A 56096-nucleotide genomic window follows, 5' to 3' on the forward strand; every position below is an offset into this window, starting at 1 on the left:
CACCGCGCGCCTACCGCGGCCTACCCGATCTCGACTACCCGTTCCACGACCAGACAGTCACCGTCACAACATGCGGACGCATCTGCTACAAGCGGAAGAAGATCAATCTCAGTCTGGTCTTCGCCGGTCAGGCCGTCGGCATCAAACAGGTCGAAGACAATATCTGGCTGACAAGCTTTATGGACTACGATCTGGGATACTTCGATGATGAGACATGCAGGCTTGAACCTTTGCCGAACCCTTTCGGTCCAAAAGTGTTACCTATGTCTCAGGAATAAAACGTAACCTATGTGTCCAGAACGGACCCGAGAGTTAGTGGCGCACCCGACAGGATTCGAACCTGTGACCTTTGGAATCGGAATCCAACACTCTATCCAGCTGAGCTACGGGTGCATGCCGAGGCGCTTGAATCGCCTTGTCCGATGCGAGGTTCTTAGCCTAGCTTCTCGCTGGCTTCAATCTACAAAATGAAAAGTCCGCCGTTCTTGCGGGCGGCGGACTTTTATGTCTCACGTCTGCGGGTCAGGCCTGCATGGCGCCGGGGCCGGGGATGGCCTTTGGCGGCACCTTGCCGAGGATGATCATGCCGAGCACTTCGTCCTTGGTGACATCTTCGGTGCGGGCATGGCCGACGACCTGGCCGTTCTTCATCACCGAGACACGATCGGCGAGGTCGAAGACGTCGTGGATGTCGTGGCTGATCAGGAAGATGCCGATGCCTTCCTTCTTCAGCTGCTTGATCAGCTCGCCGACCTGCGCCGTTTCCTGGGGCCCGAGAGCCGCCGTTGGCTCGTCCATGATCAGGATGCGGGCATCGAAGAGGATCGCGCGGGCGATCGCCACAGACTGCCGCTGGCCGCCGGAAAGTGCTTTCACCGGCTCCTTGAAGCGGCGGAAGTTGGGGTTGAGGCGGCCCATCACCTCACGCGCGGAGGCTTCCATGGCGACGTCATCGAGCGTGCCCCACTTCGTGCGGATCTCGCGGCCGAGATAGAGGTTGGCGGCGGCATCGACGTTATCGGCGACGGCGAGCGTCTGGTAGATCGTCTCGATGCCGTACTTCTTCGCATCGCGCGGATTGCGGATGTCTGCTGGCTCGCCATTAATCAGGATCTCGCCGCTGTCGCGCTTGTAGGCGCCGGAGAGGATCTTGATGAGCGTCGACTTGCCGGCGCCGTTGTGGCCGAGAAGGGCGACGACTTCGCCGGGGTAGAGATCGACCGAAGCATTGTCCACAGCGTGGATGCCGCCGAAGGAGATCGAGATGTTTTTCATTTCCACAAGGGGAGTGCGTTGATCAGTCATATCTAGGACTCCTCTTTACTTCGACCGCGAGCGATAGACGGTGTCGAGCCAGACGGCAACGACAAGCACGGCGCCCACGACAACATTTTGTATGGGCGTGTCGACGTTGGCGAGGCCCATCCCCGATTGCAGCGACTGCATGACCAGCGCGCCGAGCATTGCGCCGGCGATCGTACCGGTGCCGCCGGCGAGCGAGGTGCCGCCGATGACGGCTGCGGCGATCGTATAGAGCTCGTAGGTCGTGCCTTGCGAGTTGGCGGCGGCGTTGAGGCGGGCGGTCGAGATCGCCGCGGCGACAGCCGCGAGAAAGCCCATAAGCGCGAAGATCCGGACGGCGACCCAGCGGGTCTTGATGCCGGCGAGCTCGGCTGCTTCAGGGTTGCCACCGATCGCGAAGACGTAGCGGCCGAAGCGCAAGCGGGTGGCGATGAAGGTCATGACGATGCCGACGAGAATGGCGATCAGCACCGGCACGGCGATGCCGTAGGAGATGAAGAGCCCCGTTTCCGGCCAGGCGATGTTGTTGGCTTCGGCGTACTTCTTGGCGATCGCCACCGGCCAGTAATAGATGGTGGACACCCAGATGGCGCCAAGGACTAGGGTGCAGCCGAGAACTGCCAAGAAATACTCTGCCCAGAGCGGACGGCGTGGGAAGTTGAAACGCTTGCGCTGGTGGCGCGAGCCGATGATGCCGACGACGATCAGCACACAGGCGACAAGCCCGATGATCCAGCTCCACGTGGCTCCGACAGCCCCTTCAGCGCCGCCGCCCATAATGCGGAACGTCGTGTCGAGAGGTGCGACCGTCTGGCCCGATGTCACGTACCAGGCAAGACCGCGCCAGGCGAGGAAGCCGCCGAGCGTGACGATGAAGGAGGGGACACCCAGGAAGGCGATGATGACGCCCTGGAAAAGACCGATCAGCGTTCCGGCAACCAGACCGCAGACCACCGTGATCAGCCAGGTCCAGGAGTTGTCGAAGCCGAGGTACTGCGGCAGGAATTTCGCCTGGACGACGCCCATGATCATGGCGACAAGGCCAAGCATGGAGCCGATCGACAGGTCGATGTTGCGGGTGACGATGACAAGCACCATGCCGGTCGCGAGAACCGCGATTTCGGTCGTCTGGACCGAGAGGTTCCAGAGGTTGCGCGGCGTCAGGAAGAGCCCGCCGGTGTAGAGATGAAAGCCGATCCAGATGACGAGCAGCGCGGCGACCATGCCAAGCAGGCGCGTGTCGATCTCGGTTGCGCGCAGGAAGCGCGTAAAAGCGTTGCCCTCCGCCGAGCGCGGATGGCTCGATGAGGATTGCGTGATGTTTGCCATGGGTTTGCCGTTTCCCCCATTGTTTGGGCCGTGGCGCGGGTGCCCGAAAAGCCCGAACCGAGGTTGCCCTGTTCTTGAATTGACCACCGAGAGACTTCCGAAATGGCCGCTCAAGGCGCGGCACTATTCTGGCAGGGAATCAAAGCGTTCGGTGCGTTACGAGGCGGGAGTGTCCGTGGAGGAGGCACCATCCGCATCCGGCGCCGCAACGAGACCGCTGCGGCGCCGGCGTGTTGATTGACCTGGCGAAGATTAATCGCAGGCCTTGACGCTGCCGGCCTTTACGCCCTGGCAAGCTTCAGCCTTGGAAATCCAGCCGGCGTCGATGACGACGTTCAGGTTGTCCTTGGTGATGGCCTCCGGCTTCAGGAAGATCGACTGCATCTTCACCTTCTTCGGGCCGCCCTCGAAAGTGGTGACACCGTCGATCTTGTCCATCGTCTTGCCACCAGCGAGGTCGAGCGCGATTTCAGCAGCGCGCTTGCCGAGTTCGCGCGAGTCCTTCCAGACGGAAACCGTCTGAGTACCAAGCGCGATGCGGTTCAGAGCAGCCTTGTCGGCGTCCTGCCCCGAAACCGGAACGGTGCCTGCCATGCCCTGTGCGTCGAGCGCGGCAACAGCGCCACCGGCGGTGCCGTCGTTCGAAGCAACAACGGCGTCAACCTTGTTGTTGTTGGCGGTCAGGAACTGCTCCATGTTACGCTGGGCGTTCTGCGGCAGCCAGCCGTCGGTGTAGGCTTCGCCGACGTTCTTGATCTTGCCGGCATCGACAGCAGCCTTCAACACTTCCATCTGGCCCGAGAACAGGAAGTCCGCGTTCGGGTCGGACGAAGAACCCTTGATGAAGACGTAATTGCCTTCCGGCTTGGCCTTGAATACGCCTTCGGCCTGCAGGCGACCGACTTCCTTGTTGTCGAAGGTGATGTAGAAAGCAGCCGGATTTTCAATCAGGCGGTCGTAGCCGACAACCGGAATGCCTTCAGCAGCAGCCTTTTCGATGGCAGGGCCGATAGCATCGCTATCCTGGGCGAGAACGATGAGTGCATTCGCGCCCTGCGAAATCAGCGATTCAACATCGGTCAGCTGCTTTGCGGCAGACGACTGCGCATCAGCGGAAATGTACTTTGCGCCCTTGGCTTCGAGGGCCTTCTTGATGGCGGCTTCGTCGGTCTTCCAACGCTCTTCCTGGAAGTTCGACCAGGAAACGCCGACGACGAGATCAGCTGCCATTGCGGCGGTGTGCACCGACACGAGGATGGCCGCCCCGGCCATCAGCTTCAAAACAGACTTCATAAATATCCTCCCGAGTGAATAGCGGCCAGCCCCAGCCAGTGGTTCCTCCGGCCGCCGCGGTTCGCTGGCGAGAAATTTGAATTATTTTCTCGACAGTCGAGAAATTAAGTGTCAGAGATTTTTTCAACTGTCAACACCGCACTACCGGCTTCGTTGCGTCGCGAAAAAATTGCTGGAGATGGGGTGTGAGCGAGGGCGGAATGCGAGGGGGAGAGGCCGGCATATATGCTGACCAAGTCGAGCACGGAGTTGGTCCGGCAGAGAAACAGCGTCCTTGTATTAGCTGCGCTTCGACGACATGGGGCGCTGGCGCATACAGAGATTGCCGACTTTACGAAGCTTTCCTCCGCGACGATTTCAGCAATCACGGCTGACCTCGAAAAAGCGCAAATCATTGAAAAATCCGAGCAGCAGCCAAGTAGCGGAAGAGGGCGTCCGCGCGTGCTGTTTCGACAGCGGCGCGACTGCGGCTACCTTGTCGTCGTGATCATTTCATCGGACGGCGTGCAATATTCGCTGGTCGACTACGCAGGCAAACTCATCGACCGGTTCAGCGAGGAAAGGTCGCATGATCCCGCCGGTGCCGAGCGGTTTATTGCCTCTATTAAACAGGGGCTTGCGCGCATTCTTTCACGCTCGAAGCTGCCCCAGGAAAGGGTGCTGCTGATATCGATCAGCAGCAAAGGTCTGGTGCATCCGACCGACCCTGTACTGGTGTGGTCGCCGATTTTCGGCAGCAATCAGATCGACTTCGAATCGGCCTTGCGGCCGGATTGGCAGGCCAGGATTTTTCTGGGGAACGAGACCCAGCTCGTCGCAGCCGCACTCGGCGCACATGAAGCGAATGCGAGGCCGGTTGATTTTCGGTCGCTCGCCGCCTTGTCGCTCGGACATAGTGTCGGGCTCGGCATCGTCCGGAGCACGGGGCCGGGCGAGCGTGAAGTGTCGGCCCCAAATTTTGGACATATGTTGCATATGGCAAACGGCGGCCTTTGTCGCTGCGGCAGCAGGGGATGCATCGAGGCTTATGCTGGCTTCTACGCCATTTTGCGCATGGCCTTCGAAGTGCCGCTCGACACGATCCCAGCCAAGTTCGTGCCGGTCGCCGGGCTCGACAAGATCGCCGCCCAAGCGCGACAGGGGCACCGCATGTCTGCCTTGGCATTCAGGCAGGCCGGTATTGCACTCGGAAATGGGCTTTCGCGTCTGCTAAGTCTGACAGAACGCATGCCGATCGCCATCACCGGGCCGGGAACGCGTTACTATGATCTGTTGCGACCGGGGATCGAGGAAGGGCTTGGCCAGACGCATGTCGTGCGGATGGAGGGAATGCCGGAGATCCGAGTCGTTCCCGACGAATCGATCCTCGTGTTCGAGGGTCATCTCGACCGGGCATTGTCGGTGATCGATCAGGAGCTGGTCTTGTCCGGTATCCAGGGATCGGATTAGCGGTGCGCCTAGCGGATCGTGCAGATGGAACGAGAAATGGCCGGGCAGGGACCCGGCCATTTCACAGGTGGCTTTCGGTCGGGAGAGGGCCGTCAGCCAATCTTGATGAGCTTGCCTTCCTTGACGGACTGCACGGCGGCATCGGCAAGCGCGAGGGCAGCCAGGCCATCGGCGCCCGACGGCGAGATGGTCGCGCCCTTTTCGATTGCGGCGATGAAGCTCGCGATCTCGTTGGCGTAAGCTTCGGTATAGCGAGTCATAAAAAAGTCATGCAGCGGCGGACGGGTATAGCCGTCGCCGTTGGCGACCTCGATCGAGACCGGACGCTGGTTCTCGGCAGCGACCATGCCCTTCGAGCCATGCACTTCGATGCGCTGATCGTAGCCGTAGGTGGCACGGCGGGAATTGGAGATGATTGCCTGCTTGCCGGATTTGGTCCGCAGGATCACGGAAACGCTGTCGTAGTCGCCGGCTTCGCCGATCGCCTTGTCGACGAGGACGGCGGCGGTCGCGCTGACGGCAACCGGCTCTTCGCCGAGCAGGAAGCGGGCCATGTCGAAGTCATGGATCGTCATGTCGCGGAAGATGCCGCCCGAACGCTTGATGTAATCGACTGGCGGGGCGCCAGGATCGCGCGAGGTGATCGTTACCATTTCGACATCGCCGATTCGGCCATCATCGATCGTCTTGCGAACAGCCATGAAGTGCGGGTCGAAGCGTCGGTTGAAGCCGACCATCAGCTTCGCCTTGGTCTCGTCGACGACCTTGATGCAGGCCTTGACGCGGGCAACGTCGAGATCGATTGGCTTTTCGCAGAAGATCGCCTTTCCAGCGCGCGCGAATCGCTCGATCAGTTCGGCGTGGGTGTCGGTCGGGGTGCAGATGACGACGGCGTCGATATCCTTGGCGGCTTCGATCGCGTCGATCGTGCGGACCTCGCAGCCGTAAGCCGATGCGATCGCTTCGGCGGCCTGCGGAAAGGCGTCGGCGACGGCAACGAGCTTGGCATTGGCATCGCCGCTGACGGCCTTCGCATGAACCTTGCCGATACGGCCGGCGCCGAGAAGACCAAATCTGACTGTCATGAGAACCTCCCTTGAATTCGGAACAAATGAACCGAACTGTGATGCTTGTGGAATTTTCATTCCATTTAATGGCTGCCGCGTCAAGCCCGGCGCTCTTTCACATTTACGGAATCCATCCTAAAGACATGTCATCGAAATACCGCGCGGGATAAATATGCAACTCATCGATCCGAACCATCCGGCCTATCGCCCGCTGTGGGCTCGCATCCTGATTGTGGCCGTTTGCTTTGGCTGGGCGCTGGTCGAAATGATCACCGGCGATCCATTCTGGGCGGTCCTGTCGGGCGGCGCAGGCGTCTATGCGGCCTATATGCTGTTCTGGAACTACAAGCCGCAGTCGCCGGAGGCGGACACGGCGCCATCTCCCGATGACGCGGAAGAGGCAGAAGATACAGAAGCCAAGAAGGACGCTGACTAGTCAGCGGGCAAGGTGGCGCAGCGCCTGGTCGATCAGCAGGTTCGCTATCGTCATCCGCTTGGTGGCGTTCTCGCGGAACAGCGGGTTGACGCGATCGGGATGGTTCTGCTTGGCAAAGGCGCGGCGCTTTTCGCTGAGGCTCTGGGCTGTATCACGCGCAGAAATGTCCAGTTCGGCCGCGATATCTTCAGGCGCGATGCGCTCGAGGTGATCGGGCATCACCGGCTCGGGCTCTGGTTCAGGAGGCGGCAAGGGCTCAGGCGACCGCTCGGCCACGGTCTCCGATGCGGCGAATTCCATTGTCTCGAAATATGCCTGGTTGGGTCGCGCTGACGACGCCGAGACGCCTTCCATGACGTCGAACGCGAGGCCGGTATTGAGACCGCTTACGCGGGCGGCGGCGGGTGCATCCTGTTCGACGGTTTCATCGTCCTCCGCCTTCAGGCGGTCGAGCACGGACTGGAACACGGATTGGCCGAACAGCATGATTGCCTCCCTTGGAGGGGCGCATTAGATCCGAACAAGGTGGTGCAAGGCTTGTCAGAGCACTCCCGCCTTCTTGCTTTCGGCCAGTACCAGGTCATAAAGCAGCCGTGCGCTCGGGGGCAGCGCACGTTCCTTGACCGTTATCAGGCTGTAGGGCCTGACGTTGATCTCGAAATCGATCGGCAACACCCGCACATCCGAAGCCTTCGACCGATGGGTCGCCAGGAACTGCGCCACATCGAGCGCGATCGGCGCGATCGCATCCGTCTGGCAAACCGTCGCACAGGTGAGCAGCAGCGAAGAGGTGTTGACGATATTTTCCGGGAGCAGCACGCCGCGAGAAAGGAAGAGGTCCTCGATCGTCCGGCGCAGGAGCGTTCCCGCTGGTTGGAAAACCCAATCATATTGTGGAAGGTCCTCGAGGGAGGCGACCTTCTTCTTCAAGAGCGGATGGCCGCCCCGTACGATCAGACAGGCCTTCTCCACGCCGATTTCCTGGACCTGGAAGAGGCGCGGGTTGAGATCATCGGGAATGCGGCTGATGATGAAGTCATGCTGGGCGGCGAGCAACTCGCGGGCAAGCACGTTGCTCGTTTCAACCTGTATGGTGACCTCTATGCCGGGTAGGGCGCTTCTAACGCGCTTTATCGCCGGCACGACCAGGCTCATGGCTGGGGCAGTGACGGCGCCGATAAAGACGGTACCTCCCTTGCCCGTTTTGAGTTCGGCGATTTCCCGGCCCGCCTCGCGCAGCTCGAGCATGATCTTGCGCGCGCGTCTGGCAAGCGCCTGTCCGAAGGTCGTCAGCACGACGCCGCGTGCCACGCGTTCGTAAAGTGGCGTCTTAACGATCGATTCCATTTCGGACAGGATTCGCGAGGCTGCCGGCTGTGAAATGTTCAGCGCTTCGGCCGCCGCGGAAATCTGCCCGCTATCTTCGATTGCGACGATCATTCGCAGATGATTCAGCTTGAGGCCCAATCGCAAAAAGGCGTCATCGGCAAAGATATCCGTATGAATGTCGACGTGACCATGCGTCTGCGGGTCCGAAATGATCGCCATGGTTGCGGCCTCCCATCCGCGTTCCATTAAAAGTAATACTTTTTAACGATATACCAAAATTGTTATGCACTTTACCAGTTATTCTATTTGACAGTTATGGGATTCCATACCAGTTTGCCGCCGTGTGCTGGTTGGCATTCAACACGTGAGAGCGTGGAGGAGACCTACTTCGTTTCTCACCATCTGAAGTAATTATCCAAGACGGAACCTGCCACAGTTTCGGGGCGGGCGATTTTTCGCACGCGCGTTTATTAACTAAGGGAGAGAGAGATATGAAATCCATTATCTCGTTGATGGCAGCGGCGGCCTTTGGCGTCGCTTCGTTCGTTATGCCGGCTTTGGCAGCCGACAAGGGCACTGTCGGCATTGCGATGCCCACGAAGTCGTCCGCTCGCTGGATCGACGACGGCAACAACATCGTCAAGCAGCTCCAGGACGCTGGCTATGCCACCGACCTGCAGTACGCTGACGACGACATTCCGAACCAGCTGTCTCAGATTGAGAACATGGTCACGAAGGGCGTTAAGGTTCTCGTCATCGCCGCTATCGACGGCACGACGCTTTCCGACGTTCTCCAGAAGGCTCACGACGCAGGCATCAAGGTCATTGCTTATGACCGTCTGATCCGCGACTCGGGCAACGTCGACTATTACGCAACGTTTGACAACTTCAAGGTTGGCGTTCTGCAGGCAACCTCCATCGTTGACGCCCTCGGCCTCAAGGATGGCAAGGGCCCGTTCAACATCGAGCTCTTCGGCGGTTCGCCGGACGACAACAACGCCTTCTTCTTCTATGACGGCGCAATGTCTGTTCTGCAGCCTTACATCGATAGCGGCAAGCTGGTCGTAAAGTCCGGCCAGACCGGCATGGACAAGGTTGGCACGCTGCGTTGGGACCCGGCAACGGCCCAGGCTCGTATGGACAACCTGCTCTCGGCTAACTACACCGACGCGAAGGTCAATGCAGTTCTGTCGCCTTACGACGGTCTGTCCATCGGCATCATCTCGTCGCTGAAGGGCGTTGGTTACGGTTCCGGCGATCAGCCGCTCCCGGTCGTTTCCGGCCAGGACGCTGAAGTCCCGTCGGTCAAGTCGATCATCGCTGGCGAGCAGCACTCCACGATCTTCAAGGACACCCGTGACCTCGCAAAGGTTACCGTCGGCATGGTCAACGCTCTGATGGAAGGCAAGGAGCCTGAAGTCAACGACACCAAGACCTACGACAACGGCGTCAAGGTCGTTCCGTCCTACCTGCTGACCCCGGTCGCAGTTGACAAGACCAACTACGAGAAGATCCTCGTAGAAGGCGGTTACTACAAGGCTGACCAGCTGAAGTAATAATTGTACCAAGTTGGCCGGAACCCCCTGCTTGCGGGTTCCGGTCTTCAATTTTATGATCGCCGCGTCCCTTTGGCTGCTGGCGTTGGATTATGACCATGGACAACACAATCCTCGAAATGCGGAACATCACCAAGACGTTCCCAGGCGTAAAGGCGCTTGAGAATGTGAACCTAAAGGTTCGACAGGGTGAGATCCACGCATTGGTGGGTGAAAATGGGGCCGGCAAGTCGACCCTTATGAAAGTTCTCTCCGGCGTCTACCCAGCCGGAACCTACGACGGCGATATTGTCTACGAAGGCGACGTCCGTCATTTCAAGGCGCTCAAGGATTCCGAAGAAATCGGCATCGTCATCATTCACCAGGAACTGGCACTGGTGCCGCTCCTGTCGATCGCCGAAAACATCTTCCTCGGCAACGAAGTTGCTCAGAATGGCATCATTAAGTGGCAAGAAGCCTTTAAGCGTACGAAAGAGCTGCTGAGCAAGGTTGGCCTCAAGGAGTCGCCGGAAACGCTCGTCACCGACATCGGCGTTGGCAAGCAGCAGCTGGTCGAAATCGCCAAGGCGCTGTCTAAGAGCGTGAAGCTGCTGATCCTCGATGAGCCGACGGCGTCACTCAACGAAAAGGATTCCGATGCACTGCTGGACCTCCTGATCGAGTTCCGCAACCAGGGCCTGACGTCGATCATCATCACGCACAAGCTCAACGAAGTTCGCAAGGTCGCTGACCAGATCACGGTTCTGCGCGACGGCATGACCGTCAAGTCGCTCGACTGTCAGACCGAAGAGATCAGCGAAGACATCATCATCAAGAACATGGTGGGCCGCGAACTCGCCGATCGTTATCCGCCGCGCTCCGTGCCGATCGGCGAAACGATCCTCGAGGTGAAGAATTGGAACGCTTTCCACCAGCATCACCGTGACCGCCAGGTTCTGCACGACATCAACGTCACCGTCCGCAAGGGCGAAGTGGTTGGCATCGCGGGCCTGATGGGCGCCGGCCGTACCGAATTCGCAATGAGCCTGTTCGGCAAATCCTATGGACACAAGATCCATGGTGACGTGTCGATGCACGGCAAGCCGGTCGATGTCAGCACCGTTCGCAAGGCCATCGACGCGGGTCTTGCCTATGTGACCGAAGACCGCAAGCATCTTGGTCTCGTACTCGGCGAGAACATCGTTCACAACACGACGCTCGCCAATCTGGCCGGGGTCTCGAAAGCCACGGTCATCGACACCATCAAGGAATCGAAGATCGCATCGGAATACCGCTCGAAGCTGCGCATCCGTAGCTCCAGCATCTTCCAGGAAACGGTCAATCTCTCCGGCGGCAACCAGCAAAAGGTTGTGCTGTCGAAGTGGCTGTTCTCCGACCCCGACGTCCTGATCCTGGACGAACCCACCCGCGGTATCGATGTCGGTGCAAAATACGAAATCTATACTATCATCAACCAGCTCGCAGCCGATGGTAAGGGTGTTCTGATGATCTCATCGGAAATGCCGGAACTGCTTGGTACGTGCGACCGCATCTACGTCATGAATGAAGGACGTATCGTTGCGGAACTGCCAAAGGGAGAGGCGAGCCAAGAAACCATCATGCGCGCTATCATGCGCTCAGGGGAGAAGAAACAATGACTCCGGTCAACCCTTCAGCCACCGAGGAAAGCAACGTCGTTTCCGTTGCGGACTATATCCGCGCCAACATTCGCGAATACGGCATGCTTATCGCGCTCGTCGCGATCATGGTGTTCTTCCAGTTCTACACGGGCGGCATTCTGTTCAAGCCGGTCAACCTAACGAACCTCGTTCTGCAGAACTCGTTCATCGTCATCATGGCGCTCGGCATGCTGCTCGTCATCGTGGCCGGCCACATTGACCTTTCGGTCGGATCCATCGTTGCCTTCGTCGGCGCGGTGGCGGCTATCATGACCGTCAACTGGCAGATGAACTTCGTACTTGCGGGCATTCTCTGCCTGGTCATCGGTGGCGCCATCGGTGCTGCGCAAGGCTACTGGATCGCGTATCACCGCATTCCGGCCTTCATCGTCACGCTCGCCGGCATGCTCGTCTTCCGCGGCCTGACGCTGTTCGTTCTGGGCGGCAAGAACATCGGCCCGTTCCCGAAGGACTTCCAGGTTATCTCGACGGGCTTCCTGCCAGGCGAAATGATCGATATCGCCGGAATTCCGCTGCATTCCACGTCGCTGGTGCTGACCGTGCTGGGAACTGTCGTGCTCTTCTATGTCGCCTGGCGTCGCCGCAAGGTCAACGAGAGCCATGGCATCGATGTCGAGCCTTATGGCTTCTTCATCGCCCAAAACGTAATCATCTCGTTGGCGATCCTGTTCCTTGGCTTCCAGCTTTCCACCTACAAGGGCCTGCCGAACGTTCTCGTCGTCATGCTCGTGCTGATCGCGGCCTACACCTTCGTGACGCGCCGTACCACGATCGGTCGCCGCATCTACGCAATGGGCGGCAACGAGAAGGCAACCAAGCTGTCCGGTATCAACACCGAGCGCCTGAGCTTCTACACCTTCGTCAACATGGGTGTCCTGGCTGGTCTCGCCGGCATGATCATCGCGGCTCGCCTGAATTCGGCGACCCCGAAGGCAGGCGTTGGCTTCGAGCTTGACGTTATCGCGGCCTGCTTCATCGGCGGAGCTTCGGCATCCGGCGGCGTTGGCAAGATTACCGGTGCCGTCATCGGCGCGTTCATCATGGGCGTCATGAACAACGGCATGTCGATCGTCGGTCTCGGCATCGACTTCCAGCAGATGGTCAAGGGACTGGTGCTTCTCGCCGCCGTCTTCTTCGATGTCTACAACAAGAACAAGGGCTAAGCGCTCCGGCGCTGCCCAGGCATTCGCAGTCATGTGAACTTGCCAATCCGGCTCATTCTGGGAGCCGGATTGGCGAAGCATTTTCCGCGTTATCGAAAAAAGGATGAAGACCGTGCTGATTTCGCAGATCAAGGGTTCGAACGGAGAGATCATTGTCGCCGTGCGCGAGCCGGGCGGTACCGCGAAGGCCGTCAAGAACGCAGGCAGCGTCTATGCGCTGGCCATGGAAGCCGCAAACGGCGGCAAGTCGCTGTTGCAGGTGATTGAAGCACACGGCCTCGGCGATGCAGTCGACCTCGAAAAGGCTTATGCCGAAGGCAAGTTTCTGCCGCCGATGACGCATCCCGACGCTGCGCACCTGCATCTGACGGGCACGGGGCTGACGCATCTAGGCTCGGCTGCAACGCGCGATTCCATGCACAAGAAGACCTCCGAGGCGGCTGAAGAAACCCTCACCGACTCGATGAAGATGTTCAAGATGGGTCTCGAGAACGGCAAGCCGAAGGCCGGCGAGAAGGGCGTTCAGCCCGAGTGGTTCTACAAGGGCAACGGCTACGGTTCGGCTGCTCCGGGCGCGCCGCTCGTTTCTCCCTCCTTCGCGCTCGATGGCGGCGAAGAGCCTGAAATGGCGGGGATCTACGTCGTTGCGGAAGACGGCACACCCTTCCGCATCGGCTTTGCGCTGTCGAACGAGTTTTCCGACCACGTGACCGAGCGGATCAACTATCTCTACCTCGCGCACTCCAAGCTGCGCCCGGCAAGCTTTGGCCCGGAAATCCGCATTGGCGTTGCGCCTGAGGATATCCGCGGCACCTCGCGCATCAAGCGCGGCGACAAGGTGATCTTCGAAAAGCCGTTTCTGTCGGGCGAAGCGAACATGTCGCACACGTTCGCCAACCTCGAATACCATCACTTCAAGTACGGCCTGTTTCGTGTGCCCGGCGACGTCCACGTCCACATGTTCGGCACCGCGACGCTCTCCTTCGCGGAAGGCATCAAGGCTGAAGAGGGTGACGTCTTCGAAATCGAAGTCGCCGAATTCGGCTTGCCGCTGCGCAACCCTCTGAAGATTGCCGCCGAAGAAGAGATTGCCGTCAAGCAGCTCTGATTTCGCAAGGCCCGGCCGCTTCGACGGCCGGACCGTTTTTAATGGAACGGTGAAGGAGGCCCAGTCGGCCCATGACCATTTATAAGAACCTCATTGCCGGCGAATGGGTCGGCACGGACGCGACGAAGAACATCAATCCGTCGGATACCAACGAGGTCGTTGGCCTCTATGCGGATGGTTCGGCCGAAGACACGAAGAATGCGATCGCCGCCGCCAAGGCTGCTTTCCCGGCTTGGTCGCGCTCCGGCATCTGGGAGCGTCATGTCATCCTGAAGACGGCCGGCGACGAGATCATGGCTCGCAAGGACGAGCTCGGCGCTCTGCTGGCCCGCGAAGAAGGCAAGACGCTTCCCGAGGCAATCGGCGAGACCATTCGTGCATCGCAGATCTTTGAATTCTTTGCCGGCGAAGCGCTGCGTCTTGCAGGCGAGGTCATCCCGTCTGTTCGCCCGAATATTGGCGTCGAGATCACCCGTGACCCGCTCGGCGTCATCGGTATCATCACGCCCTGGAACTTCCCGATCGCGATCCCCGCCTGGAAGATCGCGCCGGCGCTCTGTTACGGCAATACCATCGTCTTCAAGCCGGCCGAACTCGTCCCGGGCTGCTCGTGGGCGATCGTCGACATCCTGCACCGTGCCGGCCTGCCAAAGGGCGTGCTGAACCTCGTCATGGGTAGGGGTTCGGTTGTCGGCCAGGCCATGCTCGACAGTCCTGATGTTACGGGCATCACCTTTACCGGTTCCACCGGTACCGGCCGCCGCGTCGCTAGCGCCTCGATCGAGCATAACCGCAAGTTCCAGCTGGAAATGGGTGGCAAGAACCCGATGGTCGTCCTCGACGATGCCGACCTTGGCGTCGCCGTCGAAGCAGCCGCCAATTCCGGTTTCTTCTCCACCGGCCAGCGTTGCACGGCGTCTTCTCGCCTGATCGTTACCGAAGGCATCCACGACAAGTTCGTCGCGGCGCTAACGGAAAAGCTGCAGACGCTTGTTGTCGACAATGCGTTGAAATCGGGCACGCACATCGGCCCCGTGGTCGATGAAAAGCAGCTGAAGACGGACACCGACTATATCGAGATCGGCAAGAAGGAGGGCGCCAAGCTCGCCTTCGGCGGCGAACTCGTCACCCGCGAAACGCCCGGCTTCTACCTGCAGCCGACGCTGTTCACGGAGGCCACGAACCAGATGCGCATTTCGCGCGAGGAAATCTTCGGACCGGTTGTCTCGGTCATCCGCGTCAAGGACTACGAAGAAGCGCTGGCAACCGCCAACGACACGCCATTCGGCCTGTCTGCCGGTATCGCCACGACGAGCCTCAAGCACGCGACGCATTTCAAGCGAAACTCCGAAGCGGGCATGGTGATGGTCAACCTGCCGACCGCAGGCGTGGATTTCCACGTTCCGTTCGGTGGCCGCAAGGGATCGTCCTACGGTCCGCGCGAGCAGGGCAAATACGCGGCCGAGTTTTACACGAGCGTCAAGACGGCCTATACGCTGGCCTAACGATGGCCCAAAACGATCCGAGCCGCTATGCGGCGGCTCGGACAACGGTATCTCGATATGAGTTCTTCGGAAGCCAGCCCTTCAGCTCTGGCTCTGGCTTTGCATCTGCCCCCGATCTTCAACCTTGACCACGACAGAGAGCTTTTCCCCCGGCGTGCCGATGCGCATGCCTGAAACGGGAGCCGCATCGCGGTAGCAGAGGCCGGAGGCGACACGCACATAGCGTGCGTCGGGGCAGATATTGTTGGCCGGATCGAAGCCGACCCAACCGAGGCCCGGGAGGTGCGCTTCGGCCCAGGCGTGGGTCGCCGACTGCTCGATCTTCTCTTCCATCATCAGGTAGCCGGAAACGTAGCGGGCCGGCACGCCGAGGCTGCGTGCGGCGGCGACAAAAATATGGGCATGGTCCTGGCAGACGCCGCTCTTCTTCTCAAGCGCTTGCTCAGCCGTGGTCTCCGTGTCGCTGGTCCCAGGCAAGTAGGTCACGGTCTCATGTATGCCGGACATCAGCGCGTGCATGCGAGCAAGCTCGTTCTCGCCGCTCACACCCTTGGTGAGTTCCTTGATCAGCTTTCCGGACTTCGTCCTCGGCGTTTCACGCAGGAAAAGCCAGAGCGGGCAGAAGCCGCTATGGGGGCCGAGTACCCCATTTCGATCTTCCGTTTCGACCTCGCCTTCGGCCACGATGCGTGTCGCCCGCTGCTCGCCTTCCAGCGAGACGAGGTTGACGTGGTTGCCAAACTGATCGTCGTATTCGACTTCGGGCCTAGCGCCCTCAACCTGCAGCGACCAGTTGATGACTGACTGTCCGGGAACGGAGAGCGGTGTCAGCCGCAGCCGCTGCAGCGAGAAGGCCGCCGGTTCTTCGTAGTGATATTCGGTGACGTGGCTTATCTTAAGCTTCATCTCATGCCCGCCTATGCATAGAACCGGTAACCATCGGAAATTTCCATGCCGAGCTGGTTGTTGCGTGTGACGAAATCTTCCAGAAATTCATGCAGGCCCTGATCCATGATCTCCTTGATGGCACGTGTCTGGAGTGTCTTGCGGATGGAATCGGCCGTATCATGCGCCGGCAGCCGCTCACCGTAATCCTTGGCGAGATAGCCGAGTTCGCTGACGATCTTCTCGTAGCAATAGGCGAGCGAACGCGGCATCTGGCCGTTCAGGATCAGGAAGTCGGCGATATTCATCGACCGATATTCGCCGTCATACGCCCAGCTGTAGGAGCGGTGGGCGGAGACGGAACGCAGGATCGATTCCCACTGGATGTTGTCGATCGACGTGCCGACGGCCGAGACCGAGGGCAGGAGCACATAATACTTCACGTCGAGAATACGGCTCGTATTGTCCGCGCGCTCGATGAAGGTTCCGATGCGGGCGAAATTGTAGAGTTCGTTTCTGAGCATCGAGCCGTGGAAGGCACCGCGGATCAGCCCGGCGCGATGCTTGATGGCATCGATTGCCTCCGGCATCTCGGCGGCCTTCAGCCGCTTCGAAAGTAGCGATTTTAGCTCGATCCAGAACTCATTGGTCGCTTCCCAGGTCTCGCGGGTCAGGGCGGTGCGCACCATGCGGGCGTTGTTTCGCCCGTAGTCGACGCAGGACATGACGCTTGAGGGATTGGAGCGGTCTCGCAGCAGGTAGTCGATCGCGTCGGCGCTCGTCAGCTTGCTGTGCCCCTCGTCAAAGGTCTCGCGCACGCCGGCGCTTTGCAGGACGCCGTCCCAGTCGTCGTCGCCGGTTCCGCTTCGGGTCAGCGACATGCGCAGGCCGGCATCGATGAGGCGCGCTATGTTTTCTGCGCGTTCGATGTAACGGAACATCCAGTAGAGTCCGTTTGCAGTTCTTCCGAGCATCAGTCCTCCAATACCCAGGTATCTTTTGTGCCGCCGCCCTGGCTGGAATTGACCACCAGCGAACCCTCTTTCAGGGCCACGCGCGTCAATCCGCCGGGAATGATCTGCACCTTGTCGGAGACGAGAACATATGGCCGCAAGTCCACGTGACGTGGCGCAATGCCTTTGTTGACGAGGATCGGCACGGTCGACAGCGAAAGTGTTGGCTGCGCGATGTAGTTGGCGGGCTTCGCCTTCAACTTCTCGGCAAAATCGGCGCGCTCCTTCTTGGTCGCCGTCGGGCCGACCAGCATGCCGTAGCCGCCGGAGCCGTGTACCTCCTTGACCACGAGTTCCTCGAGGTGCTCGAGCACGTATTTGAGGCTCTGCGGCTCGGAACAGCGCCAGGTCGGCACGTTTTCGAGGATCGGCTTGCGTCCGGTATAGAATTCGACGATCTCGGGCATGTAGGAATAGATCGCCTTGTCGTCCGATATGCCGGTGCCCGGCGCATTGGCGATGGTGATGTTGCCGGAACGATAGACATCCATGATGCCGGGGATGCCGAGTGCTGAATCCGGCCGGAAGGTGAGGGGATCGAGGAAGTCGTCGTCGACGCGGCGGTAGAGCACGTCGATCGCCTCATAGCCGCGGGTCGTGCGCATCTTCACCTTGCCGTCGATGACGCGGAGGTCCGAGCCTTCGACAAGCTCGACGCCCATCGTGTCAGCCAGGAACGAGTGCTCGTAATAAGCCGAGTTGTAGATGCCGGGTGTCAGGACCGCAACGCGTGGCTTGCCCTTGCAGCCCGGAGGCGCGAGCGATGCCAGGCTCTGGCGCAGCAGATAGGGATAGTCTTCGACCGGCCGGACCTTGTTGGCATGAAACAGGTCCGGAAACATCTGCATCATCGTTTCACGGTTTTCCAGCATGTAGCTGACACCGGAGGGTGTGCGGGCGTTGTCCTCCAGCACGTAGAACTCGTCCTCGCCGGTGCGCACGATATCAGTGCCGACGATATGCGTGTAGACGCCGCCGGGCGGCCGGAAGCCGATCATCTCGGGCAGGAAGGCGTCATTCCTCTCGATCAGTTCGCGCGGTATGCGACCGGCGCGGATGATTTCCTGCTTGTGGTAGATGTCATCGAGAAAAGCGTTGAGGGCGATTACCCGCTGCTCGATACCCTGTGCGAGCTTGCGCCATTCGCGACCTGAGATGATGCGGGGGATGATGTCGAAGGGAATGAGCTTTTCGGAAGAGTCTGCGTGTCCGTAGACCGCGAAGGTAATGCCAGTCTTGCGGAAGATGTTCTCCGCGTCCCGGGATTTTGCAATCAGATGCGCTCGATCTTGGTTACTGTACCACTCAAAGTATTTTTCATATGGCTGTCGCGGACTTTCGCCCCCGGTGATCATTTCATCAAATGCCAAAGGTGTGGCTCCCCTTTTTTGTTCATTTGAATACAACGCAAATGGCAATGCAAGAACCATGCACAGTTTGAACGCGAGATTCGTGAATCCTTCTCGAGGGCCAAAACAGACGAAAAACTGGGCATTTATCGATAGCTGGCGTCGACACGCCCGCCGTCAATCCTCAGCGTCCGCTCAAAATGTGAGCAGATGAACATTTTCGAGCCGAAAACCGATTCAATTTCGGGCTGAGCGCCGGGTATACGGTTGCGCGAGCATCAGGGAAACTTCAGGTAAGCATCAATGCTTCAGATACGACCGAGCTGCAGCGGGCTTAGGTCGCCTCGCCTGAAAACGCGATCAGGTTTCCGTCGGGGTCCTGCACGATGAAGCTGCGTGCGCCCCATGGCTCGGTGCGCAGGGGCTGGTGGAACGATGCGCCGGCGGCCTGATACTCCAGGTACAGCCGCTTCGGATCGTCGGCCGTTAACGTTGCGGAGAGGGCGTCGACTTCTCGCGCTCTGAAGCCAGCGTCGAAGACCGGCCCGCCGACCTTTCGCAGGTTCAGGCGCGCGCCGTCGCGAAACACCTGGGCATAAAATGGCGGCTCTCCGTACTGGAACGCCACTTCAAAACCCAGTTTCCGAACATAGAACTGGCACGAGGCAATGATATCGGAGACGAAGAGTTGCGGCTCCGCGGAGAGGACGAGCGGACGTCTACTGTCCGACGCTTTCGATTTCGTCATGGTTTCGATCCCTTTGACCAGCGCCGGCCAATCCGTAAAGCCATGCTTTCGGGCAACAAGCTCCTGAGCATCGCTGAGCTTGAAGTCGGCGTCCAATATTTCTCGATCGCTTTGATCTCGATATCTGGGCAGGATCCACCTGATCTGCGCCGCAACCGGATAGTACCGTTCGCGATGCCATCGCAGGTATGTCTTGGCTTGTTTTCTGAGGTTTTCGATATTTGGCATGGGCGCGGCTTACGTTTGACTTTGTCGTACGTAGGCGGGCAATGCCCCTCCGGCCCGAAGCCGACGCGCCCTACAGCAGCACCAGCATGCTAATGCAATGGGCCAATTGCCACAAGGCGAGATTGTAAGGCCGCGGGATCATTTGGCGTCGTGAGACGCGTATTGCAAAGGGCGGGATTTCTCCCGCCCTTTCTTTTTTCAATTAGGCGCGTTCACGGCGCTGACCGTTGCCACCGCGCGACGGACCGCCGCGACGGTTTCCGCCGTTGCCTTCGCGACGTTCGCCGCCGTGGGCCTGCGCGCCACGATCTTCACCGTGTTTGCGGGCCGGGCGGCCGTGCGCATTGCGGGCGCCGCCGCCGGGATGATGACGGTTCTCGCCATTGGCATGGTTGCCATGCTGGGGGCGCTGCGGCTTGCGGGCCGGACGGAAGTCCGACGTTGCCGCCAGATCGTTGTCGGGGCCGGACGTCATCGGCGTAGCCTCGCCACGGCGCTGGCCGCGGAAGTCTTCGTTGCGCTGGGTTTGGCGCTCAGGACGCGGACGACGCTCGCGGCGCTCCTCATTGTTGGCGCGGACTTCGTCGCCAGCTTCAGGGCGCGGACGACGCTCCGGGCGGCCACCTGCACGATGGCCTTCGCCACGGCGCTCACCGCCACGGTTTTCACCACCACGACCCTGGCCGCGGTTGCCGCCATTGCCATTGCTGTTGCCACTGCCATTGCCGCGGCGCGGAGTGGCGTTCATGTTGGCAGGCGCTTCACCACTGGCTACAGCGATGTTGATGTTCATCAGGCGTTCGATGTCGCGCAGGAGACGGGTTTCGTCAGGTGCACAGAAGGCGATCGCGATGCCGTCACGACCAGCGCGGGCCGTACGGCCGATGCGGTGGACGTAGGCATCCGGAACTTCCGGCAGGTCGTAGTTGTAGACGTGGCTGACGGCCGGGATGTCGATGCCGCGGGCGGCAACGTCGGTCGCAATCAGCGTCTTGACGTCGCCGTCACGGAAGGCCTTGAGGGCGCGCTCGCGCTGGCCCTGGCTCTTGTTGCCATGGATGGAAGTGACCGAATAGCCAACGTGGTCGAGGTGCTTCATCAGCTTCTCGGCGCCGTGCTTGGTGCGCAGGAAGACGATCGCGCGTCCGTCAGGGTTCTCGGTGAGTGACTTCTTTAGGAGGTCCGTCTTGTCGTTCTTGCCGTTGACGAAGTGGACATACTGCTCGACCTTGTCGGCAGCCTTGCCCGGAGGTGTCACTTCGACGGTGACCGGGTCCGTCAGGTATTCGCCGGCGAGGTCGGCGATCGATTTCGGCATGGTTGCCGAAAACAGCATCGTCTGGCGCTTCTTCGGCACCATCTTGGCGATCTTGCGCAGGTCGTGGACGAAGCCGAGGTCGAGCATCTGGTCGGCCTCGTCGAGAACGAGGTAGCGTACGGCGGTGAGGCCGATGGCGCGGCGGGCGACGAGGTCGAGCAGGCGGCCGGGCGTGGCAACGAGGATGTCGGTGCCCTTTTCGAGCTGCAGCTGCTGCTTGTTGATCGAGACGCCGCCCACGACGACGTTGATGCGCAGGTGCGACTTGCGCAGGAAGTTCTTAAGGTTCTGGGCGATCTGGTTCACCAGTTCGCGGGTTGGGGCGAGGATCAGCGTACGGGTGGTACGGTTGTCCGGACGCCGCTCTTCAGGGATGATCTTTTCGATGATCGGCAGGCCGAAGGCGGCCGTCTTGCCGGTGCCTGTCTGAGCAAGGCCGATAAGGTCGCGGCCTTCGAGAAGAAGCGGGATCGCCTTTTCCTGAATGGGGGTCGGCTTTTCGATGCCGAGTTGGAAAAGTGTGGCGACGATCGGCTTGGAGATGCCAAGCGATTCAAAATTGGTCAAGTCATAACCTTTTTAGGGCGCGCCAAAAAAATCGGCCGGATCGCAAAATGCGGCCCGGTGTCATTCTGGCGTCAAGAACCCCGCGTGAAGTGGGAACTTGTCTTGTTGGAAAAAGCTTTCCAGCGCTTCTTGCCCGCGTCTTGGGATGCGGCCTGTACGAAATGCGCTTTTGCCCTTCTTCCTGCTCCTATTTGCTGGCAGGGGCACGCTCACGCGGCGGCCGGAAGGTGAAAGCTGGCCTGCATTTGGTCTAGTTGGGGCCAAAAGTCAAGAGCACAGGCTCAACGCCCACCGCAGCGACACCCTATGCCAGCGCCGTTCTCAGTAGCAGACCCGTGTCCGGTAAGCGTCGCCCCAACCGTTGTGCCGCCATACGATATGGCACCGAGGCGCGTAGTAGTACCGCGAATAAGGCCTGTAATAGCTCCGATATGCCGGCCTGTAGTAGCCCCCATAATAGGGTTGGTAGTACGGCCTATAGTAGGACCTGTAATACGGCCGATAGTACGGTCGATAGTATGGGCCCGGATAGCCGTAATAGGCGTAGGGGCGCCCAACCTGCGACAGCAGCAGGCCGCCGACTGCTCCAACGGCAACGCCTCCCCAGAAGTCATGATTGGCGTTCGCGGGCGTTGCCGGGATGAGGGTTGTACCCGTCAGGGTCAATGCCATTAAGCCCGCCGCCATGCTTTTATGAAGTACGGACATGGTCGTCTCCTTTCGTAGACGATGCTTGTTCCTGAAGCCGTCAGGCGAAACCGTTCGGGTATACGGGCCAACTGAACGAGTTCATTTTAGAAACGAGTGAAACTATACCACAGTTCCGCAGGGTTTATTCGGTTTGAACTGCTGCATCGCAGCGGCCGCGCCGGCGCTAGAGCACAGGTTACCTGCGTCCTGCAGGGTGCCGCTGCATTATGGTTAAAGGGTTGTTAAAGAGCGCCCGTTATACTTGCTCGATGAGTAAGCTTTTCCTGACTGAGGACCAACTTTGACATCGAGCGGGGACCTTCTCGAGCTGGCCTGCCGGCGGATCGCGGATCTGGAGCGCCCCGCCTATGTCAAGAACAGCGAGCTTCGCTATGTGGCCGTCAACGAGGCCTATGCATCCTTCTTCGGAAGGGAGATCCCTGATTTCATCGGCTGCCGGAGCCGAGAACTTATCGATACGCCGGAAGAGGAGGCCCGCGAAGACAAGGAGCGGCGCGCGCTCGTCTTCGCGAGTGAGGAAAGTGCCGTTTGTTTGGACAGCAGGGGCTTCGGGCGCGAGCGGGTGCGGATCGAGAGTTTCTCGCCGTCCGAAGACCGCGTCTATGTGCTCGGTATTTTTGAAAGGACAGCTCCACATCAAGACGGCGGCGATCAGCTGACAGGGGCCAAGCCGACCCTTTCGGCATCCGACTTGGCTCGCAGCCGGGCGCTGACGGACGATCTTGAAGGCATTCTTCGTGCTCTCCCAGTCGGTGTCATGATCCTCGACGAAGAGCGCAACGTCCTCTACGCCAATGACGAGTTCTACGATGTCTGGGATCTACCACGTGACGACCGCTTCGACGGCTTGGCCTTCATCGACGTCATCCGTCGCAATCACCAACTCGGTCGCTATGGGGACAGGCTCACGCCGGAGCAGATCCTTGCCCGGCGCGAGAAGCATTTTGCTGCGGAACAGCAGCCGCCAATAGAACTGGGCTGGGTTAACGGCAAGCGGGTCCTGTTCGAGGGCGGCCGCCTTTCCAACGGTCGCGTCCTGCTTTCCTATACTGATGTCACTGCGGTCCGCCAGCGGGAGAAGGAAATTCACGAAACGCGGGCGGCTCTCGCGCATCTCGGCGACTTGATGGAGGACGCGACACGGGCGATGTCGCAGGGCCTCTTGATCGTTCAGGACGGCAACATCCTGCTTGCCAGCGAGCCACTCAGCGAGATCCTCGCCATACCACCTGAATATCTCGCAGTTGGACGGGGGTGGATCGATCTGTTCCGGTTTTGCGCCGAACGTGGCGACTTTAACGGGCAGGAAGATGAAATCCTGCAGAGCTGGCGCGATAAGATCGCGGCCAAGAAGCCGATTTCGACGCCGTTCCATGTCGCCGGAGAGCGCTGGGTTAACCTGGATGCGACGATCAGCGAGCGGCAGCACTGGGTTGCGCTGTTCACCGATGTCACCGAAGCGAAGCAGCGTGAGGCCGAGCTTGAGCGGTTGCTATCCCGGGCGGAAGCCGCCGATCGCGTCAAGTCGGAGTTCCTGGCGAATATGAGCCATGAGATCCGAACGCCGATGAACGGCGTTCTCGGAATGGCCGAATTGCTGGCGAAGACCAATCTCGACACGCGCCAGAAGACGTTCATCGATATCATCGCCAAGTCGGGCAACGCCTTGGTGACGATTATCAACGACATTCTCGACTTCTCCAAGATCGACGCCGGCCAGATGACCCTCAGGCGCACGACGTTCGATTTGGTCGAGGCTATCGAGGACGTTACAACGCTCCTGTCTTCGCCGGCGGCTGAGAAGAACATAGAGCTGCTGGTGCGCGCGGCACCCGATTTGCCGTCGGCCGTGATCGGTGACGCCGGCCGCTTCCGCCAGATCATCGCCAATCTCGTCGGCAATGCCATAAAGTTCACCGAGCGCGGTCACGTCCTTGTGGACGTCGGCTTTACGCCGGGCGCGGAAGACGAAATCATGGCGCGCATCCGGGTCGAGGATACCGGCATCGGCATCCCGGGCGACAAGCTCGACTCCATTTTCGACAAGTTCTCGCAGATCGACTCATCCTCCACGCGTCGCCATGAGGGAACCGGGCTTGGCCTTGCCATCACGGCAGGGCTGGTCGACTTGTTCGGCGGCTACCTCGAGGTGGACAGCGAACCGGGGGAGGGCTCGGTCTTTACGGTAAACCTGCCTCTCACCGTGGCAGCGGCGCGCCTTGCTCCAAAGCCCTTGCCGGTCAACGTGACGGGTGCGCGCGTTCTCATCGTCGACGACAACGCGGTCAACCGACAGATTTTGGCCGAGCAGCTGGACCTCTGGGGCTTCGATGGGGCCGCCGCCGAGGACGGACCGGCGGCCATGGCAATAATCGCCGCAGCGAACGAGTTGGGCATCGAGATCGATGCGGTCGTGCTGGATTACCAGATGCCGGGCATGAACGGCGCCGACATCGCACGGAAGCTGCGCGCCGACAGCCGCTTTGAACGGCTGCCGATCATCTTCCTGACCTCAATGGACATTTCCGGGACGGAGAAAGAGTTCGCCGCGCTTAACGGTCAAGCCTATTTGATGAAGCCGGCGCGGGCCAACGTGCTGCGAAACACCATCGTTGACGTCGTGCGGGCAAGTCGCACGAAACAGATCGCTGCGGCGGGGAAGACGGTTCCGGAGGCAGCGCCGCCTCCGCTCGCCAAAGCTGAGCCTTCCGAATGGCCGCCGGCGGAGTTCATCGACGTGCTGGTTGCGGAAGATAACGAAGTCAACCAGATCGTCTTTACGCAGATATTGCAGGAAACCGGCCTCAGTTTTCTCGTCGTCGGCAACGGCGAGGAGGCGGTCGAGGCATGGGATCGCTGCGCACCACGCATCATCATGATGGATGTCTCGATGCCTGTCATGAACGGCCACGACGCGACGCGCGCAATACGCGATCGCGAACGCGTACAAGGTCATCGCGTGCCGATCATCGGAGTGACGGCGCATACGCTGGAGGTCGACCGCGATCTCTGCCTGGACGCCGGAATGGACGATTACATGTCAAAACCGATCAGCCCGGAACTGCTCGAAGAGAAGCTTGCGCTGTGGCTGCGCGCGAGCGAGCAGCACGCGGGGTCTAGGATTTGATGCCGCAGAGCATCTCGCGTTTTCCGGCAAAGCCGGCACGACGCTCCACCGCAAAGCCGGCGGCGATCAGGTTTCGTCGGACAAAGCCGGCCGCCGCATAGGTCGCGAAGGTTCCGCCTGGCTTCGTCTTCTCGCAGACGAGGCGCATCAATTCCTCAGACCACATGTCGGCATTGCGCGATGGGGCGAAGCCGTCGAGATACCAGGCATCGAAGCCGGCTTGCGCGGCCGCGACGCCTTCGAGAGCATGGCCGCGGATAACGCTGAGCGACGTCTGGTCATCGAGCCGCAGGAAGACGCTTGCTTCCGGCGTTTCCGGCCAGGCGGCCGCCAGGGCTTGCCGCTCGATGTCGATCTCGGCCCAATGAGAAAGCGCACGGTCGATTTCCCCACGCCGCATCAGATAAAGTTCAAACGACATGAAGTGTAGTTGCTGCCCGTTGCGCCGAAAGAGTTTCCATTGCCGCCACGTTTCGGCGAAATTCAAACCTGTGCCGAAGCCGAGCTCACCGATCAGGAAGTCGCCGTTATCCTGCCAGCGCTGCGGCAGACCGTTGCCGGCGAGGAAAACGTGTCCGCATTCCAGCCGGCCATCGGTCTGGCAATAAAAATGGTCGCCAAAGGCCGGTGAATAGGGCATATCGCCGTCGCGCCACTCCAGCGGCTGGTGGAGGCCAGCACTCTTTTCGGGATCAGTATCTGTCATGCCAAAAGCCGATAGTCCGACCGCGCGTTCCGGTCAATCATCGACTGCCCTGCTGATCATCGGTGGCGGTATCATGGGGCTATGGGCAGCGGTTCAGGCGGAACGCCTGGGCATCAATGCATGGCTCATCGAAGCCGGCCGGCTTGGTCACGGCGCGAGCGGCGGCCTGCTCGGGGCGCTGATGCCGCACATGCCGGACAAGTGGAATGCCAAGAAGCAATTTCAGTTCGATGCGCTCGTTTCTCTGGAGGCGGAGATTGCAGCGTTGGAACGGCAGACCGGTCTTTCCGCCGGCTATCGGCGCTCGGGCCGCCTCATTCCGCTGCCGAAGCCGCATTTGCGCGAGATCGCGCTCGGTCATTCCCGGGATGCCAAGCATCGCTGGATCGCCGGCGAGCAGCGCTACCACTGGCGCGTGCTCGACAAGCCTCCCCAGGACAACTGGCTGGACGCAGCGGCAGGTGAAAGCGGCTTCGTGCACGACACGCTTGCCGCCAGAGTCGCGCCGCGGTCGCTCATCGCGCTCCTAGCGGCATCACTGCGCGACGCACGGAGCGTCCGCGTTACCGAAAACGTTTCGGTCGATGATCTCGCTCTTGAGCGCAAGGTTGCGATTACCAGTGCAGGTGACATTGCTTTCAGACAGTGCATTGTCGCTGCCGGCCACCAATCCTTTCCATTGCTGCAGCGGTATACCGGTGGCCTTGTGAAGCCGCTGGGCCAGCCCGTCAAAGGCCAGGCAGCCCTGCTGAAAGTCGACATAGCCCCGTCCTTGCCGACGATCTTTCGCGACGGGCTGTATATCGTTGCGCATGAGGGCGGCCATGTCGCCGTCGGCAGCACCAGCGAGAATCGCTTCGACGAACCATTCTCGACGGACGAGCAGCTCGACGCGCTGCTTGAGGCATCTGCCCAATTGGTGCCGGCGTTGCGAGGCGCGCCCGTTGTTGAGCGGTGGGCCGGTCTGCGGCCGAAAGCGATCGATCGTGATCCGATGATCGGCGTCCATCCCGACCATGCCGGCCTGATCGCATTGACCGGCGGCTTCAAGGTCAGCTTCGGCCTGGCGCACCGTCTGGCTGCGGCAGCGATCCACCTCGCGGCCGGCCGCCAGCCGCCCTTCGCGCTGCCGGAAAGCTTCTTGCTCGCCAATCACATCTGCGTCGCTTCACGCTAAACGTGAATTAGCACCTCCTGCCTTTCGTTATTCTGTCATGCAAATCACCTATCTGCTAGCGCAACCGCGGCGCCGACGGAGGGCTGTGCCGTTTGTTCGACGGAGGAAATTGGATGCGCTATGCCATTTGCTTTACACCCGCTGCGAGCGACCCGCTTTCGCACGTGGCTGCAAACTGGTTGGGTCGAAACGTGTTCTCTGGCGAGATGGTCGAGCCGACAGCGATCCGCGGCCTGAGCATTCACGAGATTGCCTTCCATACGGCGCTACCGCGCCGCTATGGCTTCCAAGGTGTTCTGAAGGCGCCCTTCCGCCTCGCCGCTGACGTAACGGAGGCGCAACTTCTGCGGGATCTGATGCGCTTCTGTGGAACGCTGACGCCGTTTCACATCCATCAGCTTGAGGTGGCGAGGCTCGGTGTATTCTACAGTCTCGTTCCGTCGCGGCCTTGCGAACATGTCCACTATCTTTCCAGTGCCGTCGTTCAAGAGTTCGACCGATTCCGGGCGCCGTTGAGCGAGGCAGAAATCGAGCGGACGGACCCGGGTGGCCTGTCGGCGGCGCAGTTCGCCAATCTGTATCGCTGGGGCAGCCCTTTTGTGATGGACGAGTTTCGCTTTCATATGCCGCTGACCGGTCCTGTCAGCCACTGCGACATGCCACGGGTCGAGCAGGCGCTTCGGAACGCCTTCGAGCCAGTCCTCGCCGATCCCGTCAAGGTCGCCAATGTCGCGCTGATGGTCGAAGAGGGGAATGGCGGGCCGTTTAGCGTGCATTCGCTGCATCCGATGGGCAAGGTCAGCGCACGTCGAGATCGTGTTCCTACACTGGCCTAAGAGTTTGCGCCGCAAAGGCAAAACTCTGTTGCGTACTTTCCGTCTCGACATTCCTTCTCTGGATGCTACCGTTTCGCCGACTTTCAGGAAGGTGATTTCATGGTATCCGAAACTTATCCGCGCAATCTGATCGGTTACGGTCGCAACACGCCCGACCCGAAGTGGCCGGGCGATGCCTGCGTGGCCGTTCAGTTCGTTATCAATTACGAAGAAGGCGGCGAAAGCTGCATTCTCGATGGCGATCCTGCCTCCGAAAACCTTCTGTCGGAAATTGTAGGTGCCGCGTCCTGGCCGGGTCAGCGAAACCTCAATATGGAATCGATTTACGAATATGGCTCGCGCGCCGGGTTCTGGCGCTTGTGGCGCATGTTCACGGAGCTCAAGGTTCAGGCCACCGTTTATGGGGTGACGCTTGCTATGGCGCGCAACCCGGAGGCGGTCGCGGCCATGAAGGAAGCCGGTTGGGAGATCGCCAGCCACGGGTACCGCTGGCTTGAGTACAAGGACTTCCAGGAAGACGTCGAGCGCAAGCATATCCAGGAAGCCGTGCGCCTCCACACGGAACTGACCGGCGAACGTCCCTACGGAATGTACCAAGGCAAGCCTTCGGACAACACGCTGCGCCTCGTCATGGAAGAGGGCGGTTTCCTTTATTCCTCTGACTCTTATGCCGACGATCTGCCGTTTTGGGTGAAGGGTGTCGATGACAACCCGTTCCTGATCATACCCTATACGCTCGAGACGAACGACATGCGCTTTGCAACGCCGCAAGGCTTCAATTCCGGCGATCAGTTCTTCACTTACCTCAAGGATGCCTTCGATACGCTGTATGAAGAGGGGAAGGCCGGCAGCCCGAAGATGATGTCGGTTGGCCTGCATTGCCGTCTCGTCGGTCGTCCCGGTCGCGCCGCAGCGTTGAAACGCTTCATCGAATATGTGCTGAAGCACGACAAGGTGTGGATACCCAGGCGAATCGAGATCGCGCAGCATTGGCATGCCCACCACAAGCCGGAGACAATCTGATGCTTTCGCGGGACGAGTTCGTGTCACGCTACGGCGGTGTCTTTGAACATTCGCCGTTCATTGCCGAGCGTGCCTATGACGACGGTTTCGTCGGCGACGAACTGACGGTGGATCGTGTCCACACGGCGCTCGTCGCCATCTTCCGGGCGGCGAGTCCGGAGGAGCGGCTCGGCGTGCTGCGTGCCCATCCCGATCTTGCCGGACGTCTCGCGATAGCGGGTGAGCTTACCGAAGACAGCAAGAAAGAGCAGGCAGGCGCCGGGCTCGATCGGCTGAGCGCCGCGGAACATGGCCGCTTCACCGAGCTCAACACGGCCTATGTCGAAAAGTTCGGCTTTCCCTTCATCATCGCGGTTAAGGGCCTGAACAAGGATGACATTCTGGCTGCCTTCGAAAAGCGCATCGACAACACGCGCGATGAAGAGTTCGAAACAGCCACCGCACAGGTCGAGCGTATCGCGTTTCTGCGCCTTGAGATGATACTGCCGGGGCGTTGAGACAGGCAGCTCCTTGGTGCTTTTCTCTTTTGCGCCCGTGACTTATAGTTGCGCCATGAGGCCATCCGAAGTGCTGGAGAAGAACAGGCAGGCGATCCGCGAAGTGACGAAGCGCTTCAACGCGGCGAACCCACGTGTCTTCGGCTCCGTGGCGCGCGGCGAGGACCGGCCGGGCAGCGATCTGGATATTCTGGTGGATGCGCTGCCGGGCAGCACATTGTTGACGCTGGGCGGCTTGCAGGACGCACTGGAACAGATGATGCTGGGTACGTCCATCCATCTGCTGACGCCCGGCGACTTTCCCGAACCCGTGCGTATCCGTGTCCTTTCGGAAGCGAAGCCCATATGAGCCTCGAGCGAATTTCCTACCTGCTGGAGCGCATGCGGCAAGCCGCTACCGATGCCCATCAAATGGTCACCGATGTCAGTAAGGAGCACTTTCTGGCTGATATCATCCTTCAGCGGGCGGTCGGAATGAGCCTCCTGATGGCTTCGGAGATCGCTGCACAACTCATAAAGATCCATCCCGAGTTTATGGTAGAGCACCCCGAGTTCCCTTGGGGCGCGATGCGAGGCATGCGCAATCGTATTGCTCATGGCTATTTCGACATCGATCTCGACAAGATTTGGGCGACCGCGAAAGACGATGTTCCCGACCTGCTCTACAGACTTGACCTCGTGCGCAATTGGCGTGCCGAAGGCGAATAAAGACATGTCTCAAATCCTCGATATTGTTCCGCTGACCAAATCCGCCTTTGCGCCCTTCGGTGATATCATCGAAGCCGATCCGGTAACGATGCGCTATATCAACAACGGAACGACCGAGCGCTTCCATGCGCTTGCCGCTGCCGAAGCGGCAGGCGAGGGCGCGCGTGTCATCATCAACCTGTTTCGCGGCCAGCCGCGCCACTTTCCCTATGAAGTTGACATGATGGAGCGGCATCCGTTCGGCAGCCAGAGTTTTTCGCCTATCTCCGGCCGCCCCTATCTCGTCGTCGTCTCCGAGGACGAGGGCGGCAAGCCCGGTCGTCCGCGGGTGTTTCTGGCGCGGGGCGATCAGGGCGTGAACTATCGCCGCAATACCTGGCACCACCCGTTGATGTCGCTTGGCGCCGTAAGCGATTTCCTTGTTGTCGACCGCGAGGGACCCGGCAACAATCTGGAAGAATACTTCTTCGAAAGGCCCTTCATCATCAGCGAGCCGAGCCTATGACCGGACTGACCACCCACGTACTAGATACCGCGTCCGGCAAGCCGGCCGAGGGATTGCGGATCGATCTCTTTCACCTTGAAGGAGAGGTCCGTCGCCATATGAAGACGGTCAAGACCAATTCCGACGGCCGCGTCGACGGCGGGCCGATCCTGATCGGCGATAGCTTCAAGGCGGGGACTTATGAACTCGTCTTTCATGCCGGAGACTATCTGCGCGCCGAGGGTATTGCTCTGCCACACCCGGCCTTTCTGGATCTCGTGCCCATCCGCTTCGGTATTGCCGACGTCACCGCGCATTACCACGTGCCCTTGTTGATCTCGCCTTACGGCTATTCGACCTATCGCGGTAGCTAGGTGATGCGGTTTGCGGCGATCGCGGATGTACACGGCAACCATCTGGCGCTCGAGGCGGTGCTGGCCGATATCGCGGCGCAGGGCGTTACCGAGATCGTCAATCTCGGCGATTGTTTCAGCGGCCCGCTGACGGCAGGGCGAACTGCGGAGCTTCTGCGGGAGCGAGACATGCTAACCGTCCGCGGCAATCACGATCGCTATCTGATCGAACAGCGGCGCGAGGCCATGCATCTTTCGGACACGGCAGCGTTTGATCAGCTGACGGCGGACGACCTGCAATGGTTGCGCGGCCTGCCGACGAGCGCCGTTTATCGGAGCGAGGTCTACCTTTGCCACGCGACGCCTGCGAACGACAGCACCTATTGGCTGGAATCCGTGTCTACGGAAGGCCATGTCTTCCTGAAGCCGCTTGCAGAGATCGAGGCGTTGGCCACGGGCGCGGATTTCCCGCTGATCCTCTGTGGCCATAGCCATATCCCGCGACTGGTTCGCCTCAGCGATGACAGGCTGATCGTCAATCCCGGCAGCGTCGGCTGCCCGGCCTATGACGACGATCGACCGCATTACCACAAGGTCGAGACCGGCCACCCGCTGGCGTCCTATTGTATCCTGGAAAAGGGCGAGACCGGCTGGCTCCCTGCCTTCCGCACGGTCGCCTACGACTACATGGCCATGTCGCGCCTCGCAAATGAAAACGCCCGCCCGGATTGGGCAGGCGCGCTCGCGACCGGTTGGATGCCGTAGCTTCTTTTCTTACTGCCGACCGAGCAGTATGGAAGAATTGACGTCGTTGATGTCGCGCTTGCCGCAGAGCGCCATGGTGATGTCCATCTCCTTGCGGAGGATGCTGAGCGCGAGTGTAACGCCGTCCTTACCCATGGCGCCGAGGCCGTAAAGGAAGGGGCGGCCGATATAGGTGCCCTTGGCGCCGAGGGCGACTGCCTTCAACACGTCCTGGCCGGAGCGGATGCCGCCGTCGAGATGCACTTCGATCTTGTGGCCGACCGCATCGACGATTGGCTCCAGCATGCTGATCGAAGAGGGGGCGCCGTCGAGCTGGCGACCACCATGGTTGGAAACGATGATGGCGTCGGCGCCTGTTTCTGCTGCTGCCTTGGCGTCCTCGACGTCGCAGATGCCCTTGATGATCAGCGGGCCGCCCCACTGCTCCTTGATCCAGGCGACGTCGGCCCAGGAGAGCTGCGGGTCGAACTGTTCGGCGGTCCAGGAGGAGAGCGACGAGAGATCGGAAACATTCTTGGCGTGGCCGACGATGTTGCCGAAGCTGCGGCGCTTGGTCTGCAGCATGTCGAGGCACCAGAAGGGGCGTGTCGCCATCTGCCAGATGTGCTTCGGCGTGAACTTCGGCGGGGCGGAGAGACCGTTGCGCAGGTCCTTGTGGCGCTGGCCGAGGATCTGCAGGTCAGCGGTCAATACGAGAGCCGAGCACTTCGCCGCCTTGGCGCGGTTGATCAGGTTGAGCACGAAATCCTTGTCGCGCATCACGTAGAGCTGGAACCAGAATGGCCTGGTGGTAACCGAGGCGACATCCTCGATCGAGCAGATGCTCATCGTCGACAGCGTGAAGGGAACGCCGGCTTCTTCCGCAGCACGGGCTGCCAGCATTTCGCCGTCTGCGTGCTGCATGCCAGTCATGCCAGTCGGGGCGAGCGCCACTGGCATCGACACTTTCTGGCCGATCATGGTCGTTTCAAGTGTCCGGTTCGTCATGTCGACGAGGACGCGCTGGCGCAGCTTGATCTTGGCAAAATCGCTCTCGTTCGCCTGGTAGGTCGACTCCGTCCAGGCACCCGAATCCGCATAGTCGAAAAACATCTTCGGGACGCGGCGCTGGGCGAGGCTCTTGAGGTCGGCGATTGTGAGAGGAGTGGCCATGGATAAGACTTTCACATCTGAATAACGCCATGGCCCTTAACATGATTTCCGAGGCTTTGTGTATCTCTTTCGTCGCCTATGGGACAAGAATCAGGCTGCCTGCCGCCCGTCCTTCCTCAAGGAATTGCTGGGCTTCCGCAGCCGCCTCTAGAGGGTATTCGCGGGCAATTGTCGACGTTATGCCTGAAGCCAGCATTCCGACCACGGCTTCAGCTGCCGTCAGGTAGGCTGCAGTGTCCGTGATGTAAGCCATGACGCTGGGATGTGTCAGCGATTTTCCGGGGCGAAGCTCATCAACTGAGACAGGCGGGATCGGCCCGCCGGCCTGTCCGATTGTGGCGACGACACCGAAGGGACGAACGGCCGCTATGGATTTTGCCAGCATGCCGCCCCCGATGCCGTCATACGCGACATCGACGCCGCGGCTGTCCGTCAACCGCTTCACTGCGGCGACGACATCTGCGTCTCGGCCGATGACCAGATGGTCCGCACCGTAGCTGCGGGCGAGATCGGCCTTCTCCTCCGAACTCACGGTTCCGATGACTGTAGCGCCGAGATACTTTGCCCACCGCACGAGAATACTTCCAAGCCCGCCGGCGGCGGCATGAATGAGAACGGTCGTTCCGGGCTCGACGCGATAGGTCTTCGTCAAGAGCATGTACGCTGTCAGCCCCTTGAGCATGGACGCGGCCGCAACCTTTGAAGGTACGCCATCGGGCAGGAGAACGGCGCGGGCCGCCGGCAAGAGCCTTGTCGCGGCATAGGCGCCGACAGGCGCGCCGGCATAGGCTACGCGATCGCCGGGTTTCAGTCTCGTGACGGCGCTTCCAACGGCTTCGACAGTGCCTGCTCCCTCGACCCCGAGTACGGCGGGATAGGCCGGCAGGGCGTAGAGCCCGCGACGGTGGTAGATATCGAGGAAATTCATACCGATCGCGTCGTGACGGATGCGGATCTCGTTTGCGCCAGGCTCCTGCGGCTGCTGTTCTGATACCTGTAGTTGCTCGATGCCTCCTGGTGCGAGAAGCGTAACGGCCTTATCCATGAAACGTGCTCTCCGATTGCTGCTGCAGCCATCATCGCCCATGGCGTTATGGTCGAAAATTCCCTATCGTTTCTCATTGCATGGGAAAAAATGAACAATGATCGATTGGGAAAACCTTCGCTACTTCGCGGCGCTCGCTCGTGCCGGAACGTTGCTCGGAGCTGCGCGCGCCCTCGGAGTGGAGCACGCGACAGTTGCCCGTCGAGTGGCCGGGCTCGAGGAGCAGATGGGTGTGAAGCTGGTCGACCGGCGCGGTCGGCGCATCGTGCTGACGCCGGAGGGCGAGCGGGTGGCGGGCATGGCGGAGCGGATGGGGCAGGAGGCGCAGGCCATCGAACGCTTGGGGCTTGCGGCCGGCGCGACGCTTGCCGGCGAGGTCAGGATCAGCGCGCCACCGACGCTCGCGGCTGCAATGTTGCCGGCAGCGCTGGTCGCCTTGCGAGCCCGCCACCCAGATATTGGTATCACCATCGTCGGCGAGACCCGCTATGCGTCACTCGACAGGCGGGAGGCGGATATTGCGGTCCGCATGACGAAGCCGGAACAGGGCAATTTCGTCATCAGCAAGCTTGGGAATGTCGGCTTCGGCTTCTATGCCACGGCTGCCTATCTGGCCGCGACGTTGGAGGAACAGCGGACTTTCATCGCCTACGATGAAACGATGGCGAGCGCACCGCAGTCGATCCGGCTCGCCGACGCGACTGAGGGAAGGAAGGTGGCACTAAGGGCAACGACGCTGGAATTCCAGCTGGCGGCGGCGCGCGCTGGCGGCGGCATCGCCATGCTGCCAAATTTCATGCTGGCGGGTCGTGATGATCTCGTCGAGGCTATTCCTCAGCGGCAGCCGCTGACTCGGGAGTTCTGGCTCGTCGTCCATGCCGACATCCGCAACGTGCCGATCATCCGGGTTGTGATGGAGGCGCTGAAGTCGATTCCGTGGTCCGGCTAGCAGCTGCGGGCATTTCCGTGGGCAATAGCGCAGGTGGTTGGGGCTAAGAGGCGGCCTGAGCCGGCCGCCCCTAGTCAATATTCTTGCTTGGTCGGCCTGACAGGATCTCGTTGACGTCGACATCCTCCGGCTGGCTCATGGCGAAGGCAACCATACTCGCGAAAGAGTCGGCCGGGATCGCCATTGCGTAGACCTTGCGGACGCGCTCGGCGACGTCAGGTTCAGTGATGCTGTCGGGCAGCTCGGTCGCAACGGCGCCCGGCGAGATGATCGTCGTGCGGATGTTGAAGGGCTTTACCTCCTGCCGCAGCCCTTCGGAAATGATGCGCACGCCATGCTTGGTCGCGGCATAAACGGCGCCGCCCGGATTGACCTTGTGGCCGGCGACCGACGAGACGTTGATGACATGGCCACTCTTCTGCTGCTTCATATAGGGCAGCGCTGCGGCAATGCCGTAGAGCACGCCCTTGAGGTTGACGTCGATCATGCGGTCCCAATCCTCGACCTTGCCGCGCTCCAGCGGAGAGTGCGGCATCAGGCCGGCATTGTTGATGATGACGTCGACGCGGCCATGCAGCCGAACGGCGTGGTCGACCAGGCGTTTGACCTGATCGACCTTAGTTACTCGGTCTCGACGACGGCGTCGCTGCCGAGGCCGAGTTCGTCGGCGATCGCATTCAGCCGGTCGAGACGCCGGGCGCCGAGAACGAGTTTGGCGCCGTCTCGCGCCAGGTGTCTGGCCGCCGCTTCACCAAGGCCGCTGCTCGCGCCGGTGATCACGACGACCTTGTCCTTGATACTGTAGTCATGACAGATCCTTTCCCTTCGCTTGGTCACCGCTCAGCGGTCGACCCTTGCCTGTAGGTGTGCCGGATAGCGGTCACCCTCGACCTTTATGCCGGCGAGCGCGGTTTCGATGGCGGCAAGGTTTTCCGCCGTCAGCTGCGCGGCAGCGGCGCTGATGTTCTCTTCCAGACGGTGCATCTTTGTCGTTCCGGGGATCGGAACGATCCAGGGCTTGCGGGCCAGCAGCCAGGCAAGCGCGATCTGTGCCGGGGTCGCGCCCTTGTCGCGGGCGATCTCGCCGAGGCGATCGACGAGCGCTTGATTGGCCTTGCGGGCTTCGGCGGAAAAGCGCGGAACGACGTTGCGGAAATCCTTGCTGTCGAAGGTGGTCGTCTCATTGATCGCGCCGGTCAGGAAGCCCTTGCCGAGCGGGCTGAACGGAACGAAGCCGATGCCAAGCTCCTCGAGCGTCGGCAGGATGTCCTGTTCTGGCTCGCGCCACCACAGCGAATATTCGCTCTGCAGCGCGGCGACCGGCTGCACTGCATGCGCGCGGCGGATCGTCCTGGCGCCGGCTTCCGAAAGGCCGAAGTGCTTGACCTTGCCTTCGCTGATCAGGTCCCTGACCGTGCCGGCGACATCCTCGATCGGCACGTCAGGATCGACGCGGTGCTGGTAGAAGAGGTCGATCACGTCGGTGTTGAGGCGCTTCAGCGCCGCATCGGCAACCTCTCTGATATGAGCAGGGCGGCTGTTCATGCCGCTCTGGCCGCCATCCGGGCCGAAGTTGAAGCCGAACTTGGTGGCGATGACGACCTTGTCGCGGAATGGCGCCAGCGCCTCGCCAAGCAGGGTCTCGTTCTTGTAGGGACCGTAGGCTTCCGCGGTGTCGAAGAAGGTGACGCCGCGTTCGAAGGCGGCGCGGATTAACTTGATCGCGTCCGCGGTGTCCATTGCCGGGCCGTAGCCATAGCTTAAGCCCATGCATCCGAGGCCGAGCGCGGAGACTTCGAGGCCGCTTTTTCCGAGTGTGCGCTTCTGCATGGAATTTCCCTTTCCTAGCCCTGGTATTGTTCGTCGGTGACCGTTTCCATCCAGTCGACCACCTTGCCGTCGAGGGCTTCGGCGATCGCGATGTGGGTCATGGCTGTTGTCGCGGATGCGCCGTGCCAGTGCTTTTCGCCCGGTTCGAACCAGATGATGTCGCCGGCGCGAATTTCTTCCACAGGTCCGCCGTCACGCTGTGCGCGGCCGGTACCGGAGAGGACGATCAGCGTCTGACCGAGCGGATGGGTGTGCCAGGCGGTGCGGGCGCCGGGCTCGAAGGTCACCGTTGCACCGCCGACGCGTGCTGGCGCCGCCCCGTTGAACGGCGCATCGATGCGGACCGTCCCAGTGAAATAATCCGCCGGTCCCTTGGCGGATGGATCGGAGCCGTTTCGCTTGATTTTCATCTTTCGTCCTTTCGTGAGCTCAGGAGCGTGCTGCTCGGCCGACGTTCGGAAGAAGATCTAGTGCGGATGCTTTCCTGCGATTAGATGGTATAAACGGCATAAGCTTATGAGTGAGATTCATGAATGACGCGGCAATCGATCAACGACCTCATCGCCTTTCTGGCCGTGGCGCGGGAGAGAAGCTTCACGAAGGCCGCGGCCAAGCTCGGCGTGTCGCAATCGGCGCTCAGCCATACCGTCCGCGGCCTTGAAACACGCCTCGGCCTGCGGCTGCTGACGCGCACGACACGCAGCGTGTCGCCGACGGAGGCAGGCGAGCGTCTGCTGAGCTCGATCGGGCCGCGTTTCGATGAGATCGAGAGCGAGTTGGCTGCGCTCAGCGAATTTCGCGAGAAGCCGGCGGGTACGATCCGCATCACGGCGGGAGAGCACGCCGCTGACGCCATACTCTGGCCCGCGCTGGAGAGGCTGTTGCCTGATTATCCCGATATCAATGTCGAGATCATCGTCGACTACGGGCTGACCGACATCGTCGCCGGGCGCTATGACGCCGGCGTCCGCCTTGGCGAGCAGGTGGCGAAGGACATGATCGCTGTGCGCATCGGGCCGGACATGCGGATGGCTGTCGTCGGAGCGCCTGCCTATTTCGACCGGCAGCTCAAGCCGCAGGCGCCTGCCGAACTCACCGACCACAACTGCATCAACCTGCGCCTGCCGACCTATGGCGGGGTCTATGCCTGGGAGTTCGAGAAAGAAGGGCGAGAGGTAAAGGTGCGGGTGGAGGGGCAGTTGGTGTTCAACAACGCGCAGTTACGGCTGAACGCAGCGCTTTCTGGCCTCGGTCTGGCGTTTATGCCGGAGGCGCTGGTGTGGCAGCCACTGTCCGATGGACGGCTCGTTCGCGTCCTTGAGGATTGGTGTGCGCCGTTCCCCGGATATCATCTCTATTATCCGAGCAGCCGGCAGACGTCGCCGGCCTTCGCCCTGCTGGTCAATGCGCTTCGCTACCGGGGGTGAGGCATACGAAATTCGCCTGCTCGCTGCGGACCGATGCCGACCTCAACGGGCAGATCTCAGATCGCACTCTTGGCGGCGACGCCTGCCACATAGGTCTCCACGATCGCGCGGTCGTCGCCCATGGTTTGCAGCAGGAAGAGTTCTTCCGGCAGCGTCTTCACGACCTCCATCTTGAGCGCCATGGCGGGCGTTGCGGCGGCGTTGAGGACGACGATATCGGCGTCGGAGCCGACATCGAGCGTACCGATCCTGTCGGCAAGGGACAGTGACCGGGCGTTGCCCAATGTTATGTGATAGTAGCTCTCCAACGGGTTCAGGCGTTCGCCGAGCAGCTGCTGGATCTTGTAGGCCTCGTCCATCGTGCGCAGCATCGAATAGCTGGAGCCGCCGCCAATGTCGGTCGCGACCCCGATGCGCACCGGCTTTTCGCGGCGCGCAAGCGCCTTCAGCGGGAAAAGACCCGAGCCGAGGAAGAGGTTCGACGTCGGGCAATGCACCGCGACCGAGCCTGCTTCGCTCATCGCATCGGCCTCGCGATCCGAAAGATGGATGCAGTGGCCGAAGAGCGTCTTGTCGCCGAGCAGGCCGTAGCGCGCGTAGATGTCGGTGTAGTCGATCGCCTCGGGATAAAGCTCGCAGGTGAACTTGATCTCGTCGTGGTTCTCGGAGAGGTGGGTCTGGATGTGGAGGTCGGGAAACTCGCGGGCAAGCGCCTGGGTGGCCTCCATCTGTGCGGGCGTCGAGGTAATCGCGAAGCGCGGGGTGATGGCGACGTGGCAGCGCGCCTTGCCGTGCCAGTCCGCGATGATCTGGCGGGTCTCGTCATAGCCCATCTGAGGTGTGTCGAGCAGCCCCTGCGGGGCGTTGCGGTCCATCATCACCTTGCCGCCGATCATGCGCATGCTGCGCCTCAGCGCTTCTGCGAAAAAGGCGTCGGCGGAGGTCTTGTGGACGGAGCAGTAGGCGACGGCCGTCGTCGTGCCGTGGCGCACGAGCTCATCGTAGAAATGCGTGGCGATGCGCTGGGCGTGATCGCTTTCGACGAAGCGGCATTCCTCGGGGAAAGTATAAGTGTTCAGCCATTCCAGCAGGTTTGCCGCATAGGAGGCAATGACCTGCATCTGCGGGAAATGCAGGTGCATGTCGATGAAGCCAGGCATGATCAGATGAGGACGATGGTCGACGGTTACGGCATCGGCGGGGGCGTGCGGGCTCACCTTGTCATATGCGCCGCAGGCAACGATCAGGCCATCCTTGATCAGGAGGGCGCCGTCGCTTTCGTAGAGATAGCTTCCACTATCGCCAAGATCTTGGGGTGCGCGCAGGAAGGAAAGCAGGCGGCCGCGGAGGAGGGTATGTGTCATGGCTTTCTGTCTCTGTCGATTGTCGTCTTGTTGCGCCGTTGGCGTCAGGGCGCCGGCTGGGCGGCAATGGCCGCCGGAGTGTCGGCGCAGCCGTACATGGTCTTGTCTCCGAATGCCAGAACCGCGTTCAGCGTGTAGTGACGATCGGACATGCCGTCTGAGCAATCCCCTTTGGTCAGCGTCAGCTTGAAGGGTGCCGGCCCGTCGGCGATCGTCCACGTGGCGCGATCGTTCTCGATGACCGGACCGGAGTTGGCGCTTTTGACGTCCTCGATACCTGGACGGCTGAACGTGAGCCCGTCGGTGCGGATCTTGATCGCCCAGAAGGGCTCGGTGCCAAGGGCGTTCAGATCGCCGGAAAAATTGCCAGCGGCTGGTGCCGCGCCGCCCTCCGATCCCGAAGCATCCGCTCCGCTCTGCCCGCAGGCGGTCAGGGTGGCGGCGAGGAGCAGGGCGCGAAGGGCGGCTGAGATCATTCCTGTTTGCCTTCGACTGCGCTTTCGAACCAGGCGACGAGCAGCTTGCGCTCATCCGGGGTGATATCGGTCACGTTGCCGGGCGGCATGGCGTGGCTGCGGCCCGCCTGTATATAGATCTCGCGCGCATGAGCGGCAATTTCCGCATCGGTTTCGAGGACGACGTCCTTTGGCGGCCGCGCTAGCCCTTCATAAACCGGTTCGGCGGCATGGCACATGGAACAGCGCGTGCCGACAAGCTGCTTGACCGCGGGGAAATGCGGGTCGCCGGCGAATTGCTGAAAGGCGGGGGCAACCGCTTGCGCATCCTTCTCGCCGGTTAGCACCTGCGGCACCGTGGACAGCCACATGATCAGGATGAAAAGGATCACGGTGACGATCCAGGTCCAGGTCGGGCGGCCCTTCCTCGCATGCGTCGTGTTGAACCAGTGGCGGATGGTGACGCCCATCAGGAAGACGAGGGCGGCGATTACCCAGTTATAGGCGGTGCCGAAGGCCAGCGGATAGTGGTTCGACAGCATGAAGAAGATCACGGGCAGCGTCAGGTAGTTGTTGTGGAGTGAGCGCTGCTTGGCGATCGCGCCGTACTTGGCATCGGGCGTGCGCCCGGCGATCAGGTCGGCGACGACGATCTTCTGGTTCGGGATGATGATCATGAAAACGTTGGCCGACATGATCGTTGCCGTAAAGGCGCCGAGATGCAGGAAGGCGGCGCGGCCGGTAAAGAGTTGCGTGTAGCCCCAGCCCATGAAGACGATCACGGCGTAGAGAACCGCCATCAAGCCCCAGGTGTTCTTGCCGAGCGGCGACTTGCACAAGAGGTCGTAGATGACCCAGCCAACCGCAAGCGAGGCGAGCGAGATCAGGATCGCGACCGGAGCGGTAATGTCGAGCACATGGCGGTCGATGAGGAAGAGATCGGCGCCGCCATAGTAGACGATGCAGAGCATCAGGAAGCCGGAGAGCCAGGTAAAATAGCTTTCGTATTTGAACCAGGTCAGGTGCTCGGGCATCTGCGCGGGCGCCACCAGATACTTCTGGATGTGATAGAAGCCGCCGCCGTGAACCTGCCATTCCTCGCCATAGGCGCCGGGCGGAAGGTGCGGCCGCTTCACTAGGCCGAGGTCGAGCGCAATGAAATAAAAGGACGAGCCGATCCACGCAATCGCGGTAATGACGTGAAACCAGCGGGCCGCAAAAGCCAACCATTCCCACGCTATGGCATATTCATACATAGAGTTCCCCTGTTCTTCCCTCGACTCGTCACTTTGCAGAAAGACGCGCCCGGAGGAAAGAGGATTGCGGTTACTCGGAGCTATTGCCGAGAATAACGTAGAGCCGATCACGGTAACGAACTTTTGAAAAGGCGGCGTGCGATCCGTCCGCGCACGCTCGAGGCTCGAAACCTGCCGGTAGAGCCAGGTGGTTCCCTTCATGTTCGTTGAGGAGATCAAGGTTGCGGGAGCGACCTACCCGGAGCATGTCGACGTGGGAGCCGGTGATGGACAGCACCGCCCAACTCCCTTCGTCGCCCTTGTAACCGATCGTGTCGAGTGTCTCGTTGACCTGTCCCGGCCCTCGAACGCGAAGAAAATCCGATCCTGATAAGGCTGCAATACATAAACCATATCAACGCCGTTTTCCGGGCTGCTCACCTTGCGGACCTCGCCGACGTCGATCGCCATCAGATCCTCTACCTGAAGCCTGCGCTCCTGGGCATGCAGCGCGAGCGGCATCGAGACAAAGCATACTAGGCCAACATGTCGACGTTTTTTCATTGGATGCTCTCTGTGCCGGCGACGCTCGGCACTCTAGAGACCGCTTGCCGGCTGTCGAGAGGTGGGCGCGCGAAATGGTACGGCGCCCGCGAACAAAGGGGGCTGTCAGCGCCGCTGTGCAGCATGGAAAGTGGCTTGAAATGTCACGTTTCGATTACAATTTCATTTTGAGGCCGTCGGGCTGAGGTGGAAACCGCTTCGTCCCGGCGGCGCTTTCATCAACGGAGATGATGCCCATGCGCAGCATTCTTGTGTGTGTGATGATTGCATTCGCATCCTGTGCTTACGCGCATGATGCGCCGTCGGGCTGGAGCTATGAGCCGTTCTGTTGCAATGGTGACAGCGAGACCGGCGACTGCCAGATGATCCCACCAAAGAGCGTAGCGATCACGCCGCACGGCTATCGAGTGACGCTGCTGCCGGGGGATCACCGGCTTGTCACGCATGCGCATGTGTTCCTTCTTCCCATGGGCAAGGCGATGCGTTCGGGCGATGGCGACTACCATCTCTGCCTGTTCCCGAACGAGGATACGCCGCGCTGTTTCTACGCGCCACAGATGGGCTATTAGCTGCCGTCGATCCCGGCGGCGTTCATTTCCGCAAGAATCCAATTTCGGAATGCCTTGATCTTAGGGACGTTGCGACGGTTCTCCGGATAGGCGAGCCAATAGCCTCGGCCATCGGTGCATTGCAGTTCGAATGGGCGGATCAGCTTCCCGCTTGCAAGCTCTTCCGGATAGAAGTCGGGCGTCAGGATCGCGACACCCTGGCCGGCGACGGCAGCCGCGGCCTCATAGGCCTGAGCGCCGTAGAAGCTTGTGCTTCGCTTCTCGAGGCTGGGAATCGGTACACCAGCTGCGTCCAGCCATTGGTGCCACCAAGGATCAGTGGGATCGAAAATCCGAAGCTTCAATAGGTCGGCGGGCTCATGAATGCCGCCAATGCTTTCCGCGAGTGCCGGGCTCAGCATAGGCGTGAAGTAGACGTCCATCAGTTTGTCCGCCCGCAGGCCGGGCCACTCGCCCCTGCCTGAGCGTATGCCGACATCGACCGCTTCGCGGCCGAAATCGACCAGCGAATCCGAAGTGCTGAGCCGTACGGCGATATTCGGATTGGCGAGCTGAAAATTGCCGAGCTTACGCGCAAGCCATTGGGACGCGAATGTCGCCAGGCAGGTGATCTGTAGCGTTACCTCCGTTTCGCCGCGTGCCTCGGCCATCGCGAGTTGCAGCATTTCGAAGGCTTCTGTGACCTGTGGAGCCAGCCGTTCTCCAGTCTCGGTCAGACTGATGTGACGTGGACGACGCAGGAACAGCGGCTCGCCGACATTCTCCTCCAGCAGCTTTATCTGGTAGCTCACGGCAGTCTGAGTCATGCCGAGTTCTTCGCCCGCGCGCGTAAAACTGCCGAGCCGCGCGACCGCCTCGAAGACCCGCAGGGCGTTCAACGGAAACTGCTTCGACAGCTTCATGGATAAGTTCTCTTTATGTGGTCCGACGATTGTTCGATTGGAATTGCAGCATTTATTGGCGCAATCTGCAACTCAACGGATCAGATTATTGAGGTGAAGTTATGGATTGCGCCGTTATCGAACAAGAGAGCCATGCAAGGGCTGCCGGGACTTCCAGTTGGCTCTCCGGCTTTGGCCGAAGGCTGCTGCGCCGGCTTTCGGAATGGGACAGGTTGGAGCTTGAGGGTATGCCGGATCGCGTGAAGCGCGACCTTGGTTTCATGGATGGACGCGAGCCGCGCTACGACAGGGAGTTCTGGCGGTAGGGCCCGGGATGGGAACGATGGCAGCACCGCGACGTGCTGCCCGTCATGTCAGGCCCTCTTCATCCGCTCGACGGCCATCAGCACCCGCTCGGGCGTTGCCGGTGCATCGAGCTTCGGGCAGACCTTGTAATTTGCGACGCTGGCGACAGCCATCGAAATGGCCTCGAGCACCGAAATCGCCAGCATGAAAGGCGGTTCGCCGACTGCCTTGGAGCGGCCGATCGTGTGCTCGGCATTCTCCGACCATTCGGCAAGCCGTACGTTGAAGACCTTCGGTCGGTCAGAGGCGAGCGGAATCTTGTAGGTTGATGGTGCGTGCGTGCGCAGCCGGCCCTTTTCATCCCACCACAATTCTTCCGTCGTCAACCAACCCATGCCCTGCACGAAGGCGCCCTCGACTTGTCCGATGTCGATCGCCGGGTTCAGAGAACGCCCGACGTCGTGCAGGATATCGGTGCGGTCGATGAGGTATTCGCCCGTCAGTGTATCAATCGATACCTCCGAGCAGGCTGCGCCATAGGAATAGTAGTAGAAGGGCGTGCCGCGGCCGGCGGCCCGATCCCAGTGGATCTTCGGGGTCTTGTAGAAACCGGCAGCCGAAAGCTGGACGCGGGCGAGGTATGCCTGCTTGACGAAATCCGCAAATGCGAACTCCTTGTCGCCAACGCGCACGCGGTTTGGCAGGAAGACGACGTCCGTTGGAGGGACGCCCCACTTGTCGGCGGCAAAGGCGACTAGCCGTTCCTTGATCTGGCGCGCGGCATCGTAGGCGGCCATGCCGTTCAGGTCGGAACCCGAGGAGGCTGCCGTCGCCGAGGTGTTCGGCACCTTGCCTGTTGTCGTCGCCGTGATCTTCACATGCTCGATATCGACCTGGAAACTGTCGGCCAGCACCTGCGCGACCTTGGTGTAAAGACCCTGGCCCATCTCCGTGCCGCCGTGGTTCAGATGGATCGAGCCATCCTGATAGACATGCACGAGCGCGCCCGCCTGGTTGAAGGCGGTCATGGTGAAGGAGATGCCGAACTTCACCGGCGTCAGGGCAATGCCCTTGCGGATGTAGCGGCTATTGCGGTTGAACTCGATGATGGCGTTGCGGCGCGCCTGGTACTCAGCGCCTTCTTCCAGTTCGCCAACGATGCGTTCGAGGATGTTGTCTTCGACTTCCTGGTGGTAAGGCGTCAGTGTGCGGCCAGAGCCGGGCTGGCCGTAGAAATTCAGCTTGCGGATCTCCAGCGGGTCCTTTCCGATCGCATAGGCGATCTCTTCGATGAAGCGCTCGGCCCCGAGCATGCCCTGCGGTCCGCCGAAGCCGCGAAAGGCAGTGTTGGAGACTGTATGGGTCTTCAGCGGTTTCGAGCTTAGATGAACATGCGGATAGAAGTAGCTGGAATCCGCATGAAAAAGAGCGCGGTCCGTGACCGGGCCTGAAAGGTCGGAAGAAAAGCCGCAGCGCGCCGCATAGGTCGCGTCGACCGCGTAAATGCGGCCGTCATCATCGAAGCCGAGTTCGTAGTCGACAAGGAAGTCATGGCGCTTGCCGGTGGCCGTCATGTCCTCATCGCGATCAGGTCGGAACTTGATAGCACGCTTCAGTTTCTTGGCGGCGATCGCTGCCAGGGCCGCGAACTGGTTGCCCTGGGTTTCCTTGCCGCCGAAACCGCCGCCCATCCGGCGGACATTGACGGTGATGGCATTCGACGGAATATTCAGCACGTGACCGACGATATGCTGGATTTCGCTCGGATGCTGGGTGGACGACCAGATGACAACGTCGTCGTCCTCGCCGGGGATGGCCACGGCGATATGGCTTTCCAGATAAAAGTGCTCCTGGCCGCCGATCCGCATCTGGCCATTCAGCCGGCGCGGGGCATTTTTCATTTTCGCCTTCGCATCGCCGCGCTGCAGGGTCATTGGCGTGATGACGAGTGGGCTGCCGTTCTCGAGCGCACCGTCAATATCGCTCCAATGCGGCAGGTCGCGATACTCGATCTTCGCCTTGCGGGCGGCCCGCCGGGCAATCTCGCGCGTCTCGGCGATGACGGCGAAGATCGGCTGGTTGTGGAATTCGACCTTCTTCTCGGCGAGCAGCGGCTCGTCGTGGCTACCGTTGGAACTGACATCATTGACGCCGGGAACGTCCTTGCCGGTGAGAACCCAGACAACGCCGGGCGTCGCTTCGACCTCCGAGAGATCCATGCTGACGATTTCGGCGTGCGCCCGGTCGGACAGGCCGAGTGCGCCGTGCAACAGGCCGGCGGGCTCCGGAAGGTCGTCGATGTAGTCGGCCGATCCGGTCACATGCTTGTGCGCGGAATCGTGGCGCAAGGCATCGTGCATCGCGCCGTTGATGATGAATTTGGGATCGGCGAAAGTCGACTTGTCCATTATGCCACCTCCTCGAAGCGGTGGAGCTCAGCTGGTGCGCCGGATGTTTCCAGGAAGAAGCGCGTCAACAGGTTCTTCGTCGTCAACTGACGATACTCGGCCGTTGCGCGCCAATCGCTCAGCGGTTGGAAGTCGGCGTCGAACTCTGCACGCACTTCTTCGATCGTTTGTTCGTTCCATGGCCGGCCCATAAGCGCATTCTCGACGTTGCGCGCACGCTTCGGCGTTGCGGCCATGCCGCCGAAGGCGATGCGGATGTCGTTAACGTCGCCTTCGCCGTCCAGCGTCAGATAGAAGGCGCCGAGAACCGCCGTGATGTCTTCATCGCGGCGCTTGGTGATCTTGTAGACCGCAAACTGGGTTTCTTCTGCCGGGTAGGGCACGAAAATGCTCTCGACGAATTCGCCGGGGCGCCGATCCTGCTTGCCGTAGTCGATGAAGAAATCTTCCAGCCGCAGCATGCGCGTTCCGGCCAGGGAGCGCAGCTTCACCGTCGCTCCAAGGGCAATCAACGGTGGTGGCATATCGCCGATCGGCGAACCATTCGCGATATTGCCACCGATAGTACCCATGTTGCGCACCTGATCGCCGCCGATGCGGTTGATGAGGCGGCCAAGCGTCGGAACCTTACCGGCGATAGTCTCGAAGGCGCGGCTGTAGGTGACACCCGCGCCGATCGTGAAGCCGCCGTCGCCAGCGGTGATCGACTGCAGATCGGTCAGATGGTTGATGAAGACGACGGGGTCCAGGGCACGCATCTGCTTGGTTACCCAGAGGCCCACGTCGGTCGATCCGGCGACGATCGTGGCATTCGGCTCTTCGGACAGCACACGGGCCAGCGCGTCCAGTGATCCTGGCAGAATCAGTCGGCCCTCCGCCGTGGTGATCGTGACGGTCTCACTGTTCCGCATCGCCCAGAGGCGCGAGATGATCTCGGAGCGGGTTTTCTCCAGCGGATCAAAGAGCGCGCTCGGGCGGGTGTGGCTCACCTGCTCGGCCGCCTTCACGATCGGCTCATAGCCGGTGCAACGACAGAGATTGCCTTGCAGTGCCTTTTCGATGTCTGCGCGGCTCGGCTTGTCGTTGGAAAGCCAGAGGCCATACATCGACATGATGAAGCCCGGCGTGCAAAAGCCGCATTGCGACCCATGGCAATCGACCATCGCCTGCTGTACCGGATGAAGCGTGCCGTCCTTGGCGGCCACATGCTCGACAGTGACGACATGGGTGGCGTTCAGCGACCCCATGAAGCGAATGCAGGCGTTGACGGACTCATAGTGTAGCTTGCCGTCTATCAGCCGTCCGACAAGGACGGTGCAGGCGCCGCAATCGCCCTCCGCGCATCCTTCCTTCGTGCCGGTCAGCCGGCGCTTCAACCGGAGATAATCGAGAAGCGTCTCGGTCGGCCGGACATCGCCAAGCGTGATGTCCTCGCCATTCAGGATGAAGCGGATGCTGTCGTTCATATTGTTCCCTGGTTTTTATCTTTGTTTTGAATGGTTATGCCGCGGTCCAGCCTCCGTCAATCGAGATGTGGGTCCCGGTCACTTGCCGAGCCTCGTCGCTTGCGAGGTAGAGAGCGAGCGCGCCAATCTCTTCGGCCTTGACGAATTCATGCGTTGGTTGCGCCTTTAGGATCACCTCGGTCTTGACCTGTTCCTCGGTGATGCCGCGCGCCTTGGCCGTATCCGGGATCTGCTTCTCGACGAGGGGCGTCAGCACGTAGCCTGGGCAAATCGCGTTCACGGTTATGCCGAATTCGGCAAGTTCGAGCGCGGCGGTCTTCGTCAGGCCCAATATACCATGCTTTGCCGCGACATAGGCGGATTTGAAGGGTGAGGCGACCAACCCGTGCGCGGAGGCGATGTTGATTACGCGGCCTAGCTTCTTTGCCTTCATCAACGGAATCGCCGCCCGCATCGTGTGAAACGAGCTGGACAAATTGATGGCTATGATCTGGTCCCACTTTTCGATCGGGAAGTCTTCGATCTTCTCGACATGCTGAATGCCGGCGTTGTTGACCAGCACATCCACACTGCCGAAGGTCTTGGCGGCCGTTTCGATCAGATCCGCGATTTCGGTCGGCTTTGTCATGTCTGCCGGATGGTAGATCGCCTTTGCCTCCGAGACTGATTCAAGCTTCTCGACTATCGCCTTGATTTCCTCGGGCTTTCCGAAGCCGTTGATGACGACGTTGTCGCCCTTGCCGGCAAAGGCTGTCGCGATCGCAAGCCCGATGCCGCTGGTGGATCCGGTGACGACGACTGTTCTGGCCATGCGCTTCTCCTCAGGGTGTTTTGCGACGCAATAGAGCTGAGGTTATGCGCAAAGCATCTCTGCTGGCAATTGCGGTCAAGGCAAAACTCCTGTGTCGAAGCGATGGCGGGTTCTTTCCTCAATCGCCCTCCTGTCCTATTGATTTCTCCCGACAATCACGATCAGCGGGAGGGCTGGCATGAGCGGGTATGTTCTGGCAATCGATCAGGGGACGACGTCGACACGGGCGATCGTCTTCGACGGCGAGATGAAGATCGCCGGTGCGGGCCAGAAGGAGTTCCGCCAGATCTATCCGCGATCCGGTTGGGTCGAGCACGATCCAGAGGAAATCTGGGATTCCGTCATCTCGACGATCAAGATGGCGATCCGTGAGGCCAGGATCACGGCAAAGGACATTGCGGCGCTTGGCATTACCAACCAGCGCGAGACGGTTGTGGTCTGGGAACGCGAGAGCGGCAAGCCGATCCACAACGCGATCGTCTGGCAGGATCGCCGCACCGCAAGCTATTGCGACAAGCTGAAGAGACAGGATCTCGAAAAGACTTTTACGAAGAAAACCGGCCTTCTCCTCGATCCGTATTTCTCCGGCACCAAGCTTTCGTGGCTGCTCGCGAACGTCAAGGGCGCACGGGCACGCGCCGCCAAGGGCGAATTGTGCTTCGGCACGGTCGATACGTTCCTGATCTGGCGGTTGACCGGCGGCAAGGTGTTCGCGACCGATGCGACGAACGCCTCTCGCACGCTGATGTACAACATTGCCGACAACACGTGGGACAGGGATCTCCTCGACATCCTGCGCGTTCCGGTAGCCATGCTGCCCGAGGTAAAGGACTGCGCCGACGATTTCGGCACGACCGAGAAAGCAATCATCGGAGCGGAGATCCCGATCCTCGGCGTCGCCGGGGATCAGCATGCCGCGACCATCGGGCAGGCCTGCTTCGAGCCGGGCATGATGAAGTCGACCTACGGCACCGGCTGCTTCGCTCTGCTCAACACCGGCAGCGACATGGTTCGCTCGAAGAACCGGCTGTTGACGACGATCGCCTATCGGCTGAATGGCGAGACCACCTACGCGCTCGAAGGCTCGATCTTCATCGCGGGAGCCGCGGTGCAGTGGCTTCGCGACGGGCTTGGCATCATCGATACCGCCTCGCGCACCGGCGAGCTGGCCGATGCCGCGGATCCGACGCAAGAGGTCTACCTGGTTCCCGCCTTCACCGGCCTCGGCGCGCCGCATTGGGATGCCAACGCCCGTGGGGCGATCTTTGGCCTGACGCGCAACAGTGGGCCGAAGGAATTCGCTCGGGCCGCGCTCGAGGCGGTCTGCTACCAGTCCCGCGATCTGCTCGATGCCATGCACAAGGATTGGAAGGGCGGCGTGGAGAGCACCGTCCTTCGTGTCGATGGCGGCATGGTCGCCTCCGACTGGACGATGCAGCGGCTTGCGGACATTCTCGACGCGCCTGTCGATCGGCCGGTCATCCTCGAAACCACGGCGCTTGGCGCTGCCTGGCTTGCCGGCAGCAAGGCCGGTGTCTGGCCGGACCGCGTTGGGTTTGCCAAGAGTTGGAAACGCGACCGCCGTTTCGAACCAAGCTTGGACGAGAAGACGCGTGCGGCGAAGCTGAAGGGATGGCGGAGTGCCATCAAACGCACGCTTGCCGACGTCTGACGAGCGTGGTCCCGTTCGCTGAGGGTGCAGGTAGGTCGGCTATTCCTCGATCTCGCCAGCGGCTCGGCTCATGCGATGCTCGAGAAAAGTCAAACGGTTCTCCTTGATGGCTTGCAGGGCGGACATGTCGCTGCCCGCTATCTTCAGGTGTGGCAGATGCTCTCGGTAAACGAGTTCGAATATTGCGGCGCGCGTGCCCGGATCGACAGGGTTGGCCTCGTAGACGGGTAGGTCCGCGTGGATCGAGGGGCGGCCCGTCGCCTGTTCGACGCGCGTGGAATAGACTGGCTTGCCTTTGATCCGCGTTGTCGTTGCCGACATGTCGGCGCAGATTTCAAGCGCCTGCAGGATCGTAAACCTCTCCTGTCTTGTGGGCAGAACAAACCGGTGCATGATGTCCATCGAGCGGCCACTGTCGCTCAGGTTGGCGATGATGGCGAGATCGCCGAGACGGATCATGATGGTTTGCGTTTCGTGCACGGTGACGAAGTCGAAGTCCTCACGATAGCGATCGTCGTCAATCGCCAGGATGACGATCGAGCCCAACACCTCTGGCGCGATATGCGCGCCGGTGTAGGGGGACCTGGCGAGGCAATGAATGTGATGCAGCGTCGCCCAGTCGGTGTTCTTGTCTTGCATCACCGCTTCCACGCGGTGATCGGGGTTGATCGGGATGGCGCCGTCCTTGATCAGGAACTTCAGGAAGATCCAGGAAAGCCAGGCAAACAGCAGGCGTTGTGTGTCACCGTCGAGATGGCGCAGAAGTTTCGAGTGTCCGCCTTCCATTAATCGCCGCACCGGTTGTTCAAGCTTTCTTCCGAGCATCGAATTGCAGTCCTTGCAGCAGGGGATCGTGTGGCGACCGTATCGCCGACCATGGTATTCGTGCGGCAGGCTGACCTCCTTGTCGTAGAGGTCGTACTTCCGCAGGATCCACTTGGGCAGGACGTGTTCCCGGTTGACCACTTTACTGTCGAGGGGTTCGCAGCAGATCAGGCACCGTGTCTTTTTGCTGACGAGGTCAATGAAGGTGTCGGTATCGATGTAGACCTTGGGGTCATTCAAATACGGTGAAGGCGTCATGTCCTTGTCTCCCGTCGGATCGATGAGGATAATATGCACCGAGTTTCCCGTCAGGTCGCGCGAAACTGCGGCGTGTTCGGACTTGCCTGTTTCAGTCACGGAGGAGTTGGCATGGTTGCGGTCACGGTGGAGCTGCGGAATGTCGAGGGTACGCAAGCGGCGATGGGGTGGGCCGGTCCGCACACCATCATTGTCGATCGTCCGGAGGGGAAGGCCGGTGGGCAGGGGCTCGGCTTCAACGGCGCACAGCTTTTGGCGCTGGCGCTCGGCGGGTGCTTCTGCAACGACCTGCGCTATGTCGCCGAAGAGATGGGCGTCTTGCTTGGCAGGATTGCGGTCTCGGTAGTCCTGGAGCTCGAGGGGAGCCCGCTGCTCGCCAAATCGGCCAAGATGACCGTTCTCTGCGAAAAGCAGGATGGCGACGGCGCCGAACGTGTGATCGAACGGGCGAAGGAGGTCTGCATGGTCGCCAATTCGCTGGGGCGTGGGGTTGCAGTTTCGATTGAGCATGCCGCCTAGTCTAGGCCCTATAGCCGGAACTGAAGCGGGCACGACGGGCAGTGACGGGTTGAGATGACCGCCAGCAAAGGCTATGAGCTGCCGACCGCAAGCGGCTTCCGCAAACCAACAAGGGCGCATCCTGCATGACTCCAGAGTTCCTCGTCACTCATTCCGGTGGCTTCCATGCGGATGAGGTGCTGTCGAGCGTCATCCTCACCCGGCTCTTCCCGCAGGCTCGAGTGATCCGCAGCAGGGCGCCGGAGTGGATCAAGCCGGGCGCCGACCGCATCATCTATGACGTCGGCGGCGCGTATGATGCCTCTCAGCGTATCTTCGACCACCATCAGCGTGGCGCACCGCTGCGTGACGATGGGCAGCCCTACAGTTCGTTCGGCCTGGTCTGGAAGCACTACGGCCACGACTATCTTGTTGTCACCGGCATTCCAGAGGCTCACGTCGCGGCCTTGCATGCCTCGTTCGACCTCTCCTTCGTGCTGCCGGTCGATCTGACTGACAATGGTGCGCTCAGCCCGTCCGGACCGCTGGCCGGGCTGACGCTACCGACCTTGCTGGAAACCTTGAAGCCGGTGTTCGACGAAACGGACGCGAATGCCGATGATCGCAGATTTCAGGATGCCGTCGCCATCGCCCGCAGTTTCGTCGAGGCGAAGATCGCTCAAAGCGCCGCCAACCTGCGGGCAGAGACGCTCGTGCTTCAGGCGATAGAGCGTACGGGGCAGGGGCGCGTGCTCGAACTTCCGATGGGAATGCCTTTCCGTCCCGCGATCGTCAAGGCGGGCGCCGATCACCTGCTCTTTGTCGTTCATCCGCGAGAAAGGGATTGGTGCGTCACCGGCATTCGCCGCGGGGACGAGGGGTTCGAACTTCGTGCGGATCTGCCTGCTGCCTGGGCCGGCCTGACCAATCACGATCTGGAGGCCGTTTGCGGCGTCGATGGCGCAACCTTCTGCCACAACGGCCGATTCGTCGCTGCAGCCAAGACACGCGAGGCCGCGTTAGCGATGGCCGAGCTGGCCGTGCAGGAGGCCATCAACGTCGGATCAGGCTGACTAGATGGAGAGGAGATAGCTGGCGCTCGTCAGGCCCGACCGTTTTAGCAAGAAAGGCTGCGACCGCAGACGTCGTCCGTTTGCCGCATTCGGCACGCCGGCCCCTGCCGTCAGGGCGGCGGCATCTCCTTTTGCGCGCTGCAATTTTTTGCTGCGTTCTGTCGGATGTCACGCTACTCCTTCGTCATTCAGGAAGAGGAGTAAGACATGCTTTATGCAATCCTTTGTTACGCCAATGAAGAAACGGTGTTCTCCTGGACCAAGGAGGAGGAAGACGCCGTGATGGCGAAGCTTTATGCGGTTCAGGCACCTTTGGCCGAGCGCGGCAAGCTTGGTCCTGTCGGCCGGCTGATGCCGACGACAGCGGCGACCACCGTGCGCAAGGGCAAGGAGGAACCGCTCGTTCTCGATGGCCCCTTCGCGGAAACGAAGGAAGCACTCCTCGGTTTTTACGTGGTTGATTTCGACACTCTGGAGGAAGCCGTTGCGTTTTCCAAGGAGCTCTCCACGGTCAACCCGGGTTCTACCTCTTACGAAATTCGGCCGTTCTACGTGTTCCGACCGGGAGTTTCTTCGGCATGACAGACATTGCCTGGATCGACGTGACGCTTGCTTCGGCCCGACCGAAAGCGCTTGGTGCGCTGCTCAGATATTTCCGCGATCTCGATATCGCGGAGGAGGCCTTCCAGGAGGCCTGTTTGCGCGCCATCCGTACCTGGCCGGACAAGGGGCCGCCGCGCGATCCGACGGCATGGCTGATCTTCGTCGGCCGCAACAGTGGCATCGACGCCGTGCGCAAGCGTTCGAAGACGCAGGCACTTCCTGATGAAGAACTGATCTCCGATACCAGCGATGCTGAGAGCGATATTGCCGAACGGCTTGATGATTCCAACTATCGCGACGATATCCTGCGGCTGCTCTTCATCTGCTGCCACCCGGATCTGCCGGCGACGCAACAGATCGCATTGGCGCTGCGCATCGTCTCGGGCCTGTCAGTACAGCAGATCGCGCGTGCCTTTCTTGTTGGCGAAAGCGCGATGGAGCAGCGGATCACGCGGGCCAAGGCTCGCGTTGCCAAGGCCGGTGTACCCTTCGAGACGCCGGACGCGCAGGAGCGGGCCGAGCGGCTCTCGATCGTCAGCACAATGATCTACCTGATCTTTAACGAGGGTTACAGCCAGGCGGATCCGAAGCACGACGCCTGTGCGTTCAGCGACGAGGCGATCCGGCTCGCGCGGCTCCTGCTGCGCATCTTCCCCGGCGAGCCTGAACTGATGGGTCTGCTCGCATTGATGCTCCTGCAGATCTCGCGGCGCCAGGCCCGTTTCAACGGTGAGGACGATATCGTGCTGCTCGAGGATCAGGATCGTTCGCTGTGGAACCGCGAGCTGATCAACGAGGCGCTGGCGCTGCTCGACAAGGCGATCCGCCATCGCCAACCGGGGCCTTCCCAGCTGCAGGCGGCGATCGCTGCCCTGCATTCGCGGGCCAGGCGCGCCGAGGATACGGACTGGGAAGAGATCGAGCTGCTTTATCGGGCGCTGGAGCGTGTTCAACCGTCGCCGGTCATTACGCTCAACCGCGCCGTCGCCGTCTCCAAACTCAAAGGGCCGGACGTGGCGCTGGCACTCGTCGAAACGCTTGGCGAGAAGCTCGATGGCTACTTCTACTATCACGGCCTGCGTGGCGGTCTGCTGAAGCAGATCGGTCGTGCCCGCGAGGCGCACGAGGCCTTCGATCGCGCCATAGCACTTGCTCATTCGGCAGCGGAAGCCGCGCATATCCGCCAGCAGATCGACAGCCTCGCCCATGGGGCCGCGCAGCCGATCGCCAAATAATTCCAGAAATAATTGCGCCGGGTTGTCGGAACCGGAAAACCTCCCACGTCCTTGTAACAACTTGATCGAAAACAGGTTTCACTCAATAGGAGGAATGCCGAGATGACCGCAGAAGCCCAACACGAACTGGTTCTCGTCCGGGAATTCGACGCTCCGCGCGAGAAGATCTTCAAGGCCTGGACCGATCCTGTCCTGATGAAGGAATGGTTCGTACCACGTCCCTGGACCCTTGCTGATGTGAAAGTCGATGCACGGCCGGGCGGCTCGAACCTCATCGTCATGCGCAGCCCCGAGGGCCAGGAATTTCCGAACCGCGGTGTCTATCTGGAGATCGTCGAAAACGAGAAGATCGTCTTCACCGATGCGTTCACCAGCGCCTGGGTGCCATCCGAAAAGCCGTTCTTCGTCGGCATCATCCTGCTCGAAGACCTCGGCAACGGCCGGACGAAATATACCGCGAAGGCGCGGCACTGGACTGCGGCCGACAAGGAACAGCACGAGCAGATGGGCTTCCACGAAGGCTGGGGCAAATGCGCCGACCAGCTCGCCGAGCTGCTGCCCAGGATCTGAGACTAGAATCGAAACAGGGGGATAGAGGCATGTCTGCAATTGTTGATTCAACTGCCGGGCTTCCGCGCTGGCAGACCGTCACCGGCACTGTCATGAGCGGGCTGATCGTGGCCTTCCTGGTGTTCGACGGCGCGATCAAGCTGGTGCCGATCGTGCCGGTCACGGAGACTATGACGGCGCTCGGTTATTCGGGCGACCCGATGCTTGCTCGCGGCCTCGGTTCCCTGACGCTGTTGTGCGCGCTGCTCTATGCAATTCCGCGGACGTCGGTGCTCGGCGCAATCCTACTCACCGGTCTGCTCGGAGGCGCGATAGCGACGCATCTGCGTGTCGGGAGCCCGGTCTTTTCCCATCTGCTGTTCGGCGGCTATCTCGGGCTCATTGCATGGGGTGGCCTTTATCTCAGATACGAAGCCGTTCGGAAAATGATTCCATTCAGGCGCTGAAACCGTTGATTTCAGAATCAAAGTACCGCCGCGATCCCAGGTCGCGGCGGTACTGCTTATCGATATTTTTCGAACGATCGGTTCCAGAATTTATGTTTGCCCTGAGGCCGCTCAGTCCTTATCTCCATCAGTAGATACAACGGGATGCGAGCGATGGAACTGGGCCTCTACACCTTTGCCGACGTGAACCCGAACCCGAGCCGAAGCAAGGGTGAGGAAGGGGCCGAGCGGCTGAAGCATCTGATCGATGAAATCGAACTCGCGGACCAGGTGGGGCTCGACGTATTCGGATTGGGCGAGCACCACCGGCCCGATTATGCGGCCTCGGCTCCGGCAGTCGCTCTCGCGGCCGCTGCGATGAAAACGAAGAACATCAGGCTGACCAGCGCAGTGACCGTGCTGAGTTCAGACGATCCGGTTCGGGTCTTCCAGCAGTTCGCAACACTCGACCTGCTTTCGAACGGGCGTGCCGAGATCATGGCCGGACGAGGCTCGTTCATCGAGTCCTTCCCGCTGTTCGGCTACAATCTCGAGGACTACGACCAACTGTTCGAGGAAAGGCTCGACCTGCTGATGGCCCTCCGCGACGAGGAAGTGGTCACCTGGTCGGGTGAATTGCGTGCGCCGATCAATGGGCGTGGCGTTTACCCGCGGCCGCTGCAGGACCCCTTGCCCTTGTGGATCGCCGTTGGTGGCACGCCGCAATCGGTTGCGCGCGCGGGCGCGATGGGCTTGCCAGTGGC

At 60.7% G+C, this 56096-nt stretch carries 54 protein-coding genes, 1 tRNA gene and 2 pseudogenes (1 of these 57 running past the window's edge); 30 read left to right on the forward strand and 27 right to left on the reverse strand.

The window, feature by feature from the left end; translation table 11 throughout:
• Window positions 1-278: pseudogene (locus tag C934_RS31985) on the forward strand (IS481 family transposase); the annotation flags it as partial.
• A 38-nt stretch (window positions 279-316) separates the two neighbouring features.
• Here C934_RS31985 and C934_RS0115100 read toward each other — a convergent pair.
• The 4 genes from C934_RS0115100 to xylF all read right to left on the reverse strand — a co-directional run bounded on the left by C934_RS0115100 (window position 317) and on the right by xylF (window position 3924).
• Window positions 317-393, reverse strand: a tRNA-Arg gene (locus C934_RS0115100).
• A gap of 129 nt (window positions 394-522) precedes the next feature.
• Window positions 523-1305, reverse strand: coding sequence for an ATP-binding cassette domain-containing protein (locus C934_RS0115105; RefSeq protein ID WP_018857493.1), 783 nt, complete (start codon window positions 1303-1305; stop codon window positions 523-525).
• Between the two features lie 15 nt (window positions 1306-1320).
• Window positions 1321-2631 carry a sugar ABC transporter permease gene (locus C934_RS0115110; protein WP_018857494.1) on the reverse strand — a complete coding sequence of 437 codons (1311 nt, stop codon included), beginning with the start codon at window positions 2629-2631 and terminating at the stop codon, window positions 1321-1323.
• Window positions 2632-2883: 252 nt separating this feature from the next.
• Window positions 2884-3924, reverse strand: a complete 1041-nt coding sequence (gene xylF / locus C934_RS0115115) for a D-xylose ABC transporter substrate-binding protein (protein ID WP_018116461.1) — start codon at window positions 3922-3924, stop codon at window positions 2884-2886.
• 225 nt (window positions 3925-4149) lie between these two features.
• Here xylF and C934_RS0115120 point away from each other — a divergent pair, with 225 nt between their 5' ends.
• Window positions 4150-5373 carry an ROK family transcriptional regulator gene (locus C934_RS0115120; RefSeq protein ID WP_018857495.1) on the forward strand — a complete coding sequence of 408 codons (1224 nt, stop codon included), beginning with the start codon at window positions 4150-4152 and terminating at the stop codon, window positions 5371-5373.
• Window positions 5374-5465: 92 nt separating this feature from the next.
• On the opposite strand, the gene iolG is transcribed toward C934_RS0115120, so the two are convergent.
• Window positions 5466-6458 carry an inositol 2-dehydrogenase gene (gene iolG, locus C934_RS0115125; RefSeq protein ID WP_018857496.1) on the reverse strand — a complete coding sequence of 331 codons (993 nt, stop codon included), beginning with the start codon at window positions 6456-6458 and terminating at the stop codon, window positions 5466-5468.
• Window positions 6459-6612: 154 nt separating this feature from the next.
• Here iolG and C934_RS0115130 point away from each other — a divergent pair, with 154 nt between their 5' ends.
• Window positions 6613-6876: a hypothetical protein gene (locus tag C934_RS0115130; protein ID WP_018857497.1), complete on the forward strand. Its 264-nt coding sequence runs from the start codon at window positions 6613-6615 to the stop codon at window positions 6874-6876.
• On the opposite strand, the gene C934_RS0115135 is transcribed toward C934_RS0115130, so the two are convergent.
• Together C934_RS0115135 and C934_RS0115140 are read right to left on the reverse strand one after the other, a co-directional pair.
• Window positions 6877-7362: a hypothetical protein gene (locus tag C934_RS0115135; RefSeq protein ID WP_018857498.1), complete on the reverse strand. Its 486-nt coding sequence runs from the start codon at window positions 7360-7362 to the stop codon at window positions 6877-6879.
• A gap of 54 nt (window positions 7363-7416) precedes the next feature.
• Window positions 7417-8424 (reverse strand): LysR family transcriptional regulator, encoded by a 1008-nt coding sequence (locus C934_RS0115140; protein WP_018857499.1) that lies wholly within the window; start codon window positions 8422-8424, stop codon window positions 7417-7419.
• Between the two features lie 272 nt (window positions 8425-8696).
• On the opposite strand from C934_RS0115140, the gene chvE reads away from it, so the two are divergent.
• The 5 genes from chvE to C934_RS0115165 all read left to right on the forward strand — a co-directional run bounded on the left by chvE (window position 8697) and on the right by C934_RS0115165 (window position 15216).
• Window positions 8697-9761 (forward strand): multiple monosaccharide ABC transporter substrate-binding protein, encoded by a 1065-nt coding sequence (gene chvE / locus C934_RS0115145; RefSeq protein ID WP_018857500.1) that lies wholly within the window; start codon window positions 8697-8699, stop codon window positions 9759-9761.
• 98 nt (window positions 9762-9859) lie between these two features.
• Window positions 9860-11398, forward strand: coding sequence for a multiple monosaccharide ABC transporter ATP-binding protein (gene mmsA / locus C934_RS0115150; protein WP_025660466.1), 1539 nt, complete (start codon window positions 9860-9862; stop codon window positions 11396-11398).
• On the forward strand, window positions 11395-12603 hold the full coding sequence (gene mmsB / locus C934_RS0115155) for a multiple monosaccharide ABC transporter permease (protein WP_018857502.1): 1209 nt from the start codon (window positions 11395-11397) through the stop codon (window positions 12601-12603). The genes mmsA and mmsB overlap by 4 nt, the downstream gene beginning before the upstream one ends.
• Window positions 12604-12715: 112 nt before the next feature.
• The gene (araD1, locus tag C934_RS0115160; protein ID WP_026371821.1) at window positions 12716-13711 is read left to right on the forward strand and encodes an AraD1 family protein; all 996 of its coding nucleotides are present in this window, start codon (window positions 12716-12718) and stop codon (window positions 13709-13711) included.
• A 71-nt stretch (window positions 13712-13782) separates the two neighbouring features.
• Complete coding sequence (locus C934_RS0115165) at window positions 13783-15216, forward strand: aldehyde dehydrogenase family protein (protein ID WP_018857504.1); 1434 nt, start codon at window positions 13783-13785, stop codon at window positions 15214-15216.
• 81 nt (window positions 15217-15297) lie between these two features.
• On the opposite strand, the gene C934_RS0115170 is transcribed toward C934_RS0115165, so the two are convergent.
• The 6 genes from C934_RS0115170 to C934_RS33690 form a co-directional block, all read right to left on the reverse strand.
• Window positions 15298-16122 carry a transglutaminase family protein gene (locus tag C934_RS0115170; RefSeq protein ID WP_018857505.1) on the reverse strand — a complete coding sequence of 275 codons (825 nt, stop codon included), beginning with the start codon at window positions 16120-16122 and terminating at the stop codon, window positions 15298-15300.
• 11 nt (window positions 16123-16133) lie between these two features.
• Window positions 16134-17075: an alpha-E domain-containing protein gene (locus tag C934_RS0115175; RefSeq protein WP_018857506.1), complete on the reverse strand. Its 942-nt coding sequence runs from the start codon at window positions 17073-17075 to the stop codon at window positions 16134-16136.
• Window positions 17075-18484: a circularly permuted type 2 ATP-grasp protein gene (locus tag C934_RS0115180; RefSeq protein WP_018857507.1), complete on the reverse strand. Its 1410-nt coding sequence runs from the start codon at window positions 18482-18484 to the stop codon at window positions 17075-17077. Before C934_RS0115180 ends, C934_RS0115175 begins: the two co-directional genes overlap by 1 nt.
• 313 nt (window positions 18485-18797) lie before the next feature.
• Window positions 18798-19439, reverse strand: a complete 642-nt coding sequence (locus C934_RS0115185; protein WP_018857508.1) for a bleomycin resistance protein — start codon at window positions 19437-19439, stop codon at window positions 18798-18800.
• Between the two features lie 202 nt (window positions 19440-19641).
• A complete protein-coding gene (locus C934_RS0115190) occupies window positions 19642-21324 on the reverse strand; it encodes a DEAD/DEAH box helicase (protein ID WP_018857509.1) in 1683 nt (560 codons plus the stop codon).
• 321 nt (window positions 21325-21645) lie between these two features.
• Window positions 21646-22032, reverse strand: a complete 387-nt coding sequence (locus C934_RS33690; protein ID WP_082728539.1) for a hypothetical protein — start codon at window positions 22030-22032, stop codon at window positions 21646-21648.
• 283 nt (window positions 22033-22315) lie between these two features.
• Between C934_RS33690 and C934_RS0115195 the strand changes: the two genes are divergently transcribed.
• The gene (locus C934_RS0115195) at window positions 22316-25162 is read left to right on the forward strand and encodes a response regulator (protein ID WP_018857510.1); all 2847 of its coding nucleotides are present in this window, start codon (window positions 22316-22318) and stop codon (window positions 25160-25162) included.
• Here the strand turns inward: C934_RS0115195 and mnmD are convergent.
• Complete coding sequence (gene mnmD, locus C934_RS0115200) at window positions 25152-25868, reverse strand: tRNA (5-methylaminomethyl-2-thiouridine)(34)-methyltransferase MnmD (protein ID WP_018857511.1); 717 nt, start codon at window positions 25866-25868, stop codon at window positions 25152-25154. The genes C934_RS0115195 and mnmD overlap by 11 nt on opposite strands.
• On the opposite strand from mnmD, the gene C934_RS0115205 reads away from it, so the two are divergent.
• The 9 genes from C934_RS0115205 (at window position 25867) to C934_RS0115245 (ending at window position 31711) form a co-directional block, all read left to right on the forward strand.
• Window positions 25867-27045, forward strand: a complete 1179-nt coding sequence (locus tag C934_RS0115205; RefSeq protein ID WP_018857512.1) for an NAD(P)/FAD-dependent oxidoreductase — start codon at window positions 25867-25869, stop codon at window positions 27043-27045. The two genes, mnmD and C934_RS0115205, sit on opposite strands and share 2 nt — an antisense overlap.
• A gap of 113 nt (window positions 27046-27158) precedes the next feature.
• The gene (locus tag C934_RS0115210) at window positions 27159-27881 is read left to right on the forward strand and encodes a DUF1045 domain-containing protein (RefSeq protein ID WP_018857513.1); all 723 of its coding nucleotides are present in this window, start codon (window positions 27159-27161) and stop codon (window positions 27879-27881) included.
• Between the two features lie 99 nt (window positions 27882-27980).
• Complete coding sequence (gene puuE / locus C934_RS0115215) at window positions 27981-28904, forward strand: allantoinase PuuE (RefSeq protein WP_018857514.1); 924 nt, start codon at window positions 27981-27983, stop codon at window positions 28902-28904.
• A complete protein-coding gene (uraD, locus tag C934_RS0115220; protein ID WP_018857515.1) occupies window positions 28904-29401 on the forward strand; it encodes a 2-oxo-4-hydroxy-4-carboxy-5-ureidoimidazoline decarboxylase in 498 nt (165 codons plus the stop codon). Before puuE ends, uraD begins: the two co-directional genes overlap by 1 nt.
• A gap of 55 nt (window positions 29402-29456) precedes the next feature.
• Entirely contained in the window at window positions 29457-29750 is a 294-nt protein-coding gene (locus tag C934_RS0115225; RefSeq protein ID WP_026371822.1) for a nucleotidyltransferase family protein, read from the forward strand.
• A complete protein-coding gene (locus C934_RS0115230; RefSeq protein WP_018857517.1) occupies window positions 29747-30109 on the forward strand; it encodes a HepT-like ribonuclease domain-containing protein in 363 nt (120 codons plus the stop codon). The genes C934_RS0115225 and C934_RS0115230 overlap by 4 nt, the downstream gene beginning before the upstream one ends.
• Before the next feature lie 4 nt (window positions 30110-30113).
• On the forward strand, window positions 30114-30614 hold the full coding sequence (locus C934_RS0115235) for an ureidoglycolate lyase (RefSeq protein WP_018857518.1): 501 nt from the start codon (window positions 30114-30116) through the stop codon (window positions 30612-30614).
• The gene (gene uraH / locus C934_RS0115240; protein ID WP_018857519.1) at window positions 30611-30967 is read left to right on the forward strand and encodes a hydroxyisourate hydrolase; all 357 of its coding nucleotides are present in this window, start codon (window positions 30611-30613) and stop codon (window positions 30965-30967) included. The genes C934_RS0115235 and uraH overlap by 4 nt, the downstream gene beginning before the upstream one ends.
• A gap of 3 nt (window positions 30968-30970) precedes the next feature.
• On the forward strand, window positions 30971-31711 hold the full coding sequence (locus C934_RS0115245; RefSeq protein ID WP_026371823.1) for a metallophosphoesterase family protein: 741 nt from the start codon (window positions 30971-30973) through the stop codon (window positions 31709-31711).
• 9 nt (window positions 31712-31720) lie between these two features.
• Here C934_RS0115245 and C934_RS0115250 read toward each other — a convergent pair whose 3' ends face one another.
• A complete protein-coding gene (locus C934_RS0115250) occupies window positions 31721-32863 on the reverse strand; it encodes an alpha-hydroxy acid oxidase (RefSeq protein ID WP_018857521.1) in 1143 nt (380 codons plus the stop codon).
• Window positions 32864-32939: 76 nt separating this feature from the next.
• Window positions 32940-33908, reverse strand: a complete 969-nt coding sequence (locus C934_RS0115255; protein ID WP_018857522.1) for a quinone oxidoreductase family protein — start codon at window positions 33906-33908, stop codon at window positions 32940-32942.
• Between the two features lie 97 nt (window positions 33909-34005).
• Here C934_RS0115255 and C934_RS0115260 point away from each other — a divergent pair, with 97 nt between their 5' ends.
• Complete coding sequence (locus C934_RS0115260) at window positions 34006-34857, forward strand: LysR family transcriptional regulator (protein WP_018857523.1); 852 nt, start codon at window positions 34006-34008, stop codon at window positions 34855-34857.
• A 74-nt stretch (window positions 34858-34931) separates the two neighbouring features.
• Here the strand turns inward: C934_RS0115260 and C934_RS31990 are convergent.
• From C934_RS31990 to C934_RS0115275, 3 genes and pseudogenes are all read right to left on the reverse strand, one after another.
• Window positions 34932-35673 (reverse strand): annotated as a pseudogene (locus C934_RS31990) (SDR family oxidoreductase).
• 24 nt (window positions 35674-35697) lie between these two features.
• Window positions 35698-36687 carry an aldo/keto reductase gene (locus C934_RS0115270; RefSeq protein WP_018857524.1) on the reverse strand — a complete coding sequence of 330 codons (990 nt, stop codon included), beginning with the start codon at window positions 36685-36687 and terminating at the stop codon, window positions 35698-35700.
• Between the two features lie 14 nt (window positions 36688-36701).
• A complete protein-coding gene (locus tag C934_RS0115275) occupies window positions 36702-37097 on the reverse strand; it encodes a (R)-mandelonitrile lyase (protein ID WP_018857525.1) in 396 nt (131 codons plus the stop codon).
• A 123-nt stretch (window positions 37098-37220) separates the two neighbouring features.
• On the opposite strand from C934_RS0115275, the gene C934_RS0115280 reads away from it, so the two are divergent.
• Window positions 37221-38114, forward strand: a complete 894-nt coding sequence (locus C934_RS0115280; protein WP_018857526.1) for a LysR family transcriptional regulator — start codon at window positions 37221-37223, stop codon at window positions 38112-38114.
• A gap of 56 nt (window positions 38115-38170) precedes the next feature.
• Here C934_RS0115280 and guaD read toward each other — a convergent pair whose 3' ends face one another.
• From guaD to puuD, 3 genes are read right to left on the reverse strand one after another with little or no spacing between them, the layout of a single operon-like run.
• Entirely contained in the window at window positions 38171-39478 is a 1308-nt protein-coding gene (gene guaD / locus C934_RS0115285; protein WP_018857527.1) for a guanine deaminase, read from the reverse strand.
• A gap of 44 nt (window positions 39479-39522) precedes the next feature.
• Window positions 39523-39954 (reverse strand): COG3650 family protein, encoded by a 432-nt coding sequence (locus tag C934_RS0115290; RefSeq protein WP_018857528.1) that lies wholly within the window; start codon window positions 39952-39954, stop codon window positions 39523-39525.
• A complete protein-coding gene (gene puuD, locus C934_RS0115295) occupies window positions 39951-41189 on the reverse strand; it encodes a urate hydroxylase PuuD (protein ID WP_018857529.1) in 1239 nt (412 codons plus the stop codon). The genes C934_RS0115290 and puuD overlap by 4 nt, the downstream gene beginning before the upstream one ends.
• A gap of 779 nt (window positions 41190-41968) precedes the next feature.
• Here puuD and C934_RS0115310 point away from each other — a divergent pair.
• Window positions 41969-42301 (forward strand): hypothetical protein, encoded by a 333-nt coding sequence (locus tag C934_RS0115310; protein ID WP_018857532.1) that lies wholly within the window; start codon window positions 41969-41971, stop codon window positions 42299-42301.
• On the opposite strand, the gene C934_RS0115315 is transcribed toward C934_RS0115310, so the two are convergent.
• Window positions 42298-43203 carry a LysR substrate-binding domain-containing protein gene (locus C934_RS0115315; protein ID WP_018857533.1) on the reverse strand — a complete coding sequence of 302 codons (906 nt, stop codon included), beginning with the start codon at window positions 43201-43203 and terminating at the stop codon, window positions 42298-42300. The two genes, C934_RS0115310 and C934_RS0115315, sit on opposite strands and share 4 nt — an antisense overlap.
• Before the next feature lie 101 nt (window positions 43204-43304).
• On the opposite strand from C934_RS0115315, the gene C934_RS0115320 reads away from it, so the two are divergent.
• Window positions 43305-43508: a hypothetical protein gene (locus tag C934_RS0115320; protein ID WP_018857534.1), complete on the forward strand. Its 204-nt coding sequence runs from the start codon at window positions 43305-43307 to the stop codon at window positions 43506-43508.
• A 48-nt stretch (window positions 43509-43556) separates the two neighbouring features.
• Here C934_RS0115320 and xdhB read toward each other — a convergent pair whose 3' ends face one another.
• The 3 genes from xdhB to C934_RS0115335 are packed head-to-tail and all read right to left on the reverse strand — an operon-like array spanning window position 43557 to window position 48173.
• Window positions 43557-45896: a xanthine dehydrogenase molybdopterin binding subunit gene (gene xdhB / locus C934_RS0115325; RefSeq protein ID WP_018857535.1), complete on the reverse strand. Its 2340-nt coding sequence runs from the start codon at window positions 45894-45896 to the stop codon at window positions 43557-43559.
• Window positions 45896-47362, reverse strand: coding sequence for a xanthine dehydrogenase small subunit (xdhA, locus tag C934_RS0115330; protein WP_018857536.1), 1467 nt, complete (start codon window positions 47360-47362; stop codon window positions 45896-45898). The genes xdhB and xdhA overlap by 1 nt, the downstream gene beginning before the upstream one ends.
• Before the next feature lie 34 nt (window positions 47363-47396).
• On the reverse strand, window positions 47397-48173 hold the full coding sequence (locus C934_RS0115335; RefSeq protein ID WP_018857537.1) for a 3-hydroxybutyrate dehydrogenase: 777 nt from the start codon (window positions 48171-48173) through the stop codon (window positions 47397-47399).
• A gap of 178 nt (window positions 48174-48351) precedes the next feature.
• Here C934_RS0115335 and glpK point away from each other — a divergent pair, with 178 nt between their 5' ends.
• On the forward strand, window positions 48352-49845 hold the full coding sequence (gene glpK / locus C934_RS0115340; protein ID WP_018857538.1) for a glycerol kinase GlpK: 1494 nt from the start codon (window positions 48352-48354) through the stop codon (window positions 49843-49845).
• 39 nt (window positions 49846-49884) lie between these two features.
• On the opposite strand, the gene C934_RS0115345 is transcribed toward glpK, so the two are convergent.
• On the reverse strand, window positions 49885-50967 hold the full coding sequence (locus C934_RS0115345; protein ID WP_018857539.1) for a hypothetical protein: 1083 nt from the start codon (window positions 50965-50967) through the stop codon (window positions 49885-49887).
• Between the two features lie 72 nt (window positions 50968-51039).
• On the opposite strand from C934_RS0115345, the gene C934_RS0115350 reads away from it, so the two are divergent.
• The 7 genes from C934_RS0115350 to C934_RS0115380 all read left to right on the forward strand — a co-directional run.
• Window positions 51040-51447, forward strand: a complete 408-nt coding sequence (locus C934_RS0115350) for an OsmC family protein (protein WP_018857540.1) — start codon at window positions 51040-51042, stop codon at window positions 51445-51447.
• Between the two features lie 125 nt (window positions 51448-51572).
• Window positions 51573-52499, forward strand: coding sequence for an MYG1 family protein (locus C934_RS0115355; RefSeq protein WP_018857541.1), 927 nt, complete (start codon window positions 51573-51575; stop codon window positions 52497-52499).
• Window positions 52500-52706: 207 nt separating this feature from the next.
• The gene (locus C934_RS0115360; RefSeq protein ID WP_018857542.1) at window positions 52707-53081 is read left to right on the forward strand and encodes a YciI family protein; all 375 of its coding nucleotides are present in this window, start codon (window positions 52707-52709) and stop codon (window positions 53079-53081) included.
• Complete coding sequence (locus C934_RS0115365) at window positions 53078-54337, forward strand: RNA polymerase sigma factor (RefSeq protein ID WP_018857543.1); 1260 nt, start codon at window positions 53078-53080, stop codon at window positions 54335-54337. The genes C934_RS0115360 and C934_RS0115365 overlap by 4 nt, the downstream gene beginning before the upstream one ends.
• A gap of 102 nt (window positions 54338-54439) precedes the next feature.
• A complete protein-coding gene (locus C934_RS0115370) occupies window positions 54440-54907 on the forward strand; it encodes an SRPBCC family protein (protein WP_018857544.1) in 468 nt (155 codons plus the stop codon).
• Window positions 54908-54936: 29 nt separating this feature from the next.
• Complete coding sequence (locus C934_RS0115375) at window positions 54937-55353, forward strand: DoxX family protein (protein ID WP_018857545.1); 417 nt, start codon at window positions 54937-54939, stop codon at window positions 55351-55353.
• Between the two features lie 153 nt (window positions 55354-55506).
• A protein-coding gene (locus tag C934_RS0115380) for an LLM class flavin-dependent oxidoreductase (RefSeq protein WP_018857546.1) crosses the window boundary here: on the forward strand, window positions 55507-56096 show its 5' portion. The gene runs 472 nt beyond the window's last position; the window shows 590 of its 1062 coding nt (coding positions 1-590); its start codon is at window positions 55507-55509; its stop codon lies off the right edge, out of view.

Origin of the sequence: Rhizobium sp. 42MFCr.1, from assembly GCF_000377185.1 — a bacterium.
Classification (GTDB): domain Bacteria; phylum Pseudomonadota; class Alphaproteobacteria; order Rhizobiales; family Rhizobiaceae; genus Rhizobium; species Rhizobium altiplani.

Bases quoted from the DNA above. Each gene is read 5' to 3' on its own strand.
- C934_RS0115105 (WP_018857493.1), bottom strand. From the start codon at position 1,305: ATGACTGATCAACGCACTCCCCTTGTGGAAATGAAAAACATCTCGATC.
- C934_RS0115110 (WP_018857494.1), bottom strand. From the start codon at position 2,631: ATGGCAAACATCACGCAATCCTCATCGAGCCATCCGCGCTCGGCGGAG.
- xylF (WP_018116461.1), bottom strand. From the start codon at position 3,924: ATGAAGTCTGTTTTGAAGCTGATGGCCGGGGCGGCCATCCTCGTGTCG.
- C934_RS0115120 (WP_018857495.1), top strand. From the start codon at position 4,150: ATGCTGACCAAGTCGAGCACGGAGTTGGTCCGGCAGAGAAACAGCGTC.
- iolG (WP_018857496.1), bottom strand. From the start codon at position 6,458: ATGACAGTCAGATTTGGTCTTCTCGGCGCCGGCCGTATCGGCAAGGTT.
- C934_RS0115130 (WP_018857497.1), top strand. From the start codon at position 6,613: ATGCAACTCATCGATCCGAACCATCCGGCCTATCGCCCGCTGTGGGCT.
- C934_RS0115135 (WP_018857498.1), bottom strand. From the start codon at position 7,362: ATGCTGTTCGGCCAATCCGTGTTCCAGTCCGTGCTCGACCGCCTGAAG.
- C934_RS0115140 (WP_018857499.1), bottom strand. From the start codon at position 8,424: ATGGCGATCATTTCGGACCCGCAGACGCATGGTCACGTCGACATTCAT.
- chvE (WP_018857500.1), top strand. From the start codon at position 8,697: ATGAAATCCATTATCTCGTTGATGGCAGCGGCGGCCTTTGGCGTCGCT.
- mmsA (WP_025660466.1), top strand. From the start codon at position 9,860: ATGGACAACACAATCCTCGAAATGCGGAACATCACCAAGACGTTCCCA.
- mmsB (WP_018857502.1), top strand. From the start codon at position 11,395: ATGACTCCGGTCAACCCTTCAGCCACCGAGGAAAGCAACGTCGTTTCC.
- C934_RS0115165 (WP_018857504.1), top strand. From the start codon at position 13,783: ATGACCATTTATAAGAACCTCATTGCCGGCGAATGGGTCGGCACGGAC.
- C934_RS0115170 (WP_018857505.1), bottom strand. From the start codon at position 16,122: ATGAAGCTTAAGATAAGCCACGTCACCGAATATCACTACGAAGAACCG.
- C934_RS0115175 (WP_018857506.1), bottom strand. From the start codon at position 17,075: ATGCTCGGAAGAACTGCAAACGGACTCTACTGGATGTTCCGTTACATC.
- C934_RS0115185 (WP_018857508.1), bottom strand. From the start codon at position 19,439: ATGCCAAATATCGAAAACCTCAGAAAACAAGCCAAGACATACCTGCGA.
- C934_RS33690 (WP_082728539.1), bottom strand. From the start codon at position 22,032: ATGTCCGTACTTCATAAAAGCATGGCGGCGGGCTTAATGGCATTGACC.
- C934_RS0115205 (WP_018857512.1), top strand. From the start codon at position 25,867: ATGCCAAAAGCCGATAGTCCGACCGCGCGTTCCGGTCAATCATCGACT.
- mnmD (WP_018857511.1), bottom strand. From the start codon at position 25,868: ATGACAGATACTGATCCCGAAAAGAGTGCTGGCCTCCACCAGCCGCTG.
- C934_RS0115210 (WP_018857513.1), top strand. From the start codon at position 27,159: ATGCGCTATGCCATTTGCTTTACACCCGCTGCGAGCGACCCGCTTTCG.
- puuE (WP_018857514.1), top strand. From the start codon at position 27,981: ATGGTATCCGAAACTTATCCGCGCAATCTGATCGGTTACGGTCGCAAC.
- uraD (WP_018857515.1), top strand. From the start codon at position 28,904: ATGCTTTCGCGGGACGAGTTCGTGTCACGCTACGGCGGTGTCTTTGAA.
- C934_RS0115225 (WP_026371822.1), top strand. From the start codon at position 29,457: ATGAGGCCATCCGAAGTGCTGGAGAAGAACAGGCAGGCGATCCGCGAA.
- C934_RS0115230 (WP_018857517.1), top strand. From the start codon at position 29,747: ATGAGCCTCGAGCGAATTTCCTACCTGCTGGAGCGCATGCGGCAAGCC.
- C934_RS0115235 (WP_018857518.1), top strand. From the start codon at position 30,114: ATGTCTCAAATCCTCGATATTGTTCCGCTGACCAAATCCGCCTTTGCG.
- uraH (WP_018857519.1), top strand. From the start codon at position 30,611: ATGACCGGACTGACCACCCACGTACTAGATACCGCGTCCGGCAAGCCG.
- C934_RS0115245 (WP_026371823.1), top strand. From the start codon at position 30,971: ATGCGGTTTGCGGCGATCGCGGATGTACACGGCAACCATCTGGCGCTC.
- C934_RS0115250 (WP_018857521.1), bottom strand. From the start codon at position 32,863: ATGGCCACTCCTCTCACAATCGCCGACCTCAAGAGCCTCGCCCAGCGC.
- C934_RS0115255 (WP_018857522.1), bottom strand. From the start codon at position 33,908: ATGGATAAGGCCGTTACGCTTCTCGCACCAGGAGGCATCGAGCAACTA.
- C934_RS0115260 (WP_018857523.1), top strand. From the start codon at position 34,006: ATGATCGATTGGGAAAACCTTCGCTACTTCGCGGCGCTCGCTCGTGCC.
- C934_RS0115270 (WP_018857524.1), bottom strand. From the start codon at position 36,687: ATGCAGAAGCGCACACTCGGAAAAAGCGGCCTCGAAGTCTCCGCGCTC.
- C934_RS0115275 (WP_018857525.1), bottom strand. From the start codon at position 37,097: ATGAAAATCAAGCGAAACGGCTCCGATCCATCCGCCAAGGGACCGGCG.
- C934_RS0115280 (WP_018857526.1), top strand. From the start codon at position 37,221: ATGACGCGGCAATCGATCAACGACCTCATCGCCTTTCTGGCCGTGGCG.
- guaD (WP_018857527.1), bottom strand. From the start codon at position 39,478: ATGACACATACCCTCCTCCGCGGCCGCCTGCTTTCCTTCCTGCGCGCA.
- C934_RS0115290 (WP_018857528.1), bottom strand. From the start codon at position 39,954: ATGATCTCAGCCGCCCTTCGCGCCCTGCTCCTCGCCGCCACCCTGACC.
- puuD (WP_018857529.1), bottom strand. From the start codon at position 41,189: ATGTATGAATATGCCATAGCGTGGGAATGGTTGGCTTTTGCGGCCCGC.
- C934_RS0115310 (WP_018857532.1), top strand. From the start codon at position 41,969: ATGCGCAGCATTCTTGTGTGTGTGATGATTGCATTCGCATCCTGTGCT.
- C934_RS0115315 (WP_018857533.1), bottom strand. From the start codon at position 43,203: ATGAAGCTGTCGAAGCAGTTTCCGTTGAACGCCCTGCGGGTCTTCGAG.
- C934_RS0115320 (WP_018857534.1), top strand. From the start codon at position 43,305: ATGGATTGCGCCGTTATCGAACAAGAGAGCCATGCAAGGGCTGCCGGG.
- xdhB (WP_018857535.1), bottom strand. From the start codon at position 45,896: ATGGACAAGTCGACTTTCGCCGATCCCAAATTCATCATCAACGGCGCG.
- xdhA (WP_018857536.1), bottom strand. From the start codon at position 47,362: ATGAACGACAGCATCCGCTTCATCCTGAATGGCGAGGACATCACGCTT.
- C934_RS0115335 (WP_018857537.1), bottom strand. From the start codon at position 48,173: ATGGCCAGAACAGTCGTCGTCACCGGATCCACCAGCGGCATCGGGCTT.
- glpK (WP_018857538.1), top strand. From the start codon at position 48,352: ATGAGCGGGTATGTTCTGGCAATCGATCAGGGGACGACGTCGACACGG.
- C934_RS0115350 (WP_018857540.1), top strand. From the start codon at position 51,040: ATGGTTGCGGTCACGGTGGAGCTGCGGAATGTCGAGGGTACGCAAGCG.
- C934_RS0115355 (WP_018857541.1), top strand. From the start codon at position 51,573: ATGACTCCAGAGTTCCTCGTCACTCATTCCGGTGGCTTCCATGCGGAT.
- C934_RS0115360 (WP_018857542.1), top strand. From the start codon at position 52,707: ATGCTTTATGCAATCCTTTGTTACGCCAATGAAGAAACGGTGTTCTCC.
- C934_RS0115365 (WP_018857543.1), top strand. From the start codon at position 53,078: ATGACAGACATTGCCTGGATCGACGTGACGCTTGCTTCGGCCCGACCG.
- C934_RS0115370 (WP_018857544.1), top strand. From the start codon at position 54,440: ATGACCGCAGAAGCCCAACACGAACTGGTTCTCGTCCGGGAATTCGAC.
- C934_RS0115375 (WP_018857545.1), top strand. From the start codon at position 54,937: ATGTCTGCAATTGTTGATTCAACTGCCGGGCTTCCGCGCTGGCAGACC.